The sequence below is a fragment of the Vreelandella arcis genome, from assembly GCF_900103865.1.
Classification (GTDB): domain Bacteria; phylum Pseudomonadota; class Gammaproteobacteria; order Pseudomonadales; family Halomonadaceae; genus Vreelandella; species Vreelandella arcis.
In genome coordinates, this window is the sequence record NZ_FNII01000023.1 from 1 (window position 1) to 46,913 (window position 46,913).

Genomic DNA, 46,913 nt, shown 5'->3' on the forward strand with positions numbered 1-46,913 from the left:
GTCGGATTACCGTGCATCTCGGCGATGCCGCCGACAAATGGTGGCCCACCTTGCTGAAGGGAATGCCGAGGCTGACGGTTCTGGCCTGATACCCGACAACACCACAAAGCACGCATCAAGAAAGGCGACCACCACGGCGGCCGGCGGCCACGGCTGCGCCGACGATCGACATTAATGCCTATAAGTTATAGATAACCATTATGTAAGTCAGATGGGGAATAGGCTAGCGGCGATCAAACGACTCGATGACGTTGAAGTGGATCGGAACCGGCAGCCACTCGGTTTAAACCCCGCATTCGGCACCCTGATGAATGAGGGGGGATAATGTCAATTCCATGTTTATACTGAAAGTAGAGGAACAGGAAAAGTAAGTAATAAATATTGAAAACCATTAACCGGATAGCTCTCAGGCTAATTCCGGATTTTTCTACGTCTTCTCAGGGTGTTTAGAAATTTCTTAAGGGGTTCTCTCTAAGGAAAAACTGAACACTTTTCAATAAGCAGCTTATTAGCTACGAACCAATTAAACACTGTGATCTTAAATCACTGGTGGAAATAATTACGTTCATAAAAAGGAGAAAGGGGATTTATGAAAGTACAGGTACAATCAGCAATCATGTCATATGGCAAGTCTGTAAGCGCTATTAAGACAATACAATCTGAAACAGATAATTTTTATTTTGTTGTTCTTCCATACCTTGAGGAGGTGAATCGTTATAAAAATGAATGTAATAGTTTTCTTCCCGATTGGAATCAGCTTATTGAACCATCAAATGTTAAAGGGTCTAAAAATAGCAATCTTCTGATAAATCTTAAAGAGCGTACAGGTTCAGTTGTTACGACTCATGCTATGTTCGATAAACTGTCTGATGAGCAAATTAGAAGTATAAAAAAGCGTCCAATGTTCCGTGGTGAAAAGATGTTGGTGTTAGATGAAACTATTGATCTCGTAAAACCTGTGAGTTCTTCAAAGATAACTATTAAAGAACTTAAAGCAGATGTTGAGAATGGGTACATTGTTGTAAATGAAACTACAGGTTTAGTAACTTGGAATAACACATTAGAGTTTGAAGGTAAAGAAGGAAGTTATCGGCATCATGAGTATTTAAAAAATCTTTGTGAGACGGGAATGCTTTATTTCCTTGATGGTCGCTATGTGATTATGGAGCTATCAATGGATTTTTTAGAGTGTTTCGACCGTGTACTGGTTCTTACTTATCGCTGGACTTCAAGTATTATGGCCAATTTCCTAAAAGTAAATGGAATAAAATGGGAGGTGTTACCATTAAATCAAGAAAGAGTGTTAGACGTATATAAATATATTTCAGAACATCTCGTTATTCCTGATGAATATTCTATTGACGAATACAAGCTTTCACAACGTGGCTGGAACGATAATGCTGAAAAAATTAAAAATTTATTTAATGGATACGTTAAGCAAGCAATGAGAGATTATGATATTCCGTTAGAAGAAGTTTTGTACACCACCTTCAAATTTGCAGATGGTGAAGACATGCAGAAGTATTTAAAGACATTGTCTATTGGTAAATATCAGAAGAAAGATAAGACAGGAAATGTGGTTCCGGTCAACTTCCTAAGTCATACAACGCTAGGAACGAATGACTATAAGCATTGTAGGTTAATGGTTTACGGAGTATCTAAGCATATTATGCCGGGTGTCCAAAGCTACTTTGCTCAAAAGGGTAGTTCTATGCCTGGTGATGATTGGGAGCTTTCCAGCATCATTCAATGGCTGTTTAGAGGTTGTATCAGAGATCAAGACAGCGGCAAGGATATGATTGCAGTGATTTTATGCCCAAGAATGAGAAAGATGGTACAGAGCTGGCTTGCAGGGATAAAACGACAAGTAGAACAAGGCAGTCTTGATGAATCCTCAAAGGATGTCATCGAGATTGATCCCAAGACCCGTAGAAAAAAGATGCAGAACTTTAAACAATGGATACAAAAGAATCCAGGCGGTGAGTGTTTTAGTTTTCATGATTACCTTGAGCATGGTGGGCCAAACCTGAAAAGGAAACTGAAAAAGATAGCTTGAGAAATAGCCCCTGTATAGGCAGTGGTTATTAAAGTAGACAAACCACAATATACAGGGGAGTGTTATGAGAAAAATACAAGAACATAAAAATACAACATCTAGGGAGAAGGTGGAAAACAATGTTGAGGCAATTTATCAAGTAGCAAAAGACTATAGGGATATTTATGGTCAACCTGTCAAGTTTAATAAGAAAGATAAAAAGAAGTTGGAAATGATAGTAAATCTAATTGATTATGAGAATGTTCTGTACAAATCCCGTGGAGAGCTATCTAAGCTTTTGGGAATTGATGATTCTGGTAACTTAATTAGATTCTTTAGGAACCTTGATAAAAAAGAATATCTTCGTTATGTCTCGCGGAACAATGCTTATGGCGAAGATATAAAACCACATTACATCAAGATATATATTAATCCAATATATGGCTGGCGCGATAGTGAGCGTATTACTAAAGAGGAAGCATTAAAGGAGTATCGCTTATATCAAGATTTATCTGAAGCTTCAAAGTTTGATATTACTCTATCTCAATATTTTATAGAAGTAGATGAATTTGATTAATAATAACCTGTTTGCGAGTGTGCACTCTATTAAGCCAGGTGTGCATTTGTAAGGGGTTTAACAGCCCTCCAACTGTTAAGCCCCACCTCTTAAGCTCTGCTGGTAAATCTTCCCCTTTCCTTCCTTTGGATTTACTAGCAGGCACCTAAGCTAAGAACACAGTAACTATCCTGATAGGCTTTTTAAAGCCTTTAAGAATCTCATCGTTTACGGCGCGGTGGGGTAGGTTGTGCCCTATTAAAGCGCTTATCTCCTAGCGTGGGGCACCTTTCTAAGAACTTATCAGGATAGTTGCTGTGCAACAAAATCAGAATATAACAACGGAGAAAATTATGCCTACCTCAAAGACCGCAAACGATTCAATTTATATAACGAGAAGTGATAGCAAACGTATTGGCATTCGCTTTTATATTGGTGGTTTCTGTAAGCACTGTAAACAGAAAAAGACTATACGTTATACCTGCAATAGTTGCTGTGTGAATTGCGCGCAGGCTTGGAAAGGAAAATCTTGATGAAAAATAATCCTTACATAACTGTTAACGATATTCCAGCCCATATATTTAAAAACAGAATTCTTACTGATCCTGTTGGTGAGGAGTTCAGCGCTTACTTGCGTTACATGTTAGATAATCATCCCGACGATCTTTATTATATATTTAAGCATGGGCAGAAATATACAGGTTATGGGGGAGCTTTCACTATGGTTTTTGAACGTTGGCTGGTTAAGATAGAAAACAATTTAAAGAAAAAGGTTAAATAATGACTAACTTTAATAAACAATATTCATATCCAGTAGAAATACATAATAGTATTCAGTATCAAGGAAAGGTTGATCTACGTGTTGATAACCAATTCCAAACATACCGTTCAATGCTGGAAGATTCAGTGATTGCAGGCTCGACCAGTTTTATTAAATCTGTTTTGAATCGTAAGTTTCAATTAAAACCCCATGGTCGCTCAACACAGAAAGAAAAAGATGTTGTAGGCGCTCTTAATAAGTCTCTTGAAGACCTCAAGCCATATTCATTCAATCGGTTTATGAATAACGTGCTTAGTCTTATTGAATACGGTACAAGCTTGCAAGAAGTGACATTTGAACGTAAGCGTGGTTTTCAAGTTTTTAAAAGCTTTAGTCCTATCAGCCTTCAGAGCATTAATAAGTTTGTTTATGATCGTGGTGAGCTGAAAAAGTTAAAGCTTACACCACCTAATAACGATGGTCTTATTCAAGATGTTGTTAAAGCCCCAACTGAAATTGCTGGTGCTAAAGTCTTGGTTTTCTCATTTCAAGCAGATAATGATAACCCACTTGGAAAATCACTTTTAAGAGGTGCCTATTCAACATGGAAAGAAAAAACTACGTACCGAGAATTGAACCTTGTAGGTGCCTCTAAGAGTCTTTCAGGTGTAATGAAAATTGAAGTTCCATCGGATTATTTGAATTCCTTTTTTACAGACCCTGCTAGTGACCAAGCAGTTCTTGTAGATAATTTAATAAAGCAAGCTGAGTTGATGGGGGCAGGACGATCAAGCTTTGTTGCATTACCTAGCGACACGACAGAAGCGAATGCCAAGCTATTCAACGTAGAACCTATCAAGGGTACTGATAGAGGTGGCTTTGAAATTGAGGATAGTATTGCCCGATGTAACCGTGAAATCTTTATGAGCCTTCAAAGCGCTGTGCTAAGCCTTGGTCAAGATGGTGAATCGAGCGGTTCCTATGGGCTATCTAGTACCAAGAGTGTTCTTCTAAATACGTTCCTGAGTTCCGTACAGGACACTATCGCTAGCGAGTTTATGAAAGGTGTCAGACTTGCTTTTGAATTAAATGATCTTACAGATGAACGACTTCCTTCTATTCAATGGGAAGAAATGCAGCAACCCACTTTTGAAGAATTCGTTGAAGGAATAAAAGCAGTTGGTATGTCTGGCCTTGTAGAGCCTACAGGGGAGCTTAATCAATGGATCATTGAGAAGATCGGTGCTCCTGTTAATACCGCTGGAGGAGAAGTATCAGGTCTTATGAATATAGCACGGCAACAAACAGGGGAGGGTGCTAATAGTGGATAATATAGAACAAGTACGTTTAAACATTGGTGATACAGATACTGAAGAATACTTTCTAGATGACACTGTAATTAGCTTTCTCCTCCAAGAGAATGGTAATAATGTTCTTGAAACTTCAATAGTAGCCCTTGAAGCAATTATCAATAACATTGCACTACAGCCTGAACGGTGGCGTATTGGTGATGCTGCTGAATCAAGGGCAAGTGTAGACCAGCTTGAAGACCGTTTAAAGTCACTTATCAATAAACGCAATGCTAAGGCTTACACAGCCATTCCAATTATCTTACATCCTTCACGTAAGAATTGGGATGATATTGATAAAGTATTTAATTGAAGAGGTTGATTATGGGAATTTTTGAAAAACTAAAAAAAGCAAAACAACCTGCACCTAAAAGTAACGTTGGTTCTGAGAAAGTTAATGAAATTACCATTTCAGAAGCCGAATTAAGAAAAACCTTGAAGGGTTTTTTATACAGTGAAGACTTGGTTGAAGAAATGCTTCCTACGTTCCGTAAACTTTATGACGGGCATCCTGAGTTTAAAGAAGTTGTAGAGTTAATCCAAGCTAAAGAAAAAGAGCTTAATAATATCAATGAACAACAGGGTTATTTTAATCAGGATTCAAACCCTAATGATGATCCTGAAAAGACTTCAGATAATACTGAAGATGAAGAAGGTGGTAAAGACTACCTGATGGAAATTCTCGAAAGCCGATATGGTGAATAAAACTAAAAGAGGTAAATTTAATGACTAAAATTAATACGGTAAGTGCTAAAGGCGATAGCTTTCTGGTACATTCTGATGATTATGATGTGATGTTTGATGCATTGAACGTTACTGTTTCTGGCGTTGCTGGTGATGTTCTTGAAACTTCTGATGCCAAAGTTACTGATACTTCTGCTGAAGTGTTAGGAATTCTAGCTGAAGATACAGACGGTTCCCAAGGTAATGTTCGCGTTATGGTTCGTGGCAATCCTACAACTGTTGATGCTCAGAAACTTAATTATAACACTTCTGTCGCTGCCGATATTGATGCCTTGCTTGAAGAAAAAGGTATTGTTGCAGTAAACAAATAAATAACTATAAGGATTAATATTTATGTTGATTGATAACGATAAAATCGTTGATCGTACTGAAGCCATTTCTAAGGTGCCTACTAACCCTGGTCTAATTGGCTCCATGAACTTTTTCCGTACCCGTAACGTTGCAAGTGATTATATTACATTTGATGTTAGTGAAGGGGCGCTGAAGGTTCTTAACGATAAACTACGTTCTACTGCTGATAAGAATACTGTTGATGATAAGCCTTTTGACCAGCACGTTCTTAAAATCCCCCACTATCCGCTAGAAAGTACCATTACTCGTGACCAGCTAGCAGGTGTTCGAGCATTCGATAGCGAGTCAGAAAAGTCTGTTGCTAATGCCCTTGCAGAGCACCTTGGCGACCATAGTGACATGATCGACTACCACCACGAATATCAGCAAGCTAAGATGCTGTTCAATGCTCAGCTTGTAACCGATAACTTCGGTACTTATGACCTTGCTAGTGAGCTTGGTGTTTCTCAGGGCACTAAAACCCTTAGCTATACCAACTATGGGGATACTTTGAAGCAATTCCGCGAAATGCAGAACGCTTCTAAAGCTGGTTTGGTCGGTGGCCGTGCTCAAGGTTTCATTCTGTTTGCTGGTGATGACTTGTATGAATGGCTACTGGCAAATGATGACTTTGAACGCGCTATGCAGATGAATAGCTGGCAAGGTGCAAACCCTTTGATGAATGAATTGGGTAGCATTGGTGCAGGTTATCAAGCATTTACTTTTGGTGGCACCACCATCATTAACTATAACGATTCCTTCGCCAAGCCTGATGGTTCTCAAGACCAGATTCTACCTTCTGCTGAAGGTTTGATGGTTCCCCGTGCTCAGGTCGGTAAACACTTCTTTGGCCCTCAGAACACGCTGCAAGGGCTTTCTGGTGGTGGTCAGCGGGCCTTTAGCCGTACTGTTCGTGATGAGCGTGACCGCTTTGTTAATGTTGAATCTGAAACAAATAGCCTACCTATTCTTGAGAGCGTAGGAAGCACTATTAAGGTTGATTTTACCGCTTAAAATATAAAATCTTTTATAGAAGGGCTGGCTGGCAATCGCTGGCTGGCCTTTTTTTATGCCTGAAAATAACTAAAGGGGTTAATAAAAATGGCTAAGAAAAAGGAGAGGGATTTTACCTTTCATATTGACCAAGAAATATTATTTGACGATATTGAAATCTTTGCACCATTGAGTAAACAGCATGAATTGTTTATTAACGATGATGAAAACGCAATTATTGCATACGGTGGCGGCAGTGCTTCAGGTAAATCACATTGTTCGCTTCTAAAGCTGATGATTGATTGTATTGAACAGCCTGGGTACAACGCACTATTAGCTAGGGAATCACTGGTACAGCTTAAAAGTCCCGGTAGCCTTTGGGAAGAAGGTTCTCGAATGTTTGATCATGTTGGAGTGTCTTCTAATCAGATCAATAATCAGTGGCGGTTCCCTAATAAGTCATTTATTAAATGCCACTTTCTAAAGAATAACCAGAAAGATTATCAGGGTATGCAACTATCAGCCGCTATCATTGAGGAAGCTTCACAGATAAATTCTTGGGATGATATATGGTACATAACAAGTCGCCTACGTGGTAAAGGTTCTAAGACAAAGCAGTTGCGCATGACCTTTAACCCTGATAGAAATTCACCACTTTGTCAGTTAATTATTAAGGCGGGGTATATCAAAGATGATGGTTTTCCAGACCTTGAGAATTGTAATAAGACAAAGTATCTAATTCAGGTAAACGGTGAATATGAGTTTTATGACTCTCGTAAAGACATAGAAGATAAATACGGTGAAAATGCTGCAAAGGCTGCTTATTCTTTCATCTATTATACCGCTACTGTTTACGATAATCCTGCAATAATTAAAGACCAGCCTGAATACTTGTTCAAATTGGAGAACCTTAAACCTGTTGAAAGGGCTAGGCTTCTGGATGGTAACTTTTTAGCGTCTGAAAATGCTGCGGGATATGTGAAAAGAGAAGACTTTAAAGAGATTGAATTGAATGAAGTTCCTTTTAGTCTCCCTACAGTTAGAAGTTGGGATTTAGCAGCCACGCCTGTTGATCCTTCTAAATCAGATAAGCAAGGAGGGAATCCAGATTTTACAAGGGGTACACTCTGTAGCTATGACCGTGATACTGGAAACTTTTTTATTCTTGATATGAAGTCTATTCGTGATCGTTCAGCACTTGTTGACAACCTTGTTATGAAGACTGCACGGGAAGATTCTAAATACGATGCTTATACCATCATAACTCAGGATTCTGGCGGTGCAGGTAAGGAAGTAGCCGAAACAAAACGTTCTAAACTTCTTGCTCAAGGCTCTAAGCCTATAATTCATAAAGCGCGTAAGGCCAAGATGAAGATGGCAGAGAACTTTATTATTGCCGCCCAAGAAGGTCGTGTTCATGTTGTTAAAGGTGCTTTCTCTGCTGCCAACTACTCAGAACTTGAGAACTTCTTAGGTGATGGTAAAAACAATGGTTGGCATGACGACATAATGGACACTCTTTCTCAAGCTTATTCAGTGCTTACTACAGGTCGTTTAATACCTACCATTAAAGTTTCACGTAATAATCCAAGGCTTAACAATCTTTTTGGAAAAACAGTCTTAAACTAACAAAGGATATAATATCATGCCTAATCGTTCATTCTATCGTACACCTGTTGCTTTCTATGCTTCTTATGGATTCCGCGATCCTGATACTGGCCGTTGGGAAGAGGGCTACACTGATCCACTTATAAGGAAGGTTAATCTACAGCCTTTTAAAGATGGGGAGATGCTGACCTTTGGCGAATCTACTACCTATTATACAGAAGGGTATAAGAAGCTATATTTGAGAGGTGAACTAAGCTTTCCTGAAAATCCACCAGATGACTCAGAAATTGTTTTCTACTATGATAGTGCTTTCTATCAAGTTAAAGGAAATATGGACTATACAACACCTGGGAAAGGCCCGAAACATTTAAAGATGCTTGCTGTAAAGTTTGCTTCAGGAACAGAGCCTGATATTACACCACCTGTGATTTAACAAAGGAGTTGTTTAGTGTTTTAGGGGTGTGCATTTAACTAAAAATAGATTGGTATCCATTGGTAATATAACCATTAAAAAGGTGTGTAGTACCATAGTAATATTCGAAATATGGCATGGGTTATCAATTATCAATTCCTGATCTTTTGGCAATAATCTAGCATACTTGTAAGCAATACTTGCCAGCATAGTTTTAGATAGTTGTTATAATCTTTAATATTTAGTTGTTCAGTATTCTTGCGGGTTTGTACCATTAACATTCCCACCTTTTTAATAAATAATTGCTATTAGGTTTAGCAATTTAATAACAAAATACAATGGTGTTTTTCTCCAGTATTTATAAGAATTTCCCATTGACTATTAATTTAATATATGCATTTCTAGTGTTATTGATATCGTTGAATTCTTATTTAACATAAACAAGCTTCTACGAACTCGGCTCTCTTTGTTTCAACGCTTTTTTAGATACTGGTTTATGAAATATGTCAAGTATTGAACAGGATCATGGGAATGTCAATTGATAGGGGGCTTAGTGTGGGACAGCCCCTCATATCCCTCTCAACTTTCACTCTTCAAGCTTTGTTGCCCTTTCTCTTATAGTTTCTAAGCCTTCTTCTTCAAATGCAGTATTATATAGTGAGAATATAGCTAATCTTAATGCTTGCTTTTGCTCACATGTATAATCTTCATTGTTTAAAGAGCTTATCAGTTCTTGTTTTTTAATGTACCATTCATTAATGTTCTCTTCGTCTTCTACGCTTATTAATCGATCTTTCATTCCTTTTATGTTTTCCCTAATCCACTCTTGCTTTTCTTCAGATGTTATATTTTGAAGTTGGCATTGTTCTTCGTTCGCTGAAAAATAAATTGATGGTTTTAATCTGTCATCTAAAATCATCGTATAAAAGTCTTGACTCTCATGTTGAGCAATAATGCTAGCGCTGTTCTCTTCACCTAACCTTATTGTTCCATAAATCTGTGATGCCCCATTTTCGCTGTTTAAAACGGTAAAGCCACTCATCTGTTCTGCATTATAGCATTCATAACCATAGTTGCCTGTTGCTCTGTCAATGTGATTTAGATATGCAAAGCAATTTTCACCATTGCCCTTATCAATGTTAAAACTATCAATGCTTGTTGACACGCCCATCATTTCGCCATAATCATCAAGCCTCACGAATACTTCTTTTCTATCACCTGGGGTTAAATCAAAAGCATAGTCTTCCATTTCGCCAGGTATGGTTACTTGGAAATCTACAATGAAAGATTCTGAGTTGGTGCATTTGAAAAATGCTAAGTAATCGTCTGACATTGGTATGCTTCTAACTTCTTCTACTATTCCAGTTAGAGGAATAACCTTTCCTTCATAATCTTCCCAAGCTCTTTCTTTCTGAATGCTACTTGTAGTTTGGCCTGCAAAGTTTCTATTTAAGTCAAAGCAAGACGTTACTGGTGCGAACTCAACTTCTTTGTTTATAACTTCTCTAGCACCATCCACCAGCCATTCATATTCTGAAAAGTTCTCTGGTAATTGTTCGCTCGAATGAGTAACGCTGCTGAAGAGTAAAGTTATCCCTGTGAATGCAATTGAACCGTATCTTTTCAACATGATCTTCCCTTACTTGTTTATGACCTTTGTAAGGTAGCAAAACGTTTCTTGTTAAGTAAAGAAGACTTTGGATGTTGTTTCTGCTGGTGCTCCATTTGGTGATACATTTCGGTGATACAAATTAAGTAAAACGAGCCTTCCTCGCAATTATTTTACGCAAGACCATTAGGAATGGCTGTGTTAAAATGTTCATAGCAGAACTGATTAGTTCTTTTTTAAATCAGTAGGTTAGTTACCGCGCTGGAGGCGCAGGCAGAGTGAGCGATAAACTGCTGTGTGAAATTTTCAAAAGCACGCGTAAAGATGAAATGTATCTCTACGTTGATAAGCGTCAGGGGCTGGAAAGCGTCCCCGAGGCATTACTCGGATCGTTTGGAAAACCCCAGCCGGTATTAACCATGATCTTAACGGCGGATAAAAAACTGGCGCGTGCCAATGCCGCCGAGGTGGTTGAGGCGATTGCCTCCCAGGGCTTTTATTTACAAATGCCGCCTGGCGATGAGCCTCATTTGTTGACGGAACACCTGGCCCAGCAGCGGTCACAACACCCGACTGGCGAATGAATTTTCTTGCTCATGGGTGGCTTGCCCGCGACGGTAGCGATGACTTTCTTTACGGCAATCTGATTGCTGATGGTGTTAAGGGTCGCGATCTCTCGGCTTGGCCCGATGCTACGGCACTAGGTATTCGTCATCACCGCCGTGTGGACGCCTGGGTCGATGGCCACCCGCGTGTCAAAGCGGTGTTGCGTCGCGCGCCTGCAGCACAGCGACGCGTTGTTGGCATTGCCTTGGATATTGTTTGGGATCACTTTCTCTCCCTCGAATACCACGCCGATCATCAGCAACAGGTATTGATCGAGCGCTGTTATCGGCTACTCAGTGAACGTTCAGCGCCAAACCGCCTCGCGGCGATGGCGGAGCCCTTAGTCGCCCACGACTGGCTGCGCGGCTATGCCGATTTTGACTTTACTTGCCGGGCCATCGCTGGCGTCGGCAGGCGGCTTTCAGGGCCCAACCGGCTAGCGGAACTTGTTCCATGGCTGCACGAGGATTACGCTCAATTAAAGGACGACTTTGATGCGCTTTGGCCCGCGCTTTGCGACGCCTTGGATAGTAAACGCCATTTTCCCAATGCACACGACCAGTAAGTTGAAGGTGATCCAATGACAAGCGCGCTGCGTGAACGCTTTTGGGAGCGTTATACGCTTGAAGAATTAACCTCTGCCGAGTGGGAAGCGCTTTGCGATGGCTGTGGCCAGTGCTGCCTGTTAAAGCTGCATGATGAGGAAACCCAGGAACTCGCCGTACTTAATGTCGCCTGTCGGCTATTGGATACGCATACTTGCCAATGCAGCGATTATGAAAATCGCTTTGCGTATGTGCCCGACTGTACGCAACTGACGCCGGCCCTAGTCAGGGAGTTTACCTGGCTACCGGCCACCTGCGGCTATCGGCGCGTGGCCGAAGGCCGCAAACTGGCCGGGTGGCATCCGCTGCTGAGCAACGATGCTGAGTGTGTTCACCGTAAAGGCGTCAGTGTGCGTGGCTATGCCGTCTCCCAAGACGACGTTCCCGAGCAACAGTTGGAATCCCACATTATCGCCGTGTTGCCGATGTAACCTGCCGTCCATGGCTATCTGGTTAATCTAATCAGCCAGCCCGAGTGCCCAGAGGATGAACGCATCTTGCCGGGCCGCGTCCCGCCACGCTTTAAAACGCCCGGATGCGCCCCCGTGGCCGCTACTCATGTCGGTATGCAGCAACACGGGGGCTGTACCCTGTTGCTGTTGGCTAACGCGGGCGTAATATTTCGCCGGTTCCCAGTAGCTTACCCGTGTATCAAACCAGCTGCCTTCGAGCCACAAGGCAGGGTAGTGCTGTGCGGTAATGTTATCGACGGGGGAATAACGCGCAATGCGATCGGCCACCTCTGGGTGGGCGGGGTTACCCCATTCAGTGTATTCGGCAGTCGTTAGTGGTAATGATGGGTTCTGCATGGTGCGTAATACATCCAGGAACGGAACCTCCAGGACGGCAGCGCAAAACGCCTGAGGCGCACGGTTTATGCAGGTGCCGACCAATAGTCCTCCTGCGCTGGCCCCGCAGGCGACAATCCGTTGCGGGTCGCTAACTCCCTGGTCGGCGAGGGCGTCGCGCGCGGCGAGAAAATCGTCAAAACTGTGTTCTTTATGCGCCATTTTGCCGTTTAAATACCAAGGCTCGCCGCGTTCCCCACCGCCGCGCACATGCGCCACCGCGAAAGCGACACCCCGCTCAAGCAATTCCAAACGGGCAATGGAAAACCACGGATCCAGTGGCTCACCGTAGGCGCCGTAACCATACAGCAGGGTGGGCAGCGGCTGGTCGGCGAGGTCGCGACGCATCACGATGGATACGGGTACGCGTTCACCATCGGCGCTGGTGGCCCAAAGCCGGCGGCTGACCAGCTGTTCAGGCGCTAAGCTGCCATATACCGGTACGCTTTTGAGCAGCGTGCGTTCGCCGGTGGCTAATGCTAAGTCGTACCAGCTAGGTGGGCGGGTAAACGACTCTTCGCGTAAACGCAGCACGCGCGTATCAAAGTGCGGAGCATCTTCAAGCAATTGCGAGCAGAGAGGCTCCGGCTGGTCGAGGTAGGCGTCGTGGGTCACCTGGTGGTGCGTGTCCAATTCCAACTGACGCAACCGTACCTGAGCTTGGTTGTGGTCGCGTTCCCCAAGCATTAACCCCCAGGCGAAGGCATCCACGCCCTCAAGCGTGGCGTCCTCCCGTGCCGCCACGAGCGGCTGCCAAGCGGGAGTGTCGCTGTCTAGAGCCTCAATGGCTATATAGTCCAGTTGGAAGTGGGTGCTGGCTTGATTGTGTAGACGATAAAATACGCCGGGGCGGTGGTCTATCGTATACTCAACCCCTGCTTGGCGGGGCTGAAGGCAGCGTGGTGTCGCCATAGGTGTTTGCGCCGGAACCACGTGGACTTCGCTGGTGTCTTTAGAAGCGCTTTCAAGCACCAGCCACTCGCGGGAGCGGGTTTTACCCATGCCCAACCAGAATTCCGAGTCGTCCTCACGTAGCAACAACGTGGCTGACTGAGAGTGTGGCACTTGGCCAAGGACGATGGGTAAACACCATATGCTGTCCGGACGCTGGGTATCGTCAAAGCGGGTAAATAGCAGTGACGCTGCCTCGGGCGTTTGGTCTTCAGCCCAACAAACGCTGGGGCCGATGTCGTTTAGCAATGGAGCGGGGTCACCGTCGGGCAGGCGCTTTAACCATAGGCGAAAGCGTTCGTCGCCTTGGGTATCTTCGGTCCAGGCGAGCCACTGCTCATCGGGAGATAGCGCCATATCGCCCATTTCGTAGAAAGCTTGCTCAGCGGCGCGGGCGGTGACGTCTAAAATACATTCACGAGTGTCGCGCTGCCCGTTGCGATGACGCCACCAGCAAGGGTATTCCGCGTCGGCAGCGGTTTCGCTCCAGAACGTAAAGTGGTCGAGCGTTGTCGCAAGACTGGTTACCGCCAGTTCGCGGCGGCGTAAATGGCCGTCATAAAGAGCGTCGGCAAGCGGTTCTAACGGTTTGAACCATGCGGCATGTTGCCGGTTGGCTGCCGTCAAAAAACCGCTGACATCGGTGCAGTCACGCTGCTCCAACCAGTGCCATTGTGGGTCATCCGCGCGATAATAGTCGGTGACGGGGTGGTCGTTGTGCATGGTTGGCTGTGCTTTCATAAATTGATAGGTACCATAACGGAAAATCTACGTTGGGTGGGGTCACCCTCATAAGGAGTATTATGCTGTTTGCAGATTCAATGTCACTGTTGTGGTTAAGTTATTACGGTTTGTCGCTGGTGGCACTAGTGGCGGTGTACTTCGCGTTTGCCTTTTTGCCCCGGCCAGCGCGCCTGGTGGTGACATGGTGTATTGCCGGAGCGATGTGGGCACCCGCGCCGTTTCGTTTGCCGCTGATAGAAGAAGGCGAGTTTTATTCCGGGTGGGCTCCTTCGGCCATGGTAGCGGCTGTGGGATTTTTAGAGAGCAACGGCGGTGCGCTACGTAACGGTCTGATCTGTTTGGTGTTGGGCATGGTGTTAGGCAGTTTGGTCGGTGTGGCACTGTGGTGGCGCGGTCGCGACAAGGCTGATGCTGCACCCGTGGAAGAAGACTATCCAGCTGACGATCCCGATGACGCGCGTCGCCGTGAACCGGTGATCGGCTAGTCTCAACAGGAGCGCGGAGATGTGTGAGCTGTTGGGGATGAGCGCCAATGTGCCGACCGATATTTGTTTTAGCTTTGCGGGTTTTTTGCACCGCGGGGGTGGAACAGGGCCTCATCGCGACGGCTGGGGTATTGCCTTCTATGAAGAAGGTGGTTACCGGGAATTTCGCGATCCGCATCCGTCGGTCGATTCACCCATCGCACGGCTAATTTGTGATTATCCGATCAAGTCCCGCGTGGTAATCAGTCATATACGCCAAGCCAATGTGGGTAGCATTGGCTTGGCCAATACCCATCCGTTCACTCGAGAAATGTGGGGGCGGCCATGGTGCTATGCGCATAATGGTCAGCTCAGCGACTGGCAGTCATTGCCGTTGGGTTTCTACACGCCGGTAGGCACCACGGATAGCGAGCACGCCTTTTGCTGGTTAATGAGTGAGCTTAGAACGGCATTTCCCACGCCGCCGGAAGCGCCAGCGTCGTTGTGGCACACCCTACACGGCCTGTGTGAGCAATTACGCGGATTAGGCGTGTTTAATTTACTGCTCTCAGACGGCACCTATCTCTATACCTACTGTTCAACAAAGTTAGCGCACATTACCCGCGCGGCCCCTTTTGGTGAGGCGGAACTGTCCGACGCCGAGTTAACGGTGAACTTCGCCGAACACACCACGCCTAACGATGTGGTGTCGGTGATTGCCACCGAGCCGTTAACCCATAACGAACAGTGGCAGCGCATGCAGCCGGGGGAGCTGCTGGTGTGGCGTGACGGACGCATTCAGGCGCGCTGCTTGAGCCAAGCCTAAGTGGTGACTAGGGCTAAAGTTGAAACGTAAGTTTCAATCGATCGTTTTACAGTAGTGGGCGCGTCGTATATCGTTGCGTTCTTCGCGACTCGACAACAACAAGGTCGGTGACGACATCGACATGGAAACTGGAGATTGACCATGAGCGAGCAAGCTGATGCCCCTATTCTTCGCGGCCCCGCGCTTGAAGGGTTAGAGCAGTACGGTGCCGTTACCGACGTTTTTCATGCAGCGGTTGAGCGTTTTAAGGATAAGCCGGCGTTTAGCTGCATGGGCAAGACGCTCAGTTTTACTGACCTTGACCGGCTATCATCCAACTTCGCCGCTTGGTTGCAGCACGAAACCGATCTAGTTCCTGGCGACCGGATCGCCATACAGCTGCCCAACGTACTGCAGTTCCCCGTTACGGTATTTGGCGCGCTGCGAGCGGGCTTGGTCGTGGTAAACACCAACCCGCTGTATACCGAACGCGAAATGGCCCATCAATTTAAAGATGCCAACGCCAAGGCGATTGTGATCCTGGCCAACATGGCGGACAAGCTTGAGCGTGTGTTGGATAAAACCGACATTAAGCATGTCGTGGTGACCGAGCTTGCCGACTTACACGACTTCCCCAAGCGGTTGTTGATCAACAGCGTGGTGAAATACGTCAAGAAAATGGTTCCCCGCTATTCACTGCCCCAAGCGGTAAGCCTGCGCGATACGTTAAATAAAGGCGCGGCGTTGAGTCATCGCGATGTCACCCGCGAGCAAGACGACTTGGCCGCGCTTCAATATACCGGGGGAACGACCGGTATGCCCAAAGGGGCCATGCTTACCCATCGAAATCTCGTTGCCAATATGTTGCAGGCCAGAGAAGCCATCGGCGGCAACCTCACCGACGGTAACGAGTTAGTGATTGCGCCGTTGCCCGTCTATCACATCTACACCTTTACCGTGAATTGTCTGTTTTTGATGGAGACCGGCAACCATTCGGTATTGATCACCAATCCACGTGATTTGGATGGCTTTATCAAATCATTGAAAGGCCTGCCGTTTACCGCCTTCATTGGTCTCAATACGTTGTTTAATGCGCTGTGCAACCGCGATGACTTCAAGCAGCTCGATTTTTCAAAGTTGCACCTAACCATTTCAGGCGGGATGGCATTGACCAAAACCTCGGCGAAGCGCTGGGAGGAGGTCACGGGTTGCCCAATTGCCGAGGGCTACGGGTTAACGGAAACCTCGCCGATTGTCAGCTTTAACCCGACCGATGCCATTCAGTTAGGCACTATCGGTAAACCTGTGGCGGGCACCGCGGTTAAAGTGGTGAATGCCGACGGCCAAGACCAGCCGCTGGGCGAGCCAGGCGAACTGTGCGTGCAAGGGCCCCAGGTCATGAAGGGTTACTGGCAGCGCGAAGAAGAGACGCGTAACTCCATTGATGCTGATGGCTGGTTCCACACCGGCGATATTGCCGTGCTTCAAGACGATGGCTATATCCGCATTGTGGATCGTAAAAAAGACATGATTCTGGTGTCCGGGTTTAACGTTTATCCTAACGAGGTGGAGGACGTGGTCGCCGCGCACCCTGACGTAGTGGAGTCTGCGGCGGTGGGTATTGCCGATGAGGCGGCGGGTGAGGCGATTAAGCTGTTTGTGGTCAGCAAAAATCCCGACCTGGATGCCGAAACGCTTCGTCGCTGGTGCAAAAGTGAACTCACCGGCTACAAAGTGCCCAAGGTCATTGAGTTTCGCGATGAGCTCCCCAAAACCAACGTGGGTAAAGTGCTTCGCCGTCAGCTCCGTGACGAGGATAACCACACCGCTGCCTCGTGAGGGCAGCGTGATTTATGCGTGTGGCAAGTGAACGCGTTACAATGGTCTGCCCGCTCTGATGAGCGGGCAGATTTTTTATACGTGCCACCCTGACAGTGCTAATAGGATCTGGACATATTGTGACCAACGATACGCCGCTTGCATCAACCTCTGACGCTCAACGCCTCAAGACGCTAACGTCTGCGGTAGCCAATGTGATGCGCCGCGATGCCCAGCGCTTTGAGCGCCGGTTGTCGGGGTTATCGCGCCGCCTGAAAGAGGGCAAGCCGATTGATCGCGGTTTGGATGAACTGGAAACCGAGATGGCCCGGGCGCAGCAAGTGCTTTCTCAACGAGAGAATCAGTCGCTTAACTGGAACTATCCGCCCGAATTGCCGGTGGTCGAGCGCCGTGAGGATATTCTTGCAGCGTTGCGCGATCATCAGGTGGTCGTGGTGGCCGGGGAAACCGGTTCCGGTAAAACCACTCAGTTACCCAAGATGTGCTTGGAGTTGGGTCGTGGTCGGCGTGGTTTGATTGGTCACACCCAGCCCCGTCGGCTTGCCGCGCGCAGTGTCGCGAGTCGGCTTGCCGAAGAGTTGGCGGTGCCGCTGGGCGAGCAGGTGGGTTATCAGGTTCGCTTTACCGACCAAAGCAACGAGAACACCCTGGTCAAGCTAATGACCGACGGGATTTTGCTGGCTGAGACCCAGCATGACCCACTATTGCTGCGCTACGACACCATCATTATTGACGAGGCCCACGAGCGTAGCCTGAATATCGACTTCTTGCTCGGCTACCTTAAACGCTTGCTACCCAAGCGCCCGGATCTATCGGTTATTATCACCTCGGCGACCATCGACGTAGAGCGCTTTGCCAAACATTTCGGCACCGCCCAAACGCCCGCGCCGGTGGTAGAAGTGACCGGGCGAACCTACCCTGTGGAAGTGCATTACCAGCCGCTGGTGCGCGACGGTGAAGACGAAGAAGACCGCACGCTGCAAGAAGGGATCCTCCACGCCGTCGAAGAAATCGAGGCGTTGGAGCGTGAAAAAGGCTGGCAGCATGGCCCGCGCGATGTGCTGGTATTTTTGCCCGGCGAGCGGGAAATTCGTGAAACCTCCGATACCCTGCGCCGCGCCGAGCTGCGTGGCTGCGAAGTGCTCCCCCTGTATGCGCGGCTTTCCAATGCCGAACAAAATCGCGTGTTCTCGTCGCACCGCGGACGGCGCATCGTCTTGGCCACCAACGTCGCCGAAACCTCGTTGACCGTGCCCGGCATCCGTTATGTGATTGACCCAGGACTGGTTCGCATCAGCCGTTATAGTTACCGGTCAAAAATTCAGCGCTTGCCGGTGGAGCCGGTCAGCCAGGCGAGTGCCAATCAGCGGAAGGGACGCTGCGGACGTATTGCCGAAGGCGTGTGTATTCGGTTATACGGCGAGGACGATTTCCTAGCGCGTCCGGCGTTTACCGACCCTGAAATTCAGCGCACCAACCTAGCGTCGGTTATTTTATCCATGCTGGCGCTCAAGCTTGGCGATATTGAAGATTTCCCGTTTGTCGACCCGCCGGATAGCCGCTTCGTCAAAGATGGTTTCCGGCTGCTCTTTGAGCTGAGCGCCGTCGACGAACGTCAGCGAATAACGTCGCTGGGCCGCAAGCTTGCACGATTGCCCATTGATCCGCGGCTGGCGCGTATGGTGCTGGCCGGTGCCGAGCAGGGCAGCTTACGCGATGTGCTGGTGGTGGTCTCTGCGCTGGCGATACAAGATCCCCGCGACCGCCCGGCGGACAAACGTCAGGCTGCGGATCAGGCTCATCAGCGTTGGCACGACCCCGATTCCGACTTCGTGGCCCTTTTAAACCTGTGGCACGGTATTGATAACGCCCGCGAATCGCTGTCGGGCAATCAGTTGCGTCGCTGGTGTCGCGATCACTACATTAATTACCTGCGGGTGCGCGAGTGGCACGATACGTTTCGTCAACTGCGCCAACTGCTGCGGGATATGGATATCGAGGTGCCTGCGCCGACGCCAGCCCCTGCGGATGAAAACGAAGAGCAGGCCCGTCAGACGCGTCGCAAAACGTCAGGAACATTGCACAAGGCCTTGTTAGCCGGACTGTTATCTAACTTGGGAACGCTGTTGGAAAACCGCGAATACCTGGGGGCGCGTAACCGTAAATTCATGATCCACCCAGGTTCTGGGTTGGCGAAAAAAACGCCCAAGTGGCTGATGGCGTTTGAGCTAGTGGAAACCTCCAAGCTGTTCGCCCGTACCGTGGCCAGGATTGATCCGCAATGGATTGAGCCGCTGGCTTCGCATCTGGTCAAGCGCAGCTACAGCGAGCCTCACTGGGAAATGAAGCGTGCCCAGGTCGTGGCGTTCGAGCAGGTGACCTTGTTTGGGTTGCCCATCGTCAACCGTCGACGCGTGCATTACGGCCCCATCGCTCCTGCAGAAGCGCGCGAGTTGTTTATTCGCCGAGGGTTAGTAGAGGGTGAATTTCACACCAAGGGCGCGTTTTTTGCCCATAATCGGGCGCTGATTGAAGAAGTCGAGTCGCTGGAGGATCGAGCCCGTCGGCGTGACATTCTAGTCGACGAAGACAGCTTATTTGCGTTTTACGACGAACGCCTGCCGGCCGAGATTGTGAATGGCAAAGGCTTCGAGCACTGGCGTAAGCAGGCCGAGCAGCAGGATCCGGCGCTGCTCAAGTTTGATATTGAGGCGCTCAAGGCCCGTGATGCCGCAGACGTTACCCAGGCGCAGTACCCTGACCATTTGACCCTGGCAGGCGTGGCCTACCCATTGAGTTATCATTTCGACCCGGACGCAAAGGATGACGGCGTAACGTTGACCGTTCCCGCCGCGATGTTGCCTCAGCTACCGGAGTATGCCCTGGAATGGTTGGTGCCGGGCTTGCTGCGCGAAAAATGTATCGCCTTGATGAAGGCTTTACCCAAGAGCATTCGGCGGCAAGTCGTGCCGATTCCCGACTGGGTGGATGCAGCGCTGGGATCATTAGTACCTGATCAGCGGCCGTTAACCGAGGCACTGGGCGAGTTTATTCGTCAGCGGACGGGCACGCGCGTACATCCTGACGACTGGCGTCTTGATACACTGCCTGCGCACCTGGTGATGAATATTCGCGTCGTTGACCATGCGGGTGAGTTATTGGGCCAAGGGCGTTCGCTGCGCGAACTGGAAGCGCAGTTTGAAGCGGCGGCGAAAGCAGGTGCCCAAGCGCTCGCCAATCAGGTGAGTGAGGCCCCGGCATTATCGGGGTTACCCGATGAACCGTTACCCGATTCTCGCGTGACCACTCAGGCCGGCATTCGGGTGGAAGCTTACCCCGCCTTGGTTAACGAAGCCGATACGTTTAAGGTAACGCTGTTTGATCACGCGGCAAAAGCGCAGGCGGCCCACCAAATGGGCGTGGCCCGTTTAGCCATGCAGCAGTGCCCAAGCCAAGTTAAAGCGATTAAAGCGCTGCCGGCGCTGGAAAAATGCGCCCTGCTGTTTACTAATGTGGGGAGTAAACAAGCCTTAATCGATGATGTGCTGGTGGCCGTTTTTACCCAAACGGTGGCGCAAGCGCCGTTGCCCCGTTCGGCAGCCGATTTAACCGATCGCTTAGCGGCGGTGAAAGCTGATTTAGTGCCCCATGCCGAACAGTTATTGGTTGAGGTAGAGGCCGCTTTGCAAGGTCACTTAGCCGTCAGCAAGGTGCTAAAAGGCAAGCTCAATTTTGCGTTGGCGCTGGTGTACAGCGATGTGAAGGCGCAAATGCAACGCCTGGTGTACCCCGGTTTTATTACCCAGGCGGGGGAGTGGCTGTCTGAATATCCGCGTTACACCGAAGCCGCGCTGATTCGGCTTGAAAAGGCTGCGCGGGAGCGAGGACGCGATCAATTGCTGATGCAAGACGTCCAGGCGATGGAAGAAAAGTTTGATACACGGCGCGAAAACGAACGTCGTGGTCGCGTTGAAGACCCGGCGCTCGTCGAGTTTGGCTGGTGGCTACAAGAGCTACGCGTATCGCTATTTGCCCAGCAGCTAGGCACGCGCATGCCCGTCTCGGTAAAACGTTTAGAAAAACGCTGGCAAGAGATAATTAACGTTTAGGCGTAGGCTGGAAAAATGCGCATTAAACGCACACAGTAATAGCATTGGCGGCGGGTTGGCGTAAGCGACAAGCCGTGAAAAGGAGATTTGGCATGACACAAGTGGTGATTACCGGCACGGGGCTTTATACACCGGAACACGCCATCGATAATGCGTCGTTAGTCGCCGCATTTAACGCCTGGGTGGATCAAGAAAACGCCCGCAATGCCAGCTCGATTGAACGGGGAGAGCGCGAACCGCTGGCCCATTCAAGTAGCGAATTTATTGAAAAAGCGTCGGGTATCAAAAGCCGGTATGTGCTCAACGCCGACGGTATACTTGATCCTGCGCGCATGCGTCCAAAACTGCCCCAGCGGCAAAACGATGAGCCTTCCATTCAGTGTGATATGGCCCTGAGTGCGTCGCGTGAGGCGCTGACGAGTGCTAACGTGGACGCCAGCGATATTGAACTGGTGATTGTCGCCTGCTCTAATTTGGAGCGCGCCTATCCTGCCGTGGCGGTTGAACTACAGCACGCGCTCGGCGCAGGCGGGTATGGTTTTGATATGAACGTGGCCTGTAGTTCGGCCACCTTTGCGATCGAAACCGCGGCCAACGCCATCGCGTCGGGTAGCGTCAAGCGAGCGCTGGTGGTGAACCCTGAAATTTGCTCGGCCCACCTTAATTTTACCGATCGTGATAGCCACTTCATTTTCGGTGATGCGTGTACCGCGGTTGTGCTTGAAAATGCTTCCTGTGCCATCGCCGACGAGTCTTTCGAGATTCTGGGTACTCGGTTAGCCACCTCGTTTTCCAACGCCATTCGTAATAATGCCGGATTTTTGAACCGCGTGACGGATAGCGATCCGCTGGCCTTGGATAAATTATTTGTGCAGGAAGGGCGGCGCGTATTTCGTGAAGTGTGCCCTATGGTGGCCGCGCTGATCTCACAGCATTTGGCATCGCTTGAACTGCAGGGCAGCGATTTGAAGCGTTTGTGGCTGCATCAAGCAAACCGGCACATGAATGACATGATTGCCCGCAAAGTGCTGGGTTACGACCCTAGCGAAGAGCAGGCCCCGATCATTCTCGACCGCTACGCGAACACCAGTTCAGCAGGGTCTATCATTGCCTTCCATTTGCACCGTGAGTCGCTGGTAGCCGGGGACATTGGCGTTATTTGTTCCTTTGGCGCGGGTTACAGTGCCGGCAGTGTGGTGGTTAGGCGTCGATGAATTTCCCCCGTAAAACAGCAAGCAAAAAAGAGGAAAGCACTATGCCCAGGATAGGGTTTTGTCACTTGATGCAGCGCAGTATAAAGAGGAAACTACCCTGGATAGCGGTGATGGCGTTAGTGCTAACGGGTTGTGCAAGCACTGGCTCGCAAACCTCGCAGGCGCCGGATTTAGACGATCCCTGGGAAGGCTTCAACCGCAAGGTGTTCGTCTTCAATGATGTGCTCGACCGCTATGCGCTGAAACCGGTGGCGAAAGGTTACCGCACCGTCACGCCCGAGCCATTGCAACTGGGGGTGGGTAATTTTTTCAGCAATTTGGGCGAGCTACGCACCACGGCTAATAGTTTACTTCAAGGCAAGCCGGCAAATGCCGGGCGCTCCACTTCGCGTTTTTTGGTTAACTCCACCATGGGGTTGGGTGGGCTATTCGATATTGCCTCGTTAATGAACTTGGAAGCCGATGAAGAAGACTTTGGGCAAACGCTTGCCGTCTGGGGTTGGCAAGATTCGCGCTATTTAGTGTTGCCGCTTTTGGGGCCGAGCACCTTGCGGGATACCACCGGGTTACCTGCTGATATGGCGGCTTACCCCGTTACTTATGTTGATGATGATGCGGTGCGGGCAGGACTCACCGCGCTGAATATTATCGACACCCGCGCGGGCTTGTTGGATCAGGAAGCATTGATTCAGGGCGACCGCTACCGGTTTATTCGTGACGCTTATCTTCAGCGTCGTCAATTTGAAATCAGCGATGGTGTACTCGGCGATGATCCATTCTCTGCCGATGACTTTGAGTTAGATGATGCTGATTTCGCCGACTGAGGCTTGCCATGGCGCATAAGCAGCTAATTGCGGTGATCGATGAGCCCGGAGAGGAGCGTGATGCTCTTGCCGAGGCCATTACCTGCGATGGCATGTGGGTATATGCAGCGGACAATATCGCGCATTTACCGGCAGAAACCGCCTTGATCGTGGCCCACGCGCGGGCGGTTCCCCGCCAGCACTGGTCGGGGTTGACTCATCAGTTGCCCACGCTGGTGGTGAGTGATTCTCGCCAGGATGCCGATTTGATCAAAGCAGTTGATGTCGGGCTGGTCGACTATATTGTCCACCCACTACGTCACGCTGAACTGTTGCGGCGTATGATCCGCAAAGCCATCGAGTTGGACGTGCTGGAAAAAGCCCGTGCTCGAGATCATGAGCGATTAGCTGAGTTAAACGAGAGCTTAGAGACACATCTTGCGTTACTGCGTATGGACCAGCAGAGCGGCGGGCATATTCAGCGGCGGTTGTTGCCCGCGCATCCCAAGGTCATTAACGGCGTTCGTTACGATTATTGGTTTGCGCCTTCGCTGTATTTGTCCGGTGATTTTCTCGATTATCAGCGCTACAACGCGCGGTACAGTGCCTTCTATTTTGCGGATGTGTCGGGCCACGGTGCGTCCTCAGCGTTTGTCACGGTTTTGTTGAAGTATTTATGCAACCGCTGGCTTGGAGAATGGGACGGTACTCGGCCTGATTTGCTACCACAGCAATGGCTTACCGCGATGAACCGTGAATTACAGGGAACCGATATTGGCAAGCACGCTACCTTATTTGTTGGCGTTGTTGACCATGAAGCGCATACTCTTCACTATTCGCTCGGAGCACAGTTGCCGATGCCACTATTAGCCACCGGCGACCAGTTGACGCGGTTGCCTGGTGAGGGAATGCCGGTGGGACTATTTCCCGATGTGGAATATCCTGCGCTAAGCTATCCGCTACCGGCTGATTTTCGGCTGTGGCTGTGCTCAGATGGCGTATTGGAGTGCTTGCCGGGTGATTCGCTCGACACGCGGCTCAGGGAACTTGAGCAACTCGTAAGCGTGAGCCCCACGCTTGAAGAGCTTCGCGAACGGTTGGCTAATAACAACTTGCTGTTGAGTCAGCAGCCTGTTGAAGATGATGCCAAACCCGACCGCAATGCTCTGCCCGACGACCTGACAATCATGATGGTGAGCGGATTTGGTCATGCTGATTGAAGAAGGCCGCATAAAAGCGGCGTTCGAATCTGGTGTTTTTGTTTTAAAGCTGTGTGGCGACGTACGCTTAACACTGTGTGCTACGCTTGACACCCAGGCCCAGCGATTGGCCGAAACACCCGGCTTACAGGCGGTGATGATCGACTTGCGTGAGGCAACCAATGTCGACTCAACGGCGCTTGGTTTTCTTGCCAAGGTGGCTATGGCGGTAAAAGGGCGCTTAGAGCAAGCGCCGACCATTATTGTGGATAATCAAGACGTGCGGCAAATGCTCGATGTTATGGGCTTTGCGCGCTTTTTTACTCTAATGGAGGCGCCGCTTCAGCCCACCACAGGCTTGAGCAGCGCGCTTGAAGAGGTGCCCGAAGTCCCTGCTAATGAAGATGCCATGCGCGAGCGGATTTTAGAAGCGCATCGTATTTTAATGCACATGAACGACCACAATCGGGAACAGTTTCAACCGCTGGTGGACATGCTCGAATCTCAAGAGACTGCGCAACACTAGCAGCGTCCCTCGTAGGATTTCGCACTTCGTTATCCCGCCTTATTTGATCGGCGTTATCACTTTTCGGCGCCAATAGGCCCGTTAAGGTGATAGCGCTGTTATCTCTCGATGGGCTATGGCCGACAACGCAGCGTAAAAGGCATATACTTAGCGGCCTATCTTTATGCTGTCGTGGGTGTCTGCGGCCACCCTAAGGAGAGACATGCAACTTAATCCTCGTCGCGTTGCCATTCTGGTGGCCGCGAATACGGCGTTGGCCCCTTTCGCCATTGATGCCTACTTACCGGCCATGGCGGCAATTGCCGATACGGTCAATGCGAGTATTCACCGTACTGAGCTTTCGATCAGCGTCTTCCTGTTTGGCTTTGCGCTAGGGCAGCTGTGTTTTGGACCCTTGTCCGACAGGCTAGGGCGTAAGCCGGTGCTCATGAGCGGGCTGTTGGTTTTTCTCTGTGCCAGCTTGATGATTACCACAGCGGATAGCCTCACCTCGCTGCTTGCCTGGCGGTTTGTCCAAGCGTTAGGCGGCGGAGCATGCGTGGTCAATTCGGCGGCGATCGTGCGTGATTGTTTCAGCGGTCGTGAAGCGGCAAAAGTCATGTCGACCATGGCCATGATTATGATGCTTGCCCCCTTGGTGGCTCCGACGGTGGGCAGCCTGCTGCTACATATTGCCGGCTGGTGGTTAATTTTTGTGTTTCTCGCCGTTTACGCTGGATTTCTACTCTGGTTGTTAGGGTCACGGTTGCCCGAAACCCGCGATATGTCGTTACCGGCCGCATCGCCGCGCCAAGTAATCCGTAACTATGCCAGTGTACTGCGTCATCGAGAGGGTATGGGTTACATCTGCGCGGTGGCGGCGTCTTTTGGCGGGCTGTTCGCGTTTGTGACCGCCTCGCCGTTTCTTTACTTGGACTATTTTGCGCTGAGCCCTGGGGTGTATCCGTTTGTCTTTGGCGTCAATGTGGTAATGATCGCTTCCTCGAACCGCGTCAATATTTATTTATTACGTAAACGCACGCCCCAGCAGAACTTGCGCTTGGGTCTAGCCATCCAGTTAGTTGCCGCCTTGGGGTTGGTGGCGGCAACAGCGCTGAATATTGCCTCATTGGCGGTGGTGGTGCCGCTGATTATGTTATTCACCGGTATGATCGGCTTAATTACGCCTAATGCGATTTCATCTCTGCTCGATCATTTCGGCCATATCAGTGCGACCGCTACCGCTCTATTAGGCGGTATTCAATTTAGCTGTGGTGCGCTGGCGGGTGCCATGGTGGGGTTTTTTGAGGTGGAGCATCTATGGCCAATGGTGCTCACCATGTTAGCCGCTGCGCTGCTAGGCAATATTGGCGTGCGGCTGCTAACGCCACCGGCGAAGGACGTTCCGACAGCATAGTACACAGCTTTACCGTGTGGTTGGATCTGCTGATCAGGACCTGGCAGGGTGCGCGGGTATTGGCGCTGGGGCTTTTGTTGTGATGTGCGGGGCTAAGAAAATTTTTTAAAAAAATTATTCTGTGACGGTGTTTGTCACAAAGATGTCATTGAAGGGATGCAAAGTGTGCCTTGCGAAAGCAAGATCCCTTACATCTTTAGGAGTAATTCGCATGAACCGTATTCTCAAAACCACCGTGCTCGCGGCGGCAGTAATGAGCGTGGCTGGTGTTGCCCAGGCACGTGATCAAATCCGTATTGTTGGGTCCAGCACGGTTTACCCGTTCGCCAGCTATGTGACTGAAGAGTTCGGTGCCACTACCGGCAACCCGACGCCTGTTATCGAATCAACAGGTTCGGGCGGTGGTTTGCGTCTGTTCTGTAACGGTGTGGGCGAAGGCACGCCCGATATCACCAACGCCTCACGCCGCATGAAAGTCGTTGAGTTCGAGCGTTGTGCAGAAAACGGCGTTACCGATATTACAGAAGCCAAAATCGGCTCTGACGGTATCGTAATGGGTCAGTCCAATACCAACGACGTCGTTGCGTTGACTCGTGAAGATATTTTCAAGGCGGTAGCCGCTATGGTGCCGGTGGACGGCGAATTGGTGGAAAACCCCTACACCAACTGGAGCGAGATTGATTCTTCGCTTCCAGACCGTGAAATTTCCATCTATGGCCCGCCGACTACCTCCGGTACCCGTGATGCGTTTGAAGAGCTGGTCATGGAAAGCGCGTCTGAAGAAATGGACGCCTACGAAGAAGGCTATACCGACATCCGCTCTGACGGTGTTTACATCGACGCTGGTGAAAACGATAACCTGATCGTTCAGCGCCTTTCAGAAGACACCGGTGCCTTTGGTATCTTCGGTTATTCCTTCCTTGAAGAAAACCTGAATACGCTGAACGCTGCTACCATCGACGGCGTAGCGCCTGAAGCTGAAGCCATTAGCTCGGGCGACTACCCGGTTGCCCGTTCGCTGTGGTTCTACGTGAAGAACCAGCACGCTGACGACGTACCGCCGTTGTACGATTATGTCGACATGTTTATGAGCGATATGATGATTGGTGATGACGGTTATTTGCGTGATATCGGTTTGATCGTGCTGCCGGAAGACGAACGCGAAGAGTGGCGTCAGGCTGTAGCAGACCGCACTACAATGTCAGCAGACGTTCTTAAGTAAGTAGTTAAGTTGAAAATGAAAATGGCCGGCAGCTTAAGCTGCCGGCCTTTCGTTTTCCGACAGTTTAAATTGGTAACTGTCACATTGCTGTAATGTTTGTACCCCAGAGTAGTCGCCAATACGATTTCATTAGGTAACGCGAGAGAAATTCGATGCAAACCAACCAGCTTCTTTTGATTTTTTGCGCTGCGTTATTGTTGCTGGGGCTGCTGGCTTTTTTTGCTGGCCGTTCAAAAGCCACTCGTATTCGTAGTGCGGGAACGGCGATGTTTGCCCAGCCAGATCAATATGCTTGGTTTACTGTGCTCTCTACCGCCGGGCCGGCCCTGCTGGTGAGTGCGCTGGGCGCTTTTGTGCTGCTGTTAATGGGCGCCAATATCCCCACCCTTTATTTGCTAGCGGCGAGTCTAGTCGTAGCCGCTATAGGCTTATTGGTGAGTCTTAACCAAGTAAAACCCGATTTTCATGCCCGCCAAGCCATGGAGCGGGTGATCCGCATGATCCTGGCCAGTGCGGCGTTAATTTCTATTTTCACGACGTTCGGCATTCTGTTTTCGATTATTTCCGAGGCGGTGCGCTTTTTTAAAATGCACAGCTTTTGGGAATTTATTACCGGCACCACTTGGAGCCCGGGTGCTAGCTTTTTAGCGGCAGCGGGGCGCGGTGATGGTGGCGGCGCTGAATTTGGCTCGGTACCGCTGTTTGCCGGCACCTTTATGATTACCGCCATCGCCATGCTGGTAGCGGTGCCGGTCGGTTTGCTGTCGGCGATTTATATGTCTGAGTATGCGCCGAGCAAGGTGCGCACGGTTGCCAAGCCGGTACTTGAAGTGTTGGCGGGTATTCCTACCGTTGTTTACGGCTTTTTTGCGGCCATTACCGTCGCGCCGCTTATCGTCACTTTGGCTGGCTTTCTAGGGCTCGATGCTTCTTATAACAATGCGCTGGCACCCGGCATTGTGATGGGCATCATGATCATTCCGTTTATCTCATCGTTGTCTGACGACGTAATCAATTCGGTACCCGACACCATGCGTCAAGGGTCGTTGGCACTGGGTATGACCAAGGGCGAAACCATTCGTGACGTTGTAGTGCCTGCTGCTTTACCCGGGATTATTTCCGCCTCGCTCTTGGGTGTGTCCCGGGCGATGGGTGAAACCATGATCGTGGTCATGGCGGCGGGTATGCGCCCCAACTTAACCGCTAATCCGCTGGAAGACATGACCACGGTGACTGTGCGTATCGTGGCGGCGCTCACCGGCGACCAGGAGTTTGAAAGTGCCGAAACGCTCTCCGCCTTTGCCCTGGGCTTGGTTCTGTTTGCGGTCACGCTTGTACTTAACTTGGTGTCGGTTCTGATGATCCGTCGTTTCCGCGAAAAATACCGCGTGAATAACCTGTAACGCTGAGGAACTGTTTCGATGAGCCATACTTTTGACGACATCAGTCAGCAGCTTAAACATCGCCACCGAAAGTCTACCCGGCTCAAATGGATAACCATGGGGTCGTTAGGTCTGGCGGGGTTGTTCTTGGTGCTATTTTTTGCCGACATGCTCAATAAAGGCTTACCCGCTTTTCAGCAGGCGTATATACAAGTCGAGATCAACTATAACGAAGAGGCAGAAACCGACGGACGACAGGCGTTTGATGAAGAGTTGATACCCATCATCAGTCGCACCATGGTGCGCGTGATTCCGATGGAGCTGCGTAACAATCCCGATATGATTGGTACCAGCACAAACGAGTGGGTATTGGCGACCAGCGAGGTGGATCAGTACTTAAAGGGGCACCGCAGTAGCTTGAGCCCCGAAGAGCGGGCCGCTATTGACGAGCGCGTAGAAGCGGGCCAAGTGGATATGCGTTTCAATACCACGTTTTTTACCAATGGTGATTCAAAAATCGCCGAATATGCGGGTATTTTATCGGCCGTGATTGGTACCGTGATGACCATGATCGTCACCCTGGCGATTTCCTTCCCCATTGGTGTGATGACGGCGGTTTATCTGGAGGAGTTTGCGCCGGATAACCGCTTTACTCAAGCGATTGAAATCAATATCAATAACCTAGCGGCCATTCCATCAATTCTGTTTGGTTTGTTGGGGTTGGCGATCTTTATTAACTTCTTTGGCGTACCACGCTCATCGCCATTAGCGGGTGGTATGACCCTGGCCTTAATGACGCTGCCGGTGATCATTATTTCAACTCGGGCAGCACTTCGGAGCGTACCGGATTCGATTCGGCATGCGGCGTTTGGCGTAGGCTGTTCGCGCTGGCAAGTTGTTCGTGACCACGTTTTGCCTTTGGCGATGCCGGGCATTATGACCGGCTCGATTATTGGGCTTGCTCAGGCAATGGGGGAAACGGCACCGCTAATTATTGTGGGCATGGTGGCGTTTATCCCCGATGCAGGTGTTTCATTTACTGAAGCGGCGACGGTGATGCCAGCACAAATATTCACCTGGTCGGGTGAGCCTGAACAGGCGTTTGTGGAAAAAACCGCCGGCGGTATCTTGGTGCTACTCACCATACTCATCTCACTCAACGCCTTTGCCGTTGTGTTACGTAAGAAATTTGAGCGTCGCTGGTAGGCCAGCGCGATAGAGGACATGACTATGAATAGCCAAGCACCTGTAATGAGTGAACAAGACACACCGAATGTGGGCCAGCCTTACACGATCAATGATCAGGCGTGTCATGACCTGAGCATCCGCGTGCGCGACTTAAACCTTTGGTACGGTAAAAACCAGGCACTGAAGAATCTGAATATCGATCTATTTCAGAAGAACGTGACAGCCCTTATTGGGCCTTCCGGCTGCGGTAAATCGACCTTTTTGCGCTGCCTGAATCGTATGAACGACCTGATCCCAACTGTGCATACGGAAGGGTTAGTGGAGATGGACGGCCATGACGTGAATGCCAAAAAAATGGACGAAGTGGCGCTACGTCGCCGGGTAGGGATGGTGTTTCAAAAGCCCAACCCGTTCCCTAAGTCGATCTATGAAAACGTCTCCTACGCACCGCGTATGCACGACATAGTCAGTCGTAAAGCCGACCAGGACGAGCTAGTCGAGCAAGCACTGCGCGATGCAGGCCTGTGGAACGAGGTGAAAGACAAGCTGCAAGAGCCGGGTACATCGCTTTCTGGTGGCCAGCAGCAGCGTTTGTGTATTGCCCGGGCGATTGCGGTGCAGCCAGACGTGATTTTAATGGATGAGCCAACATCGGCCCTCGACCCGATTTCTACGGCGACTATTGAAGACCTGATGGATCGCCTCAAAGAAAAATTTACCATCGTTACTGTGACCCACAATATGCAACAAGCGGCGCGGGTGGCAGATTACACGGCGTTCTTCCACCTGGGAGAAATTATTGAGTACAACGACACCAAAGTGATGTTCTCAACACCGGCTAAGAAGAAAACTGAAGACTATATTTCAGGTCGTTATGGCTAATTAACGCCGACCAAGTTGGCCCACCGCAGAAGCGGTGGGCCTTCGCATTGTTGCTTTTTTTTAAACGTATATATGTGTTTTGGCGTATATGAGCGTTAAGTTTTTAGTTAACAGATAGCTTTCCTTAAACCGATAGACAGGAGACCCCCATGGCACTACGTATCGGTATTAATGGTTTTGGGCGCATCGGTCGGCTGACGCTGCGCAGTTTGTGGGCGCAAGTGGAAGCCGGTGACGTTAAAATTGCGCGCATTAATGACCCGGGCGGTGATGCGGCTACCTTTGCCCACCTGTTGGAATTTGATTCGGTGCATGGGCATTGGTCACCCGGGCAGGGTCTCTCTGGCGGCGACGATGCACTCGTGATTAATACCCATGACGTAGCGTTCAGCGCCAATAAACAAATCGCGGAAAGTGACTGGTCGAACTGCGATGTGGTCATCGAGTGTTCGGGCGTGATGAAAAACACCGCTCAGCTTCAGGGGTATTTTGATCAAGGCGTTGCGCGAGTGGTGGTCAGTGCGCCGCTTAAAGAGGGCGCGTTGAACGTAGTGATGGGGGTCAACGATCATCTTTATGACCCGGCTCAACATAAGATCGTCACCGCCGCCAGTTGCACCACCAACTGCTTGGCGCCGGTGGTCAAAGTTATTCAGGAAACCTTTGGGATCCGCCACGGCTCGATGACCACGGTACACGACATTACCAATACGCAAACCATTCTGGACGCCCCGCATAAAGACCTGCGCCGGGCTCGCGCCTGCGGTATGAGCCTGATTCCCACCACCACCGGCTCGGCGAAAGCGATCACCGCGATATTTCCCGAACTGGAAGGCAAGCTAAACGGCCACGCGATTCGTGTGCCGCTGGCCAATGCCTCAATCACCGATATGGTGTTTGAGCTCGAACGCGAAGTCACCGTCGAGGAAGTCAATCAGGCTTTAAAAGCGGCTGCCGATGGCGAGCTTGCCGGTATTTTGGGCTATGAAGAGCGCCCGCTGGTCTCCATCGACTACCGCACCGACCCGCGCAGCTCGGTTATTGATGCACTCTCTACCATGGTGATCAACGGCACCCAACTAAAACTCTACGCTTGGTATGACAACGAGTGGGGCTATGCCAATCGTACTGCAGAGCTGGCTTTAAAGGTGGGTCGTGAGTGATTCAATGCTTGCGCGGGTAAAGGCGCTACCTTTCGAGGTGCGCCAATACATGCTGATAACCGGCAACTATTGGGCGTTCACGATTACCGACGGCGCGTTGCGCATGCTGGTGGTGATGCACTTTCACCAGCTGGGTTACTCGCCGCTGGAAATCGCCATGCTGTTTCTGTTTTATGAGGCATTTGGCGTGGTGACCAACCTGGTAGGCGGTTGGTTGGGGGCGCGACTGGGGCTTAACCGCACCATGAACGTGGGGCTTGGGCTGCAAATTATCGCGCTTGCTATGTTGATGGTGCCCGCAGGAATGTTGACGGTCGTTTGGGTCATGGCCGCTCAGGCACTGTCGGGCATTGCCAAAGACCTCAACAAAATGAGTGCCAAAAGTGCTGTTAAAATACTGGTGCCCAAAGACAGCGCTAACGCCAATAGCTCGCTCTACCACTGGGTAGCGATGCTCACCGGGTCTAAAAATGCGCTAAAAGGGCTGGGCTTTTTTGTCGGTGGGCTACTACTGACGTTAATTGGCTTTCAGGCTGCTGTATTCGTCATGGCGGTGATGCTTGGCGGCGTGTTGCTACTTTCATTATGGCGCTTAAAGGCGGACTTAGGCCGCCAGAAAGCCAAGCCCAAGTTCTCCGAAATCTTTTCAAAATCACGCGCTATCAACGTGCTCTCTGCGGCGCGCTTTTGCCTGTTTGCGGCGCGGGATGTGTGGTTTGTGGTGGCACTGCCGGTGTTTTTATATGACCAACATGGCTGGTCACACTGGACGGTGGGGGGATTGTTAGCGATTTGGGTCATCGGCTACGGCGGGGTACAAACCCAGGCGCCCAAGTTGACCGGGCTAATCAAAGGCGATGCGCGGGCGCTCACCGCTGGCTGGGCGGCAACGCTTGCGGTGCTGGCGATTCTGTTGGCGTTACTGCCACTGGCTCAGGTTGAATGGCTAGTTGTCGGCCTACTCGCTTTTGGGGTGCTGTTTGCGATCAACTCCAGTTGGCACAGTTATTTGATCGTGCACTATGCCCGCGCCGATGGCGTCTCCATGGATGTCGGCTTTTATTACATGGCCAATGCCATGGGGCGTTTAGTGGGAACGTTACTCTCAGGCTGGCTGTATATGGCCTACGGTTTAAGCGCCTGTCTTTGGGTATCAGCGGCCTTGGTGGCAGTCAGCGCATTGATGGCATTGGCACTGCCTAAACAAGTCGCATGATCCGTTTTTCGCCCAAGCTGGGTTTAACGCTGACCTTAGGCAGCGCGCAAACCCTTGCCTGGGCATCCAGCTATTACTTGCCCGCTATCCTTGCGGTGCCCATGGCCCGCGAGCTGGGGCTGTCGCCAAGCTGGGTGTTTGCGGCGTTCTCGGCGGCCTTGCTATTAACCGCTATGCTAGGCCCCAGCGTGGGGCGCTTGATTGACCAGCAAGGCGGGCGCGGTGTGTTGATGGCCTCGAATGGCGTATTGGCGCTTGGCTTGGTCATCATGGCGCTGGCCCAGGGCATGGTCACGTTGATGCTCGCCTGGCTGATTACCGGCGTGGGCATGGCAATGGGCTTGTACGATGCAGCCTTTGCTACATTAGGGCGGCTATTAGGCCGAAGCGCCCGCTCTTCCATTACTGGTGTGACGCTGCTGGCTGGGTTTGCCAGCACCATCGGTTGGCCGCTAACGGCCTTGTTGGAAAATGAGTTCGGGTGGCGGGCTGCCTGTGGCGTTTGGGCCGTACTGCATATCGTGGTAGGGCTGCCGCTGAATACCTGCCTACCCAAAGCCGGTGACAGCGCGGTTCAGCAAAATGACGAAAAGTCGGCGCCACCGCCGGAGCGACCCCGCCTGGCGATGGTGCTGTTAGCCTATGTGTTTGCTGCAGGTTGGTTTGTCTCAACGGCGATGGCGGCGCATCTGCCCCGACTGTTGCAGGAAACCGGTGTATCGCTCTCGGTGGCCGTTGCCGCCGCCGCCTTGGTTGGGCCCGCGCAAGTGGCGGCTCGGGTGGGTGAGTTTGCGCTGTTGCGTCACTTGCATCCGCTGGTGGCGGCGCGCGTGGCCACAACGCTCCATCCTATAGGCGCGGCACTTTTAGCAACGGTGGGTATGCCCGCCGCAGGCTTTGCGCTACTGCATGGTGCGGGAAATGGCTTGATGACGATTGCCTCCGGCACGCTGCCGCTCGCTTTATTTGGCCCGAAAGGGTTTGGGCAGCGTCAAGGCTTGATTATCGCCCCCGCCAGGGCAATGCAAGCCTTTGCACCGCTGCTGTTTGGCTTATTGATAGAGCACAATGGTGCCGGAGCGTTGTGGCTAACCACTGGTTTGATGCTGCTTGCGACGCTAGTCTTACTTTGTATACGTGTGCCCCGAGTTCAAGGGTGAGCCATCCACATACAGGTGGCGCAGCTTCCACCATCCCTCGACGTTGATACTTAGTCCTTGGCCGACAAGCGCTGGGTCAATGAACAGCGTTACACCTTCATAACGATGGCTCTGGTAAAGCGAAGGGTCTGCTGGCGTGCTTGCCTCGGCGACGGCAATGTTGGCGAGCCCCCCGCAGCAGCCATAGCGGGGTGATAAGCGCACTGTGACGACGCCACCTTGTTGTTTGATAAAGTCTAAGGCATTGCTGCCTATATCAATCACATTATCCATTGTTTATCCCAAGATCATTGTTGTGGCATTAACACGCTGGATAGTAAACAATTCCGCCCACAAGATCGTTTCAGCTGTATCAACTGCCGGGCGCGTTGCGCTGAGAGGGCGCGGTTTTAAAGGCGGGCGATACTTTCGTTGGATCCACCTGATGTTTATAGCTAGCTGCGGCTTCTGCCCACCACATTAACTGCCCTAACGTGCGGCCAAAATAACCTTCCCAGCGCTCTTGATCCTGAGCAAACTCCCCGTCGTCGTGTAGTGCTTCCTGGGCTTTAGGTATATGCACCATGGCCGACACCGGCAGGCAGCCAAGCTCCGATAGAAACGCCCGCATGGCAACGGCGGCGCGCACGCCTCCCCATTGACCCATCGAATAAGTCACGATAGCGCTGGGCTTAAAGGCAAACAGTGACGCGCCAAAGTGGTTGAGCAGATGACTTAACGCGGGGCTCATGGAGTGGTTGTACTCGGGGCTGACCATCACATAGCCATCGGCTTGAGCGATTTTATCCGCAAGCTCCGCCAAGTCATCCGGCGCATCGGCTTGGGCGTAAGCAAAATGCGGCTTAAACGGATCGCTTAAATTTAGCATTAGCGGGTCAATAATCTCGGCGGTTGTGTGGGGGAGCGAGGAGAGCAACCGCTTACAGGCTTTGGCTACCCGCTCACCTAATCGCGCGGGTGCCGGTGGCGTGGTGGTGCGAGTCGAACCTAAAAACACTAAGTAGTGGGCCATGGGTACTTCGCCTTATGCGGATTCAGCCGGAAAGTGGTGGCGGGTCTTGTTGGCAATGCGCACAAGCGCGAGCATTAGCGGTACTTCGACCAATACGCCGACAACCGTCGCCAGCGCCGCACCGGACTGCAACCCAAAAATCGCAATGGCGGCGGCCACCGCGAGTTCAAAAAAGTTGCTGGCGCCGACCATCGCGCCCGGTGCGGCGACATTGTGGGGAACCCGCCATGCTTTAGCCCAGCCATAGGCGATAAAGAAAATGAGAAACGTTTGAATTATCAGCGGAATGGCGATCAATACAATATGCAAGGGATTTTGTAGGATGACCTCGCCCTGGAAGGCAAAAAGCAACACCAGGGTGATAATCAAGCCAATCGGTGTGATGGGGCCAACGCGTTTCATAAACACATTGTCATACCATTCTGGCCCGCGTTTGGCGATTAACGTTTGCCGCGTTAGATACCCCGCCGCTAAAGGAATCACGATGTAGAGCACGACCGAAAGAGCGACCGTATCCCAGGGCACCTGAATATTCGAAATACCCAGCAAGAACACCACGATGGGGGCAAAGGCAAACAGCATGATGATGTCGTTCAACGCCACTTGCACCAGGGTATAGGCGGCGTCACCGCGGGTCAGATAGCTCCATACAAACACCATAGCGGTGCAGGGGGCCGCGCCGAGAAGAATCGCCCCGGCCAGATACTGGCTGGCTAACTCCTGGGGAATTAGCGGGCGAAACACGACCATTAAAAAGAACCAAGCGATGGCGAACATGGTGAACGGTTTGATTAGCCAATTAACCGTGGTGGTGATGGTTAATCCTTTGGGCTGGCGCCGCACGCCCAGCAGCGAGGTAAAATCAATTTGCGCCATCATGGGGAAAATCATGGCCCAAATTAACACCGCAATGGGAATAGACACCTGGGCGACTTCAAAGCGAGAGAGCGTTTCCGGTACGGCGGGCACCAGTTGCCCAAGCAATATGCCCGCAACGATGGCCAGCGCCACCCATAGCGATAGATAGCGTTCAAAAAGGCCCATACCCTCGGCAGTGCTGGGGGAGGTCGTATCCTGGGTTGCCATGATTATCTCCTGATCAAATGGCGCGCTGATTGACGCGCTTTGAAAGCTCTTCAGCGCTTTCTTTGCGCTCTGAATAGCGGTCGGTGAGCACATCGCTACGCCCGCGCACCAGCAGCGTGAATTTCACCAGCTCTTCCATGACATCCACGATACGGTCATAAAACGGTGAAGGCTTCATGCGGTCTTGGTCGTCAAATTCCATAAACGCCCTGGGAACCGACGACTGGTTGGGAATCGTCACCATGCGCATCCAGCGGCCTAAAATGCGTAACTGGTTAACGGTATTGAACGACTGCGAGCCACCGCATACCTGCATAACGGCAAGCGTCTTGCCCTGAGTGGGGCGTACACCGCCGAGAGCCAGCGGTATCCAGTCAATTTGCGCTTTCATAATGCCCGTCATCGCGCCGTGACGTTCAGGCGAACACCACACCATGCCATCTGACCATTGGGCCAGTTGGCGAAGCTCCTCAACCTTTGGATGGCTGGCATCTTCGCCATCGGGAAGGGGTAAGCCCTGCGGATCAAAAATCCGGGTTTGCGCCCCCATGGCATTGAGCAGTCGAGCGGCTTCTTGAGTGGCCAGGCGGCTAAATGAGCGCGTCCGCAGCGAGCCGTATAGCAGCAAGATTTTTGGCGCTTGTTGATCACTTGCCGGCAGGCCCAGTCGTTCATGACTGGGGGCTTCAAAGAGATTCGCATCTAGGTTGGGTAAATCGTCCAACGAGACCATCGCGGCGGTTTCCTTGTGGATGTCGGCTATTAATGAACTCTCTTCATGATATATGTTTTTTCGTATATTTCTAGCTCGATAGATGATGTTGCAATATTGCCGTCATGAACCGTGCGTAAAGTGGCAATTATTAATACATAAGAGGTTGTTTATTTATGACAAAGCGCCGCGTGCTATTTCTATGTAATGCCAACTCCGCACGTTCATTAATGGGCGAAGCATTGCTTCGCCAGATGGCGGGCGATCACTTTGAGGCATTCAGCGCGGGAACAGAACCCGATGAACCCCATGCGTTTACGTTGGAGGCACTTAACAAGCAAGGGATTCCTACTGAGAGCTTACAAAGTAAATCGTTGGATGAGTTTGAGAATGAGACTTTCGATTTTGTCATCGTGTTGTGCGATAAGGCCCAGCAAGCCTGTCGCGAATGGCAAGGTGAAGCGAAAGAAACATTTTACTGGGACATACGCGACCCGCGTCTAATAGGTAAGGTGGATGCTTACCAACAAGCGCTTCAAGAGATTCGCCGGCGCCTGCAGCTCTGGCTGCCTCTCCACACGTCTGATTAATGACATTTAAATGCGGGGGTGGGGGTATGAGGAGTGTTAATAACTTAAGCGTCAAAGCAAGTTGGACGCTTGTGTTGGTAGCCTTGAGTGGTTTGGTCGTCATCATCGGAGCGCTGGGGTTGTTCGCCAACCATTTTGGCCGTGAGGCATTTACGTCGCTTCATCAGCGGGATATGGCGCAAATCCGTGAGCTAGATGGTGCTTATACTCAGTTATTACGTGCGCGTGTTCAGATGAACCGCGCGGCAGAGCTAATTCGTACGCCGTCTTTTGATCGTCCGGAGCCGCTCCTTGAAGAAGCACAGCATTTGCTTGATTCAGCGACTGAAAATTTCACTCGATTTAAGGCAAGTAACTTTACGCCTAGTCAGCAAGAGATCGTTGATCAGTTAGCGACTGATTTTCAATCCTTTGTTAACAATAACCTCAAGCTACAGATGATGATGCTTGAAGAGCGTGATGTGTCTGGTTTTCTGTCCGGTGAGTCGAGGGTGGATAGCAGCAGTCAGCACTTTGTGGAAAGCGCCGAGACGTTTTTTGAAGCCTCCGCTCAGCGGGGAAACGCATTGTTAGCGCGCTTCGAACAGGTGTCTTCGCTACTTTTTTGGGGCGTCATTGCGGTGCTCGTGGCAGCGCTGCTAGTCGTGTTGGTGGTGGTATGGGGCGTGCGTAAAAACGTACTTCGCCCATTAAAGACGATCACAGAGCACTTTCAACGCATTGCTAAAGGCGATCTATCCGTCCCCGTAAAGGCGCACTCCAATAATGAGATCGGTTTGTTGTTTAGTGAGCTTGCCAAGATGCAGCGATCACTGACGACGACGGTTAACCGACTGACTGCCAGTAGCCAGCAGGTGTATAGCAATAGTCAGGAGATGACCGAGCAGAACCAGTTATTGGCAAGCCAAACCGACACGCAAGTGTCAGCCACGCAGCAGATGGCGGCAAGCCTGGAACAGCTAACCGCGACGGTAAACCAAAATGCCGAAAGTGCGGCGCATGTCAGCCAGTCAACGCAGGATGTGTCACATAAAGCGCAGCAGGGTGATGAGGTGATCACTCAGTTCATCGCCACCATGGACACGATTAATGATCATTCCGAAGAGATTCAAAGCATCATCAGAATGATTGAAAGCATTGCCTTTCAAACCAATATCCTGGCCCTTAATGCATCGGTTGAGGCGGCCCGTGCCGGTGAGCACGGACGAGGGTTTGCGGTGGTGGCGAATGAGGTGCGGGCGCTGGCAACGCGCAGTGCCAATGCGGCCAGCGATATTCGTACACGCATAGAAGCGTCGAGTGCCAGCGTTCAGCAAGGCAGTGTATTGTCGCAGAAGGCCGGTGAGCACACCCGTGCGATTATGCTGGCAGCCAGTCATGTTGATACGCTGATGACGCAAATGGCGAACGCATCCGAGGAGCAGCGGCGTGGGATTGAAGAGGTCAATCAGGCAGTGGTTCAAATTGATACCGCTACCCAAGAGACAATGCGCTTAGTCAACCAAGCGGCTCAATGTTCTTCAGGGTTGTCTGGGGAAGCGCTACAGATGCGTGAGTACGCGGGTCAATTTAAGGTAGCTGACGATACCGCTGTATCGACAACGCAACAAGAATCGCAGGGGGTTCATCAAGATCACCCGGATTGGAAAGCCATGGGATCCCAAAGTGACATGCCGAATGAACGCACACCATCGAACCAACTGGCTGCCTTAACCTAGCCGATTGATCGCCCCAGCGCGGTGGAGCTTTGCGCTGGGGTGGTTACTCTTCAGTTTAATCCATCAACTCGACGGCCACGGCGGTGGCTTCGCCACCGCCAATGCAAAGGCTGGCGATGCCGCGTTTGCCGCCTTTGGTGCGCAGGGCATGGATTAATGTGGCGATAATGCGGGAGCCGGTTGAACCGATCGGATGGCCTTGAGCACATGCGCCGCCAAAGACGTTGACCTTGTCATGGGGGAGGCCCAGATCATCCATGGCCATGAGCGTCACAACAGCAAAGGCTTCGTTGATTTCAAACAGATCGACATCCTTAACCTGCCAATCAAGCTTTTGCATCAGTTTCTCGATTGCGCCCACAGGCGCAATGGTGAACTCGCTGGGATGGCGTGAATGGGTCGTGTGGCCCAGCATGCGTGCCAGAGGTTTAACGCCGTGTTGTTGTGCCGTTTCATGGCTGGCAAGAATAAGCGCTGACGCACCGTCGGAAATAGAGCTTGCGTTGGCAGCGGTGATGGTTCCTTCTTTGGCAAACGCAGGGCGTAGCTGGCGGATTTTATCCAGCTTGGCCTGGAAAGGCTGTTCGTCATGTTCGACAAGGGTCTCGCCATGGCGTGATGTAACCGTCACGGGTGCCATTTCAGCTGTTAACTGCCCTTTGTTGGTGGCCGCCATGGCGCGCTCAAGTGAGGCAATCGCAAAGTCATCCAGGCGCTCGCGGGTATAGCCGCGCTGAGTGGCGATATCTTGAGCGAATACGCCCATCAACTTACCGGTTTCTGCATCTTCCAAACCGTCTAAAAACATGTGGTCTTTCAGTTCACCATGTCCTAAGCGGTAGCCACTGCGGGCTTTGGTCAGCACGTGGGGTGCATTGGACATGGACTCCATGCCGCCGGCGAGCAGGATATCACCGCTGCCTGCTTTGATTAGGTCATGGGCCAGCATGGCGGCTTTCATGCCCGAGCCACACAGCTTGTTAATGGTGGTGGCACCGTTGGCATCCGGAATGCCGGCTTGGCGCATTGCTTGACGTGCCGGGCCTTGCTTTACGCCGGCTGGCAATACACAGCCCATAATGCCTTCTTCGACCAATGCTGCGTCGATACCTGCGCGCTCAATAGCGGCACGAATGGCTGCTGCGCCCAGTTCAGGGGCGCTCATGGTCGACAAGCTACCCATCATGCCGCCCATGGGGGTGCGTGCAGCTGACAGAAACACAACCTCTGTAGCGGTACTCATGGCGTTCTCCTTTACGGTTGTTGTGATTATCTTGCTGAGTGGGGCGCTTTGCGTTGACCCGTTGCCAGGGCTGTGGTCTTCTCCTGGATAACCAAGCAAGCGCTAGGGCGAATGAACATGAATGTAATGAATGCATCTCCTCGCCGCAAGGAATTAACGCGCCTCGCGGCTCAGCTATTTGTCCAAGAGGGCTTCGACCGTACCACGGTGCGCATGCTGGCGCAGGAAATGGGCATCAAGTCCGGAAGCCTGTTCCACCATTTTAAAGATAAACAAGAAATTCTGGCGGCGGTAATCGAAGAAGGAACACATAATGCCCTGGTCATCGCTCGCCGAGCCCTTGATAACTGCGATGAACACCCCGAAGCACGCCTTCGCGCAATGGCTCGCGCCCACCTTGAAACGTTGTTTACCGATCGAAATGCTCACGTGGTAGCGCTGTTTGAGTGGCGGCGTTTAGCGTCTGATGCCAGCGCTCACCTCAGTCACCTCCGCGATGCCTACGAGGCGCTGTGGGTGCAAGTCATCGACGATGCCCTGGAGGCAGGGCTAATCCATGGGGATTGCTTTTTGGTTTCACGCTTTATTCTAGGCGCGCTTAACTGGACGGTTCGTTGGTACGATCCCGGCGGGCCAAGAACACCGGATGATTTAGCCGATGAATTGGTGGCGATGATCACAGCGCGTTAGCGAACGGGCAATGAGCCAATATCACTGCTCGACTAACGTATAACGACCCAGTCGTGCCGATTGCTTGCGCTTCAGCGCATTTGCTTTTAGCGTAGATTTAATTCTGAGGGTTCCGTTAACGTAAACTGATAATAATCGCGCGACTGCGAAGCCCGCTGCTCACTACCAACAACACCTAAGAGAGCCACCATGACAGCGACATCACTGCCCAGTTATTCGGATTACCTTGATACGTTTTCTATCGGTGAGGTCGTTGCCAAGCTCGATGACCACCAGGATGGCCAGTTAAACGCCTTTGAAGCCTGCTGTGGGCGTCATGTTCGGGCGGGGCGGGGCGATATGTTGGCCCTCGTCCAAGAAGACGCAGACGGGGCGACGCACACGCTGAGCTACGCAGAGCTTGATCAACAAAGCGCTAAATTGGCGGGCTGGTTTCAAGCCCAGGGGTTAGGCGAGGGAGATCGAATTGCATGCATGCTTCCTCGCTCGCTACCGCTGATGGTGGCGGTGCTGGCTACTTGGCGCATAGGCGCAGTTTACCAACCGCTGTTTACCGCCTTTGGCCCTGATGCGGTGGACTATCGGCTTGGCCGGGCCGATACCCGGTTGGTGGTCACCGATCACGCGAATCGCTATAAGTTTGATGGCTTAAGCCAGTGCCCGCCGATGTTGGTAGTCGGAGGGGCGACCAGCGAGCATCCCGATGATCACGACTGGCAAGCTGCATTGACGCAAACGTCAATGAGTAATGAACCGCCACGCCTTTCGCCGGAAAAGCCCTTTTTGCAAATGTTCACCTCTGGCACCGTAGGTAAGCCAAAAGGCGTTGCCGTGCCGCTTTCGGGTATGACGGCGTTTGCTCTTTACATGGAATTGGCGGTTGACCTTCGCGAAGAGGATCGCTTTTGGAATATGGCCGATCCCGGTTGGGCTTACGGTCTTTACTACGCCATCGCAGGCCCGCTGCTGCTGGGGGGGACGACTCACTTCTGCGAAGCCGGGTTCACCGCCGAAGGGGCGCTCGACTTTATGAAGCGCCATCACATTACCAACTTCGCCGCAGCACCGACGGCCTATCGCCTTATGAAAGCATCAGGTCTGTTTGACGATGCCCATCAAACGTTAGAGCTTCGCGCGGCTAGTTCCGCCGGTGAGCCGCTCAATACCGAGGTCGTCACGTGGGTTGAAAAGTCGCTGGGTTGTTCGGTGATGGATCATTACGGGCAAACCGAAACGGGAATGACGTGTAACAACCATCATGCCCTTGATCATCCCAAACATGTCGGTGCCATGGGCGTGCCGATGCCAGGATATCGCTTAGCAATTCTGGACGCTGAGTATAATGAATTGCCTCCGGGCGAGCCGGGCGTTCTGGCGGTGGATATTGAAAAATCACCGGCACACTTTTTTCAGGGATACACCTGGCAAGAGAAAGACCCCTTTGTGAAGGGCTATTACTTGACCGGGGATGTGGTGGTTCGCAATGACGATGGCTCGTTCCAGTTTGCTGGCCGCGATGACGATATTATTACCACCTCTGGCTACCGGGTTGGCCCGACGGATGTCGAAAACAGCGTTATGACGCACCCGGCAGTGGCTGAGTCCGCTGCGGTAGGTCAGCCGGATGACATTCGAGGTGAGGTAATCAAGTCATATATTGTATTGCGCGACGGCTATGATGCCAGCGAAGCGCTAGCGGATGAGATTCGCCAGCAGGTGCGCGACCGATTATCGACCCATGCGTTTCCCCGCGTCATCGAGTTTGTTGATGAGCTGCCTAAAACCCCAAGTGGCAAAATCCAACGCTTTAAGTTGCGCGCCCAGGCGGCAGAAGACGCTAGTGCACACCAATAACGTTTTGATGACAGGGAAACACGCTTATGCAAGTCAAAGGCCATACGTTTTTAATCACGGGCGCCGCCTCCGGTTTGGGAGCGGCCACTGCTGAGCGTTTAGTCGCTGCGGGCGCTAGTGTCGTGTTATGCGACTTAAACGACAGCGTCAACGCCCATGCCGAGCAGCTAGGAGAAAACGCTCGCGCGTGTCTGGCGGATATTACCTCCGCAGAGCAAATGGAACAGGCGGTCGATGCGGCGGTGGCGCTAGGAGGGGAGCGCGGGCTTTCGGGCGTTATTCACTGCGCCGGGGTAGTCAGTGTAGCCAAGCTGGTTGACCGTGAGGGAAATCCGGCTGACTTAGAAAGCTATACGAAAACGATCAACATCAACTTGGTGGGCACCTTTAATGTGATGCGTCTCGCTTCCGCGGCGATGGCTAAAAATCCCCCAAGCGAAAGTGGTGAGCGTGGCGTCATCATAAACACGGCATCCATTGCCGCGTTTGATGGACAAGTGGGCCAATGCGCTTACAGCGCCTCTAAAGCGGGCGTTGTGGGTATGAGTTTGCCCGCCGCACGCGAGTTATCGCGTCATGCTATACGCGTTATGGCTATTGCGCCCGGTGTTTTTGAAACGCCCATGATGAGCGCAATTCCTGATGAAGCGGCTCAAGCGCTGGCGGCTGCGGTGCCGTTTCCTAAGCGTTTGGGCAAACCGGAGGAGTTTGCCCAACTGGCCGAGCAAATTATCGCCAACCCGATGCTAAACGGCGAAGTGATTCGTTTGGACGGTGGTATCCGGATGCAGTAATGGCTCGTGGTTAAGCGGGTAAACAACGTCCACCAACGCAATGTTGGTGGGCTTTTTTTATTTGTGCATGAAGGCCCTTGGTTGCCAATGACGAAAGTTGTAGGGAATTGGACTGATTAATTCAAACGACTGCTTGACTATGTGATGCGCTCACGCTAATTTTCAAACATGTGTTTGAAAGCTGTTTTGGATCTCTTATGCAGCTTTCAGCCCTTTGATTGAGGAGAAGTGCAATGCCCAGCTACCAGGCCCCCTTGCGTGACATGCGTTTCGTCATGGACGAAATGTTTGACTACCCCGCCCATTACGCCGCGTTACCCAACGGTGAAGACGCTTCTCCCGATGTAGTGAGCGCTATTCTGGAAGAGGGCGCGCGCTTTGCCCGTGATGTGCTTTTACCGCTTAACCAAAGCGGCGATGAAGAAGGGTGCCTGTTAGAGGGTGGCGAGGTAAAAGCGCCCAAGGGATTCAAAGAGGCCTACCAGCAGTATGTTGAAGGCGGCTGGCCAAGTCTGGCCGCTGACCCTGAGCAGGGTGGCCAGGGCTTGCCGCCCTCGCTTGCCATGATGCTCTCGGAAATGATCTGCGCGACGAACCTGGCGTGGGGCATGTACCCGGGGCTCTCCCATGGTGCAGCCGATGCGCTTCGTCACCATGGCACCGATGAGCAGAAGGCGGCCTATCTCACCAAGTTGGTTGAAGGCGTTTGGACAGGCACTATGTGCTTGACCGAACCGCACTGCGGTACTGACCTGGGCTTGATCAAAACCCGAGCGGTGCCCGCCGATGGTGATGCGTATGCAATTACCGGCACCAAGATTTTTATCTCGGCGGGTGATCACAACCTGGCTGAGAACATTGTGCATTTGGCGCTGGCAAAGTTACCCGATGCACCGGAAGGCTCCAAAGGTATTTCACTCTTTGTCGTACCTAAGTTCTTGCCGAATGCCGAAGGGAATCCTGGTGAGCGCAATGGCGTCACTTGCGGCTCCCTTGAGCATAAAATGGGGATTCATGGTAATGCGACCTGCGTCATGAATTTCGATGACGCGATCGGCTACTTGGTAGGGGCGCCCAATAAAGGGCTCGCCTGCATGTTTACCATGATGAATGCGGCCCGTCTGGGTGTGGGCATCCAGGGACTGGGTTTGATCGAAGCCAGCTTTCAAAACTCACTTAGCTATGCCCGTGATCGTTTGCAGATGCGTGGTTTGTCAGGCAAGCAGGCACCAGAAAAACCGGCTGACCCGATTATCGTTCACCCCGATGTGCGCCGCATGCTGCTTACCCAGAAAGCCTTTGCCGAGGGTGGGCGTATGTTGGTGCTTTATACCGCCCAAATGCTTGACTTGGTTGAGCATGGGCAACCCGGCGAAGAGCGAGATCGCGCTGAAACCCTGCTTGGACTTTTGACGCCTATCGTAAAAGCATTTCTGACGGAGGTAGGTTTTGAAAGCACCAATGAGGGCGTGCAGATCTATGGTGGCCATGGCTTCATTAAAGAGTGGGGAATGGAGCAACTGGTACGCGATGCGCGGATTACGCGTCTTTATGAAGGTACAACGGGTATTCAGGCGTTAGACCTGTTGGGCCGCAAAGTGTTGATGAGTCAAGGAGAGTCTCTCCAGGTCTTCACCAAAGAAATCCATAAGTTTTGTAAGGCCGAGGCCGACAATCCAGCGCTTAAAGAGTTTATTGAGCCGTTGGCTAAGCTCAATACAGAATGGGGCGAGCTGACCATGGGCGTGGGCATGAAGGCGATGCAGGATCGCGAAGAAGTAGGCGCGGCCAGCGTTGATTACCTGATGTATGCCGGTTACGTCACGCTGGCTTACCTATTTGCCCGTGCAGCAAAACAGGCATCTGGTTCTCTTGAGGGGGACGATAAGGCGTTTTATGCCGCCAAGCTGAATACCGCTCGCTTCTACTATCAGCGACTTTTGCCGCGTACCAAGGCCCATGCACAAATGATTCAATCAGGCGCTTCCAGCCTAATGGCAATCTCCAGCGAAGACTTTGGCTTGGGTTTTGAAATTTGATTAATAGTTAACGCGGCCTTTAGTCCGCAGCTAAACGTTTTTAGTCAGGCACTCTCTGGTCAGGCGTTCTGATCGGTGGTTTTCGGCAGGCTCGGTTCTTTGAACTAGGCCTGCCGCTTTTTTTTATGTTTTTTCACGAACCCCCTTGCCAGCTTGGTAGTGAAAACGTAGAGTACGCATCCGCTGCCGGGGACGCACGGCGTTGCCAGCGGTGGATGAGGTGTAAAAACCTTGGTTTGTCAGATGGTTAGGCAAATAGCTAGAAGGAAAAGCAGGTCGATTATTTCCTTCGCTTCTGCCAATCAGTGATTGACAACCACAGCGAAGTACGTAGAATACGTCTTCCTCGCTTAGCAGCGGCCACGTCATGTTGTATCGGCCCGCAAGCGATTGCTCTTTAATAATTTGATCAGGTAATTCATGTGGGCGCTTGCCGATGAGGGTGATAAATCACCAA

General features: G+C 51.2%; 42 protein-coding genes. 35 read left to right on the forward strand and 7 right to left on the reverse strand.

All coding sequences use genetic code 11. The annotated features are described in order from the left end of the window. The first annotated feature begins 589 nt into the window (after positions 1-589). From BLR97_RS18295 to BLR97_RS18340, 10 genes are all read left to right on the forward strand, one after another. Positions 590-2,056, forward strand: a complete 1,467-nt coding sequence (locus BLR97_RS18295; RefSeq protein ID WP_089708181.1) for a hypothetical protein — start codon at positions 590-592, stop codon at positions 2,054-2,056. 64 nt (positions 2,057-2,120) lie between these two features. Continuing rightward, positions 2,121-2,612, forward strand: a complete 492-nt coding sequence (locus BLR97_RS18300) for a hypothetical protein (protein WP_089708182.1) — start codon at positions 2,121-2,123, stop codon at positions 2,610-2,612. Between the two features lie 511 nt (positions 2,613-3,123). Then, positions 3,124-3,372: a hypothetical protein gene (locus tag BLR97_RS18305; protein WP_089708184.1), complete on the forward strand. Its 249-nt coding sequence runs from the start codon at positions 3,124-3,126 to the stop codon at positions 3,370-3,372. Then, the gene (locus BLR97_RS18310) at positions 3,372-4,682 is read left to right on the forward strand and encodes a phage portal protein family protein (protein WP_089708186.1); all 1,311 of its coding nucleotides are present in this window, start codon (positions 3,372-3,374) and stop codon (positions 4,680-4,682) included. Before BLR97_RS18305 ends, BLR97_RS18310 begins: the two co-directional genes overlap by 1 nt. Continuing rightward, a complete protein-coding gene (locus BLR97_RS18315) occupies positions 4,675-5,013 on the forward strand; it encodes a hypothetical protein (RefSeq protein WP_089708188.1) in 339 nt (112 codons plus the stop codon). Before BLR97_RS18310 ends, BLR97_RS18315 begins: the two co-directional genes overlap by 8 nt. Positions 5,014-5,024: 11 nt before the next feature. Then, positions 5,025-5,405, forward strand: coding sequence for a hypothetical protein (locus tag BLR97_RS18320; RefSeq protein ID WP_089708190.1), 381 nt, complete (start codon positions 5,025-5,027; stop codon positions 5,403-5,405). A 20-nt stretch (positions 5,406-5,425) separates the two neighbouring features. Next, entirely contained in the window at positions 5,426-5,755 is a 330-nt protein-coding gene (locus BLR97_RS18325; RefSeq protein ID WP_089708193.1) for a hypothetical protein, read from the forward strand. Between the two features lie 22 nt (positions 5,756-5,777). Next, complete coding sequence (locus BLR97_RS18330) at positions 5,778-6,788, forward strand: major capsid protein (protein ID WP_089708195.1); 1,011 nt, start codon at positions 5,778-5,780, stop codon at positions 6,786-6,788. A gap of 87 nt (positions 6,789-6,875) precedes the next feature. Then, the gene (locus tag BLR97_RS18335) at positions 6,876-8,396 is read left to right on the forward strand and encodes a phage terminase large subunit (protein WP_089708197.1); all 1,521 of its coding nucleotides are present in this window, start codon (positions 6,876-6,878) and stop codon (positions 8,394-8,396) included. A 16-nt stretch (positions 8,397-8,412) separates the two neighbouring features. Continuing rightward, entirely contained in the window at positions 8,413-8,808 is a 396-nt protein-coding gene (locus BLR97_RS18340) for a hypothetical protein (protein ID WP_089708199.1), read from the forward strand. A 565-nt stretch (positions 8,809-9,373) separates the two neighbouring features. Here the strand turns inward: BLR97_RS18340 and BLR97_RS18345 are convergent. Then, on the reverse strand, positions 9,374-10,417 hold the full coding sequence (locus BLR97_RS18345) for a hypothetical protein (RefSeq protein WP_089708200.1): 1,044 nt from the start codon (positions 10,415-10,417) through the stop codon (positions 9,374-9,376). A 257-nt stretch (positions 10,418-10,674) separates the two neighbouring features. Here BLR97_RS18345 and BLR97_RS18350 point away from each other — a divergent pair, with 257 nt between their 5' ends. The 3 genes from BLR97_RS18350 to BLR97_RS18360 are packed head-to-tail and all read left to right on the forward strand — an operon-like array spanning position 10,675 to position 12,038. Beyond that, complete coding sequence (locus BLR97_RS18350) at positions 10,675-10,980, forward strand: YcgL domain-containing protein (protein ID WP_089708202.1); 306 nt, start codon at positions 10,675-10,677, stop codon at positions 10,978-10,980. Then, positions 10,977-11,567, forward strand: a complete 591-nt coding sequence (locus BLR97_RS18355) for an acyl carrier protein phosphodiesterase (RefSeq protein ID WP_089708204.1) — start codon at positions 10,977-10,979, stop codon at positions 11,565-11,567. The genes BLR97_RS18350 and BLR97_RS18355 overlap by 4 nt, the downstream gene beginning before the upstream one ends. Positions 11,568-11,582: 15 nt before the next feature. Beyond that, positions 11,583-12,038, forward strand: a complete 456-nt coding sequence (locus tag BLR97_RS18360; RefSeq protein ID WP_089708206.1) for a YcgN family cysteine cluster protein — start codon at positions 11,583-11,585, stop codon at positions 12,036-12,038. Between the two features lie 27 nt (positions 12,039-12,065). Here the strand turns inward: BLR97_RS18360 and BLR97_RS18365 are convergent, their stop codons facing one another. Then, a complete protein-coding gene (locus BLR97_RS18365; RefSeq protein WP_089708208.1) occupies positions 12,066-14,147 on the reverse strand; it encodes a S9 family peptidase in 2,082 nt (693 codons plus the stop codon). A 62-nt stretch (positions 14,148-14,209) separates the two neighbouring features. On the opposite strand from BLR97_RS18365, the gene BLR97_RS18370 reads away from it, so the two are divergent. The 16 genes from BLR97_RS18370 (at position 14,210) to BLR97_RS18445 (ending at position 34,718) form a co-directional block, all read left to right on the forward strand. Continuing rightward, positions 14,210-14,635: a hypothetical protein gene (locus BLR97_RS18370; RefSeq protein WP_089708210.1), complete on the forward strand. Its 426-nt coding sequence runs from the start codon at positions 14,210-14,212 to the stop codon at positions 14,633-14,635. A gap of 19 nt (positions 14,636-14,654) precedes the next feature. Next, positions 14,655-15,440, forward strand: coding sequence for a class II glutamine amidotransferase (locus BLR97_RS18375; protein WP_089708212.1), 786 nt, complete (start codon positions 14,655-14,657; stop codon positions 15,438-15,440). Positions 15,441-15,581: 141 nt separating this feature from the next. Then, entirely contained in the window at positions 15,582-17,258 is a 1,677-nt protein-coding gene (locus BLR97_RS18380) for an AMP-binding protein (RefSeq protein WP_089708214.1), read from the forward strand. 197 nt (positions 17,259-17,455) lie between these two features. Beyond that, positions 17,456-21,367: an ATP-dependent RNA helicase HrpA gene (gene hrpA / locus BLR97_RS18385; RefSeq protein WP_244511404.1), complete on the forward strand. Its 3,912-nt coding sequence runs from the start codon at positions 17,456-17,458 to the stop codon at positions 21,365-21,367. A 92-nt stretch (positions 21,368-21,459) separates the two neighbouring features. After that, complete coding sequence (locus tag BLR97_RS18390; RefSeq protein ID WP_089708215.1) at positions 21,460-22,581, forward strand: beta-ketoacyl-ACP synthase III; 1,122 nt, start codon at positions 21,460-21,462, stop codon at positions 22,579-22,581. 110 nt (positions 22,582-22,691) lie between these two features. Beyond that, on the forward strand, positions 22,692-23,405 hold the full coding sequence (locus BLR97_RS18395) for an MlaA family lipoprotein (RefSeq protein WP_244511396.1): 714 nt from the start codon (positions 22,692-22,694) through the stop codon (positions 23,403-23,405). Between the two features lie 8 nt (positions 23,406-23,413). Continuing rightward, on the forward strand, positions 23,414-24,604 hold the full coding sequence (locus tag BLR97_RS18400; RefSeq protein ID WP_089708218.1) for a PP2C family protein-serine/threonine phosphatase: 1,191 nt from the start codon (positions 23,414-23,416) through the stop codon (positions 24,602-24,604). Further along, the gene (locus tag BLR97_RS18405; protein WP_089708220.1) at positions 24,594-25,109 is read left to right on the forward strand and encodes an STAS domain-containing protein; all 516 of its coding nucleotides are present in this window, start codon (positions 24,594-24,596) and stop codon (positions 25,107-25,109) included. Before BLR97_RS18400 ends, BLR97_RS18405 begins: the two co-directional genes overlap by 11 nt. Positions 25,110-25,311: 202 nt before the next feature. Then, positions 25,312-26,505 carry a multidrug effflux MFS transporter gene (locus BLR97_RS18410; RefSeq protein WP_089708221.1) on the forward strand — a complete coding sequence of 398 codons (1,194 nt, stop codon included), beginning with the start codon at positions 25,312-25,314 and terminating at the stop codon, positions 26,503-26,505. A gap of 211 nt (positions 26,506-26,716) precedes the next feature. Continuing rightward, entirely contained in the window at positions 26,717-27,727 is a 1,011-nt protein-coding gene (locus tag BLR97_RS18415) for a substrate-binding domain-containing protein (protein WP_089708223.1), read from the forward strand. A gap of 152 nt (positions 27,728-27,879) precedes the next feature. Continuing rightward, entirely contained in the window at positions 27,880-29,130 is a 1,251-nt protein-coding gene (gene pstC / locus BLR97_RS18420; protein ID WP_089708224.1) for a phosphate ABC transporter permease subunit PstC, read from the forward strand. An 18-nt stretch (positions 29,131-29,148) separates the two neighbouring features. Beyond that, entirely contained in the window at positions 29,149-30,315 is a 1,167-nt protein-coding gene (gene pstA / locus BLR97_RS18425; protein ID WP_089708226.1) for a phosphate ABC transporter permease PstA, read from the forward strand. Positions 30,316-30,339: 24 nt separating this feature from the next. Next, positions 30,340-31,179: a phosphate ABC transporter ATP-binding protein PstB gene (gene pstB, locus BLR97_RS18430; RefSeq protein ID WP_089708228.1), complete on the forward strand. Its 840-nt coding sequence runs from the start codon at positions 30,340-30,342 to the stop codon at positions 31,177-31,179. Positions 31,180-31,328: 149 nt separating this feature from the next. After that, on the forward strand, positions 31,329-32,342 hold the full coding sequence (locus BLR97_RS18435; protein ID WP_089708230.1) for an ArsJ-associated glyceraldehyde-3-phosphate dehydrogenase: 1,014 nt from the start codon (positions 31,329-31,331) through the stop codon (positions 32,340-32,342). A gap of 4 nt (positions 32,343-32,346) precedes the next feature. Further along, positions 32,347-33,558, forward strand: a complete 1,212-nt coding sequence (gene arsJ / locus BLR97_RS18440) for an organoarsenical effux MFS transporter ArsJ (RefSeq protein WP_422821940.1) — start codon at positions 32,347-32,349, stop codon at positions 33,556-33,558. Then, complete coding sequence (locus tag BLR97_RS18445; RefSeq protein ID WP_089708234.1) at positions 33,555-34,718, forward strand: MFS transporter; 1,164 nt, start codon at positions 33,555-33,557, stop codon at positions 34,716-34,718. Before arsJ ends, BLR97_RS18445 begins: the two co-directional genes overlap by 4 nt. Here the strand turns inward: BLR97_RS18445 and BLR97_RS18450 are convergent. From BLR97_RS18450 to arsH, 4 genes are all read right to left on the reverse strand, one after another. Beyond that, entirely contained in the window at positions 34,683-34,991 is a 309-nt protein-coding gene (locus BLR97_RS18450; protein ID WP_089708236.1) for a CC/Se motif family (seleno)protein, read from the reverse strand. The two genes, BLR97_RS18445 and BLR97_RS18450, sit on opposite strands and share 36 nt — an antisense overlap. 79 nt (positions 34,992-35,070) lie before the next feature. Then, positions 35,071-35,730 (reverse strand): NADPH-dependent FMN reductase, encoded by a 660-nt coding sequence (locus tag BLR97_RS18455; protein WP_089708238.1) that lies wholly within the window; start codon positions 35,728-35,730, stop codon positions 35,071-35,073. 12 nt (positions 35,731-35,742) lie between these two features. Next, positions 35,743-36,816 (reverse strand): ACR3 family arsenite efflux transporter, encoded by a 1,074-nt coding sequence (gene arsB, locus BLR97_RS18460; RefSeq protein WP_244511397.1) that lies wholly within the window; start codon positions 36,814-36,816, stop codon positions 35,743-35,745. A 13-nt stretch (positions 36,817-36,829) separates the two neighbouring features. Beyond that, positions 36,830-37,549 carry an arsenical resistance protein ArsH gene (arsH, locus tag BLR97_RS18465; protein ID WP_089708239.1) on the reverse strand — a complete coding sequence of 240 codons (720 nt, stop codon included), beginning with the start codon at positions 37,547-37,549 and terminating at the stop codon, positions 36,830-36,832. Positions 37,550-37,704: 155 nt separating this feature from the next. Between arsH and BLR97_RS18470 the strand changes: the two genes are divergently transcribed. Together BLR97_RS18470 and BLR97_RS18475 are read left to right on the forward strand one after the other, a co-directional pair. Further along, positions 37,705-38,118 carry an arsenate reductase ArsC gene (locus BLR97_RS18470; protein WP_089708242.1) on the forward strand — a complete coding sequence of 138 codons (414 nt, stop codon included), beginning with the start codon at positions 37,705-37,707 and terminating at the stop codon, positions 38,116-38,118. 26 nt (positions 38,119-38,144) lie between these two features. Further along, positions 38,145-39,836: a methyl-accepting chemotaxis protein gene (locus BLR97_RS18475; protein WP_089708244.1), complete on the forward strand. Its 1,692-nt coding sequence runs from the start codon at positions 38,145-38,147 to the stop codon at positions 39,834-39,836. Between the two features lie 55 nt (positions 39,837-39,891). On the opposite strand, the gene BLR97_RS18480 is transcribed toward BLR97_RS18475, so the two are convergent. After that, positions 39,892-41,079, reverse strand: a complete 1,188-nt coding sequence (locus tag BLR97_RS18480; protein ID WP_089708246.1) for an acetyl-CoA C-acyltransferase — start codon at positions 41,077-41,079, stop codon at positions 39,892-39,894. Between the two features lie 126 nt (positions 41,080-41,205). On the opposite strand from BLR97_RS18480, the gene BLR97_RS18485 reads away from it, so the two are divergent. The 4 genes from BLR97_RS18485 to BLR97_RS18500 all read left to right on the forward strand — a co-directional run bounded on the left by BLR97_RS18485 (position 41,206) and on the right by BLR97_RS18500 (position 46,456). Next, complete coding sequence (locus BLR97_RS18485) at positions 41,206-41,769, forward strand: TetR/AcrR family transcriptional regulator (protein WP_089708248.1); 564 nt, start codon at positions 41,206-41,208, stop codon at positions 41,767-41,769. A gap of 189 nt (positions 41,770-41,958) precedes the next feature. Next, complete coding sequence (locus tag BLR97_RS18490; RefSeq protein WP_089708250.1) at positions 41,959-43,623, forward strand: AMP-binding protein; 1,665 nt, start codon at positions 41,959-41,961, stop codon at positions 43,621-43,623. A 26-nt stretch (positions 43,624-43,649) separates the two neighbouring features. After that, a complete protein-coding gene (locus BLR97_RS18495; RefSeq protein ID WP_089708253.1) occupies positions 43,650-44,417 on the forward strand; it encodes an SDR family NAD(P)-dependent oxidoreductase in 768 nt (255 codons plus the stop codon). A gap of 233 nt (positions 44,418-44,650) precedes the next feature. Next, positions 44,651-46,456: an acyl-CoA dehydrogenase C-terminal domain-containing protein gene (locus BLR97_RS18500; protein ID WP_089708255.1), complete on the forward strand. Its 1,806-nt coding sequence runs from the start codon at positions 44,651-44,653 to the stop codon at positions 46,454-46,456. Positions 46,457-46,913 lie beyond the last annotated feature (457 nt).

What these genes read in the sequence shown, in the direction of transcription:
- BLR97_RS18345 (WP_089708200.1), bottom strand. Translation starts at nt 10,417, where the DNA reads ATGTTGAAAAGATACGGTTCAATTGCATTCACAGGGATAACTTTACTC.
- BLR97_RS18370 (WP_089708210.1), top strand. Translation starts at nt 14,210, where the DNA reads ATGCTGTTTGCAGATTCAATGTCACTGTTGTGGTTAAGTTATTACGGT.
- BLR97_RS18445 (WP_089708234.1), top strand. Translation starts at nt 33,555, where the DNA reads ATGATCCGTTTTTCGCCCAAGCTGGGTTTAACGCTGACCTTAGGCAGC.
- BLR97_RS18355 (WP_089708204.1), top strand. Translation starts at nt 10,977, where the DNA reads ATGAATTTTCTTGCTCATGGGTGGCTTGCCCGCGACGGTAGCGATGAC.
- BLR97_RS18320 (WP_089708190.1), top strand. Translation starts at nt 5,025, where the DNA reads ATGGGAATTTTTGAAAAACTAAAAAAAGCAAAACAACCTGCACCTAAA.
- BLR97_RS18305 (WP_089708184.1), top strand. Translation starts at nt 3,124, where the DNA reads ATGAAAAATAATCCTTACATAACTGTTAACGATATTCCAGCCCATATA.
- hrpA (WP_244511404.1), top strand. Translation starts at nt 17,456, where the DNA reads ATGCGCCGCGATGCCCAGCGCTTTGAGCGCCGGTTGTCGGGGTTATCG.
- pstA (WP_089708226.1), top strand. Translation starts at nt 29,149, where the DNA reads ATGAGCCATACTTTTGACGACATCAGTCAGCAGCTTAAACATCGCCAC.
- BLR97_RS18395 (WP_244511396.1), top strand. Translation starts at nt 22,692, where the DNA reads ATGGCGTTAGTGCTAACGGGTTGTGCAAGCACTGGCTCGCAAACCTCG.
- BLR97_RS18500 (WP_089708255.1), top strand. Translation starts at nt 44,651, where the DNA reads ATGCCCAGCTACCAGGCCCCCTTGCGTGACATGCGTTTCGTCATGGAC.
- BLR97_RS18405 (WP_089708220.1), top strand. Translation starts at nt 24,594, where the DNA reads ATGCTGATTGAAGAAGGCCGCATAAAAGCGGCGTTCGAATCTGGTGTT.
- arsH (WP_089708239.1), bottom strand. Translation starts at nt 37,549, where the DNA reads ATGGTCTCGTTGGACGATTTACCCAACCTAGATGCGAATCTCTTTGAA.
- BLR97_RS18450 (WP_089708236.1), bottom strand. Translation starts at nt 34,991, where the DNA reads ATGGATAATGTGATTGATATAGGCAGCAATGCCTTAGACTTTATCAAA.
- arsJ (WP_422821940.1), top strand. Translation starts at nt 32,347, where the DNA reads ATGCTTGCGCGGGTAAAGGCGCTACCTTTCGAGGTGCGCCAATACATG.
- BLR97_RS18325 (WP_089708193.1), top strand. Translation starts at nt 5,426, where the DNA reads ATGACTAAAATTAATACGGTAAGTGCTAAAGGCGATAGCTTTCTGGTA.
- BLR97_RS18415 (WP_089708223.1), top strand. Translation starts at nt 26,717, where the DNA reads ATGAACCGTATTCTCAAAACCACCGTGCTCGCGGCGGCAGTAATGAGC.
- BLR97_RS18360 (WP_089708206.1), top strand. Translation starts at nt 11,583, where the DNA reads ATGACAAGCGCGCTGCGTGAACGCTTTTGGGAGCGTTATACGCTTGAA.
- BLR97_RS18400 (WP_089708218.1), top strand. Translation starts at nt 23,414, where the DNA reads ATGGCGCATAAGCAGCTAATTGCGGTGATCGATGAGCCCGGAGAGGAG.
- BLR97_RS18490 (WP_089708250.1), top strand. Translation starts at nt 41,959, where the DNA reads ATGACAGCGACATCACTGCCCAGTTATTCGGATTACCTTGATACGTTT.
- arsB (WP_244511397.1), bottom strand. Translation starts at nt 36,816, where the DNA reads ATGGCAACCCAGGATACGACCTCCCCCAGCACTGCCGAGGGTATGGGC.
- BLR97_RS18435 (WP_089708230.1), top strand. Translation starts at nt 31,329, where the DNA reads ATGGCACTACGTATCGGTATTAATGGTTTTGGGCGCATCGGTCGGCTG.
- BLR97_RS18375 (WP_089708212.1), top strand. Translation starts at nt 14,655, where the DNA reads ATGTGTGAGCTGTTGGGGATGAGCGCCAATGTGCCGACCGATATTTGT.
- BLR97_RS18470 (WP_089708242.1), top strand. Translation starts at nt 37,705, where the DNA reads ATGACAAAGCGCCGCGTGCTATTTCTATGTAATGCCAACTCCGCACGT.
- BLR97_RS18380 (WP_089708214.1), top strand. Translation starts at nt 15,582, where the DNA reads ATGAGCGAGCAAGCTGATGCCCCTATTCTTCGCGGCCCCGCGCTTGAA.
- BLR97_RS18340 (WP_089708199.1), top strand. Translation starts at nt 8,413, where the DNA reads ATGCCTAATCGTTCATTCTATCGTACACCTGTTGCTTTCTATGCTTCT.
- BLR97_RS18495 (WP_089708253.1), top strand. Translation starts at nt 43,650, where the DNA reads ATGCAAGTCAAAGGCCATACGTTTTTAATCACGGGCGCCGCCTCCGGT.
- BLR97_RS18310 (WP_089708186.1), top strand. Translation starts at nt 3,372, where the DNA reads ATGACTAACTTTAATAAACAATATTCATATCCAGTAGAAATACATAAT.
- BLR97_RS18330 (WP_089708195.1), top strand. Translation starts at nt 5,778, where the DNA reads ATGTTGATTGATAACGATAAAATCGTTGATCGTACTGAAGCCATTTCT.
- BLR97_RS18455 (WP_089708238.1), bottom strand. Translation starts at nt 35,730, where the DNA reads ATGGCCCACTACTTAGTGTTTTTAGGTTCGACTCGCACCACCACGCCA.
- pstC (WP_089708224.1), top strand. Translation starts at nt 27,880, where the DNA reads ATGCAAACCAACCAGCTTCTTTTGATTTTTTGCGCTGCGTTATTGTTG.
- BLR97_RS18335 (WP_089708197.1), top strand. Translation starts at nt 6,876, where the DNA reads ATGGCTAAGAAAAAGGAGAGGGATTTTACCTTTCATATTGACCAAGAA.
- BLR97_RS18295 (WP_089708181.1), top strand. Translation starts at nt 590, where the DNA reads ATGAAAGTACAGGTACAATCAGCAATCATGTCATATGGCAAGTCTGTA.
- BLR97_RS18390 (WP_089708215.1), top strand. Translation starts at nt 21,460, where the DNA reads ATGACACAAGTGGTGATTACCGGCACGGGGCTTTATACACCGGAACAC.
- BLR97_RS18480 (WP_089708246.1), bottom strand. Translation starts at nt 41,079, where the DNA reads ATGAGTACCGCTACAGAGGTTGTGTTTCTGTCAGCTGCACGCACCCCC.
- BLR97_RS18365 (WP_089708208.1), bottom strand. Translation starts at nt 14,147, where the DNA reads ATGAAAGCACAGCCAACCATGCACAACGACCACCCCGTCACCGACTAT.
- pstB (WP_089708228.1), top strand. Translation starts at nt 30,340, where the DNA reads ATGAATAGCCAAGCACCTGTAATGAGTGAACAAGACACACCGAATGTG.
- BLR97_RS18475 (WP_089708244.1), top strand. Translation starts at nt 38,145, where the DNA reads ATGAGGAGTGTTAATAACTTAAGCGTCAAAGCAAGTTGGACGCTTGTG.
- BLR97_RS18410 (WP_089708221.1), top strand. Translation starts at nt 25,312, where the DNA reads ATGCAACTTAATCCTCGTCGCGTTGCCATTCTGGTGGCCGCGAATACG.
- BLR97_RS18300 (WP_089708182.1), top strand. Translation starts at nt 2,121, where the DNA reads ATGAGAAAAATACAAGAACATAAAAATACAACATCTAGGGAGAAGGTG.
- BLR97_RS18485 (WP_089708248.1), top strand. Translation starts at nt 41,206, where the DNA reads ATGAATGCATCTCCTCGCCGCAAGGAATTAACGCGCCTCGCGGCTCAG.